59 protein-coding genes, 1 pseudogene and 1 riboswitch (1 of these 61 running past the window's edge) are annotated in these 56831 nt (G+C 36.5%); of the genes and pseudogenes, 39 read left to right on the top strand and 21 right to left on the bottom strand.

Translation table 11 applies throughout. The features are described 5' to 3' along the window. The 4 genes from AC0L0O_RS27415 to AC0L0O_RS27400 form a co-directional block, all read left to right on the top strand. On the top strand, nt 1-340 hold the 3' end of the coding sequence (locus AC0L0O_RS27415; protein ID WP_428889713.1) for a LytR/AlgR family response regulator transcription factor. It extends 377 nt beyond the left edge of the window; only the last 340 of its 717 coding nucleotides appear in the window; its start codon lies off the left edge, out of view; its stop codon occupies nt 338-340. 121 nt (nt 341-461) lie between these two features. Then, nucleotides 462-2537, top strand: a complete 2076-nt coding sequence (gene cstA, locus AC0L0O_RS27410) for a carbon starvation protein CstA (RefSeq protein ID WP_001259565.1) — start codon at nt 462-464, stop codon at nt 2535-2537. Continuing rightward, nucleotides 2530-2733 (top strand): YbdD/YjiX family protein, encoded by a 204-nt coding sequence (locus tag AC0L0O_RS27405; RefSeq protein ID WP_000919824.1) that lies wholly within the window; start codon nt 2530-2532, stop codon nt 2731-2733. Before cstA ends, AC0L0O_RS27405 begins: the two co-directional genes overlap by 8 nt. A 146-nt stretch (nt 2734-2879) precedes the next feature. Continuing rightward, nucleotides 2880-3935, top strand: coding sequence for a GGDEF domain-containing protein (locus AC0L0O_RS27400; RefSeq protein ID WP_000942892.1), 1056 nt, complete (start codon nt 2880-2882; stop codon nt 3933-3935). 78 nt (nt 3936-4013) lie between these two features. Here the strand turns inward: AC0L0O_RS27400 and pdxK are convergent, their stop codons facing one another. After that, the gene (gene pdxK, locus AC0L0O_RS27395; RefSeq protein WP_000174258.1) at nt 4014-4838 is read right to left on the bottom strand and encodes a pyridoxine/pyridoxal/pyridoxamine kinase; all 825 of its coding nucleotides are present in this window, start codon (nt 4836-4838) and stop codon (nt 4014-4016) included. A 134-nt stretch (nt 4839-4972) separates the two neighbouring features. On the opposite strand from pdxK, the pseudogene AC0L0O_RS27390 reads away from it, so the two are divergent. From AC0L0O_RS27390 to AC0L0O_RS27380, 3 genes and pseudogenes are all read left to right on the top strand, one after another. Beyond that, a pseudogene (locus AC0L0O_RS27390) lies at nt 4973-6543 on the top strand (GAF domain-containing sensor histidine kinase). Nucleotides 6544-6563: 20 nt separating this feature from the next. Next, entirely contained in the window at nt 6564-7211 is a 648-nt protein-coding gene (locus tag AC0L0O_RS27385) for a response regulator (protein ID WP_000695789.1), read from the top strand. 191 nt (nt 7212-7402) lie between these two features. Then, a complete protein-coding gene (locus AC0L0O_RS27380) occupies nt 7403-8029 on the top strand; it encodes an FMN-dependent NADH-azoreductase (RefSeq protein WP_000170049.1) in 627 nt (208 codons plus the stop codon). A 59-nt stretch (nt 8030-8088) separates the two neighbouring features. Here the strand turns inward: AC0L0O_RS27380 and AC0L0O_RS27375 are convergent, their stop codons facing one another. Then, nucleotides 8089-8760 (bottom strand): transcriptional regulator YeiL, encoded by a 672-nt coding sequence (locus AC0L0O_RS27375; RefSeq protein WP_281103656.1) that lies wholly within the window; start codon nt 8758-8760, stop codon nt 8089-8091. Between the two features lie 106 nt (nt 8761-8866). Here AC0L0O_RS27375 and AC0L0O_RS27370 point away from each other — a divergent pair, with 106 nt between their 5' ends. After that, nucleotides 8867-9562, top strand: coding sequence for a YjjG family noncanonical pyrimidine nucleotidase (locus AC0L0O_RS27370; protein WP_428889710.1), 696 nt, complete (start codon nt 8867-8869; stop codon nt 9560-9562). A gap of 41 nt (nt 9563-9603) precedes the next feature. Here the strand turns inward: AC0L0O_RS27370 and AC0L0O_RS27365 are convergent, their stop codons facing one another. After that, nucleotides 9604-10836, bottom strand: a complete 1233-nt coding sequence (locus AC0L0O_RS27365; protein ID WP_147791139.1) for a chloride channel protein — start codon at nt 10834-10836, stop codon at nt 9604-9606. A gap of 319 nt (nt 10837-11155) precedes the next feature. After that, nucleotides 11156-11261, top strand: a riboswitch (SAM riboswitch). A gap of 92 nt (nt 11262-11353) precedes the next feature. On the opposite strand from AC0L0O_RS27365, the gene AC0L0O_RS27360 reads away from it, so the two are divergent. The 3 genes from AC0L0O_RS27360 (at nt 11354) to AC0L0O_RS27350 (ending at nt 14978) form a co-directional block, all read left to right on the top strand. Next, nucleotides 11354-12652: a bifunctional O-acetylhomoserine aminocarboxypropyltransferase/cysteine synthase gene (locus tag AC0L0O_RS27360; RefSeq protein ID WP_000504765.1), complete on the top strand. Its 1299-nt coding sequence runs from the start codon at nt 11354-11356 to the stop codon at nt 12650-12652. Next, nucleotides 12636-13541, top strand: coding sequence for a homoserine O-acetyltransferase MetA (metA, locus tag AC0L0O_RS27355; protein WP_001121524.1), 906 nt, complete (start codon nt 12636-12638; stop codon nt 13539-13541). The genes AC0L0O_RS27360 and metA overlap by 17 nt, the downstream gene beginning before the upstream one ends. Before the next feature lie 141 nt (nt 13542-13682). Then, nucleotides 13683-14978, top strand: a complete 1296-nt coding sequence (locus tag AC0L0O_RS27350) for a homoserine dehydrogenase (RefSeq protein ID WP_000659098.1) — start codon at nt 13683-13685, stop codon at nt 14976-14978. 23 nt (nt 14979-15001) lie between these two features. Here the strand turns inward: AC0L0O_RS27350 and AC0L0O_RS27345 are convergent, their stop codons facing one another. Further along, the gene (locus AC0L0O_RS27345) at nt 15002-15628 is read right to left on the bottom strand and encodes a YczE/YyaS/YitT family protein (protein ID WP_000488228.1); all 627 of its coding nucleotides are present in this window, start codon (nt 15626-15628) and stop codon (nt 15002-15004) included. Between the two features lie 98 nt (nt 15629-15726). Here AC0L0O_RS27345 and AC0L0O_RS27340 point away from each other — a divergent pair, with 98 nt between their 5' ends. Genes AC0L0O_RS27340 through AC0L0O_RS27320 form a run of 5 tightly spaced genes read left to right on the top strand, consistent with a single transcriptional unit; the run spans nt 15727 to nt 20192 of the window. Further along, nucleotides 15727-16707 (top strand): LacI family DNA-binding transcriptional regulator, encoded by a 981-nt coding sequence (locus tag AC0L0O_RS27340; protein WP_255181910.1) that lies wholly within the window; start codon nt 15727-15729, stop codon nt 16705-16707. Nucleotides 16708-16714: 7 nt separating this feature from the next. After that, nucleotides 16715-17596, top strand: a complete 882-nt coding sequence (locus AC0L0O_RS27335; RefSeq protein WP_011733543.1) for an SGNH/GDSL hydrolase family protein — start codon at nt 16715-16717, stop codon at nt 17594-17596. Continuing rightward, the gene (locus AC0L0O_RS27330; protein ID WP_000207739.1) at nt 17593-18510 is read left to right on the top strand and encodes an ABC transporter ATP-binding protein; all 918 of its coding nucleotides are present in this window, start codon (nt 17593-17595) and stop codon (nt 18508-18510) included. Before AC0L0O_RS27335 ends, AC0L0O_RS27330 begins: the two co-directional genes overlap by 4 nt. Then, a complete protein-coding gene (locus AC0L0O_RS27325) occupies nt 18503-19495 on the top strand; it encodes an ABC transporter permease subunit (RefSeq protein WP_001206490.1) in 993 nt (330 codons plus the stop codon). Before AC0L0O_RS27330 ends, AC0L0O_RS27325 begins: the two co-directional genes overlap by 8 nt. Nucleotides 19496-19514: 19 nt before the next feature. Beyond that, a complete protein-coding gene (locus AC0L0O_RS27320; protein WP_000683466.1) occupies nt 19515-20192 on the top strand; it encodes a uracil-DNA glycosylase in 678 nt (225 codons plus the stop codon). Nucleotides 20193-20230: 38 nt separating this feature from the next. Here AC0L0O_RS27320 and AC0L0O_RS27315 read toward each other — a convergent pair whose 3' ends face one another. The 3 genes from AC0L0O_RS27315 to AC0L0O_RS27305 all read right to left on the bottom strand — a co-directional run bounded on the left by AC0L0O_RS27315 (nt 20231) and on the right by AC0L0O_RS27305 (nt 23011). Beyond that, nucleotides 20231-20524, bottom strand: a complete 294-nt coding sequence (locus AC0L0O_RS27315) for a DUF3817 domain-containing protein (RefSeq protein WP_000953389.1) — start codon at nt 20522-20524, stop codon at nt 20231-20233. Between the two features lie 209 nt (nt 20525-20733). Continuing rightward, on the bottom strand, nt 20734-21555 hold the full coding sequence (locus tag AC0L0O_RS27310; protein WP_000221392.1) for a Cof-type HAD-IIB family hydrolase: 822 nt from the start codon (nt 21553-21555) through the stop codon (nt 20734-20736). Nucleotides 21556-21727: 172 nt separating this feature from the next. Then, nucleotides 21728-23011: a purine/pyrimidine permease gene (locus tag AC0L0O_RS27305; protein ID WP_000847027.1), complete on the bottom strand. Its 1284-nt coding sequence runs from the start codon at nt 23009-23011 to the stop codon at nt 21728-21730. Between the two features lie 95 nt (nt 23012-23106). On the opposite strand from AC0L0O_RS27305, the gene AC0L0O_RS27300 reads away from it, so the two are divergent. The 3 genes from AC0L0O_RS27300 to AC0L0O_RS27290 all read left to right on the top strand — a co-directional run bounded on the left by AC0L0O_RS27300 (nt 23107) and on the right by AC0L0O_RS27290 (nt 24823). Next, a complete protein-coding gene (locus AC0L0O_RS27300; protein WP_000993995.1) occupies nt 23107-24099 on the top strand; it encodes a potassium channel family protein in 993 nt (330 codons plus the stop codon). A gap of 6 nt (nt 24100-24105) precedes the next feature. Next, nucleotides 24106-24390 carry a YwdI family protein gene (locus AC0L0O_RS27295; RefSeq protein WP_001167345.1) on the top strand — a complete coding sequence of 95 codons (285 nt, stop codon included), beginning with the start codon at nt 24106-24108 and terminating at the stop codon, nt 24388-24390. 64 nt (nt 24391-24454) lie between these two features. Continuing rightward, a complete protein-coding gene (locus tag AC0L0O_RS27290) occupies nt 24455-24823 on the top strand; it encodes a DUF423 domain-containing protein (RefSeq protein ID WP_000688311.1) in 369 nt (122 codons plus the stop codon). A gap of 30 nt (nt 24824-24853) precedes the next feature. On the opposite strand, the gene gerQ is transcribed toward AC0L0O_RS27290, so the two are convergent. The 4 genes from gerQ to hemQ form a co-directional block, all read right to left on the bottom strand. Next, complete coding sequence (gerQ, locus tag AC0L0O_RS27285; protein ID WP_000068638.1) at nt 24854-25291, bottom strand: spore coat protein GerQ; 438 nt, start codon at nt 25289-25291, stop codon at nt 24854-24856. 27 nt (nt 25292-25318) lie between these two features. Continuing rightward, on the bottom strand, nt 25319-25741 hold the full coding sequence (gene cwlJ / locus AC0L0O_RS27280) for a cell wall hydrolase CwlJ (protein ID WP_000538153.1): 423 nt from the start codon (nt 25739-25741) through the stop codon (nt 25319-25321). A gap of 173 nt (nt 25742-25914) precedes the next feature. Further along, nucleotides 25915-27186 carry a serine hydrolase gene (locus AC0L0O_RS27275; RefSeq protein ID WP_072179974.1) on the bottom strand — a complete coding sequence of 424 codons (1272 nt, stop codon included), beginning with the start codon at nt 27184-27186 and terminating at the stop codon, nt 25915-25917. Nucleotides 27187-27387: 201 nt separating this feature from the next. Continuing rightward, nucleotides 27388-28131 carry a hydrogen peroxide-dependent heme synthase gene (gene hemQ, locus AC0L0O_RS27270; RefSeq protein WP_001287585.1) on the bottom strand — a complete coding sequence of 248 codons (744 nt, stop codon included), beginning with the start codon at nt 28129-28131 and terminating at the stop codon, nt 27388-27390. Nucleotides 28132-28411: 280 nt separating this feature from the next. Here hemQ and pta point away from each other — a divergent pair, with 280 nt between their 5' ends. After that, on the top strand, nt 28412-29383 hold the full coding sequence (gene pta, locus AC0L0O_RS27265) for a phosphate acetyltransferase (RefSeq protein WP_000067215.1): 972 nt from the start codon (nt 28412-28414) through the stop codon (nt 29381-29383). A gap of 48 nt (nt 29384-29431) precedes the next feature. On the opposite strand, the gene lipL is transcribed toward pta, so the two are convergent. Then, on the bottom strand, nt 29432-30277 hold the full coding sequence (gene lipL, locus AC0L0O_RS27260) for an octanoyl-[GcvH]:protein N-octanoyltransferase (protein ID WP_000071929.1): 846 nt from the start codon (nt 30275-30277) through the stop codon (nt 29432-29434). 176 nt (nt 30278-30453) lie between these two features. Here lipL and AC0L0O_RS27255 point away from each other — a divergent pair, with 176 nt between their 5' ends. Further along, a complete protein-coding gene (locus tag AC0L0O_RS27255; RefSeq protein ID WP_000756203.1) occupies nt 30454-31044 on the top strand; it encodes a lipoprotein BA_5634 family protein in 591 nt (196 codons plus the stop codon). A 28-nt stretch (nt 31045-31072) separates the two neighbouring features. Here the strand turns inward: AC0L0O_RS27255 and AC0L0O_RS27250 are convergent, their stop codons facing one another. Then, nucleotides 31073-31765 (bottom strand): RsfA family transcriptional regulator, encoded by a 693-nt coding sequence (locus AC0L0O_RS27250; protein WP_000868349.1) that lies wholly within the window; start codon nt 31763-31765, stop codon nt 31073-31075. 284 nt (nt 31766-32049) lie between these two features. On the opposite strand from AC0L0O_RS27250, the gene AC0L0O_RS27245 reads away from it, so the two are divergent. From AC0L0O_RS27245 to AC0L0O_RS27220, 6 genes are all read left to right on the top strand, one after another. Further along, nucleotides 32050-32274 (top strand): YuzB family protein, encoded by a 225-nt coding sequence (locus AC0L0O_RS27245; protein WP_000526077.1) that lies wholly within the window; start codon nt 32050-32052, stop codon nt 32272-32274. Nucleotides 32275-32585: 311 nt separating this feature from the next. Then, nucleotides 32586-33641, top strand: a complete 1056-nt coding sequence (locus AC0L0O_RS27240; protein ID WP_000388272.1) for a FecCD family ABC transporter permease — start codon at nt 32586-32588, stop codon at nt 33639-33641. Next, a complete protein-coding gene (locus AC0L0O_RS27235; protein WP_001260776.1) occupies nt 33638-34654 on the top strand; it encodes a FecCD family ABC transporter permease in 1017 nt (338 codons plus the stop codon). Before AC0L0O_RS27240 ends, AC0L0O_RS27235 begins: the two co-directional genes overlap by 4 nt. A 15-nt stretch (nt 34655-34669) precedes the next feature. Next, nucleotides 34670-35482 (top strand): ABC transporter ATP-binding protein, encoded by an 813-nt coding sequence (locus AC0L0O_RS27230; RefSeq protein ID WP_000212060.1) that lies wholly within the window; start codon nt 34670-34672, stop codon nt 35480-35482. Between the two features lie 191 nt (nt 35483-35673). Continuing rightward, nucleotides 35674-36618: an ABC transporter substrate-binding protein gene (locus AC0L0O_RS27225; protein ID WP_000787743.1), complete on the top strand. Its 945-nt coding sequence runs from the start codon at nt 35674-35676 to the stop codon at nt 36616-36618. Between the two features lie 146 nt (nt 36619-36764). Beyond that, nucleotides 36765-38069, top strand: a complete 1305-nt coding sequence (locus AC0L0O_RS27220) for an HD domain-containing protein (RefSeq protein WP_000262734.1) — start codon at nt 36765-36767, stop codon at nt 38067-38069. 39 nt (nt 38070-38108) lie between these two features. Here AC0L0O_RS27220 and AC0L0O_RS27215 read toward each other — a convergent pair whose 3' ends face one another. Further along, nucleotides 38109-38294, bottom strand: a complete 186-nt coding sequence (locus AC0L0O_RS27215) for a 2-hydroxymuconate tautomerase (RefSeq protein ID WP_001147171.1) — start codon at nt 38292-38294, stop codon at nt 38109-38111. Between the two features lie 112 nt (nt 38295-38406). On the opposite strand from AC0L0O_RS27215, the gene AC0L0O_RS27210 reads away from it, so the two are divergent. Next, entirely contained in the window at nt 38407-39081 is a 675-nt protein-coding gene (locus AC0L0O_RS27210) for a site-2 protease family protein (RefSeq protein WP_000372461.1), read from the top strand. Between the two features lie 25 nt (nt 39082-39106). Beyond that, nucleotides 39107-39616 (top strand): YwhD family protein, encoded by a 510-nt coding sequence (locus AC0L0O_RS27205; RefSeq protein WP_000136678.1) that lies wholly within the window; start codon nt 39107-39109, stop codon nt 39614-39616. A gap of 222 nt (nt 39617-39838) precedes the next feature. Here the strand turns inward: AC0L0O_RS27205 and AC0L0O_RS27200 are convergent, their stop codons facing one another. Together AC0L0O_RS27200 and AC0L0O_RS27195 are read right to left on the bottom strand one after the other, a co-directional pair. Then, complete coding sequence (locus AC0L0O_RS27200) at nt 39839-41890, bottom strand: transglycosylase domain-containing protein (protein ID WP_070172566.1); 2052 nt, start codon at nt 41888-41890, stop codon at nt 39839-39841. A gap of 99 nt (nt 41891-41989) precedes the next feature. Then, a complete protein-coding gene (locus AC0L0O_RS27195) occupies nt 41990-42715 on the bottom strand; it encodes a glycerophosphodiester phosphodiesterase (protein WP_000042769.1) in 726 nt (241 codons plus the stop codon). A 151-nt stretch (nt 42716-42866) separates the two neighbouring features. Between AC0L0O_RS27195 and AC0L0O_RS27190 the strand changes: the two genes are divergently transcribed. From AC0L0O_RS27190 to speB, 4 genes are all read left to right on the top strand, one after another. Next, nucleotides 42867-43274: a MerR family transcriptional regulator gene (locus AC0L0O_RS27190; RefSeq protein ID WP_000276566.1), complete on the top strand. Its 408-nt coding sequence runs from the start codon at nt 42867-42869 to the stop codon at nt 43272-43274. Between the two features lie 5 nt (nt 43275-43279). After that, complete coding sequence (locus AC0L0O_RS27185) at nt 43280-44443, top strand: MFS transporter (protein ID WP_000444216.1); 1164 nt, start codon at nt 43280-43282, stop codon at nt 44441-44443. Between the two features lie 186 nt (nt 44444-44629). Next, nucleotides 44630-45457: a polyamine aminopropyltransferase gene (gene speE / locus AC0L0O_RS27180; protein WP_000424696.1), complete on the top strand. Its 828-nt coding sequence runs from the start codon at nt 44630-44632 to the stop codon at nt 45455-45457. A gap of 217 nt (nt 45458-45674) precedes the next feature. Beyond that, nucleotides 45675-46547, top strand: coding sequence for an agmatinase (gene speB, locus AC0L0O_RS27175; protein ID WP_001209825.1), 873 nt, complete (start codon nt 45675-45677; stop codon nt 46545-46547). Between the two features lie 347 nt (nt 46548-46894). On the opposite strand, the gene AC0L0O_RS27170 is transcribed toward speB, so the two are convergent. Beyond that, nucleotides 46895-47932, bottom strand: a complete 1038-nt coding sequence (locus tag AC0L0O_RS27170) for a PTS sugar transporter subunit IIC (RefSeq protein ID WP_000996339.1) — start codon at nt 47930-47932, stop codon at nt 46895-46897. Between the two features lie 234 nt (nt 47933-48166). Between AC0L0O_RS27170 and AC0L0O_RS27165 the strand changes: the two genes are divergently transcribed. Beyond that, the gene (locus tag AC0L0O_RS27165) at nt 48167-48529 is read left to right on the top strand and encodes a YxeA family protein (protein ID WP_000779939.1); all 363 of its coding nucleotides are present in this window, start codon (nt 48167-48169) and stop codon (nt 48527-48529) included. Nucleotides 48530-48554: 25 nt separating this feature from the next. Here the strand turns inward: AC0L0O_RS27165 and AC0L0O_RS27160 are convergent, their stop codons facing one another. Further along, nucleotides 48555-49541: a S66 family peptidase gene (locus AC0L0O_RS27160; protein ID WP_134188592.1), complete on the bottom strand. Its 987-nt coding sequence runs from the start codon at nt 49539-49541 to the stop codon at nt 48555-48557. A 202-nt stretch (nt 49542-49743) separates the two neighbouring features. Between AC0L0O_RS27160 and AC0L0O_RS27155 the strand changes: the two genes are divergently transcribed. The 5 genes from AC0L0O_RS27155 to AC0L0O_RS27135 all read left to right on the top strand — a co-directional run bounded on the left by AC0L0O_RS27155 (nt 49744) and on the right by AC0L0O_RS27135 (nt 53608). Continuing rightward, the gene (locus tag AC0L0O_RS27155; RefSeq protein ID WP_000414867.1) at nt 49744-50181 is read left to right on the top strand and encodes a YwiB family protein; all 438 of its coding nucleotides are present in this window, start codon (nt 49744-49746) and stop codon (nt 50179-50181) included. Next, nucleotides 50181-51851 carry an arginine--tRNA ligase gene (gene argS, locus AC0L0O_RS27150; protein ID WP_001086456.1) on the top strand — a complete coding sequence of 557 codons (1671 nt, stop codon included), beginning with the start codon at nt 50181-50183 and terminating at the stop codon, nt 51849-51851. Before AC0L0O_RS27155 ends, argS begins: the two co-directional genes overlap by 1 nt. 273 nt (nt 51852-52124) lie before the next feature. Continuing rightward, entirely contained in the window at nt 52125-52652 is a 528-nt protein-coding gene (locus tag AC0L0O_RS27145) for an RNA polymerase sigma factor (RefSeq protein WP_000391656.1), read from the top strand. Further along, nucleotides 52639-52953 (top strand): anti-sigma factor, encoded by a 315-nt coding sequence (locus AC0L0O_RS27140; RefSeq protein WP_473786208.1) that lies wholly within the window; start codon nt 52639-52641, stop codon nt 52951-52953. Before AC0L0O_RS27145 ends, AC0L0O_RS27140 begins: the two co-directional genes overlap by 14 nt. Further along, a complete protein-coding gene (locus AC0L0O_RS27135) occupies nt 52937-53608 on the top strand; it encodes an anti-sigma factor (protein WP_473786207.1) in 672 nt (223 codons plus the stop codon). The genes AC0L0O_RS27140 and AC0L0O_RS27135 overlap by 17 nt, the downstream gene beginning before the upstream one ends. Before the next feature lie 25 nt (nt 53609-53633). Here AC0L0O_RS27135 and AC0L0O_RS27130 read toward each other — a convergent pair whose 3' ends face one another. From AC0L0O_RS27130 to AC0L0O_RS27120, 3 genes are all read right to left on the bottom strand, one after another. After that, complete coding sequence (locus AC0L0O_RS27130) at nt 53634-54008, bottom strand: hypothetical protein (RefSeq protein ID WP_000738228.1); 375 nt, start codon at nt 54006-54008, stop codon at nt 53634-53636. Between the two features lie 148 nt (nt 54009-54156). Continuing rightward, nucleotides 54157-55557: a M28 family metallopeptidase gene (locus tag AC0L0O_RS27125; protein ID WP_473786206.1), complete on the bottom strand. Its 1401-nt coding sequence runs from the start codon at nt 55555-55557 to the stop codon at nt 54157-54159. Between the two features lie 486 nt (nt 55558-56043). Next, nucleotides 56044-56831 (bottom strand): MSCRAMM family protein (locus AC0L0O_RS27120; RefSeq protein WP_473786205.1); only part of this gene is annotated, 788 nt, incomplete at its 5' end.

Raw genomic sequence — 56831 nt, 5'->3', positions numbered from 1 at the left:
TTTGCGAAAACTACCGATAGAAGGTCAAGAAGGAATTCGTTATATTTTTCCGGAAGATATTGTATATGTAAGCAAAAATAAGGAAAACAAAACAGTTTCAATTTATACAACAAATAATCAGTATATTTCAACATATACACTTCAGGAGCTAGAAAATAAGCTAAATGCATATGATTTTTTACGTGTGCATAAAAGTTATTTAATTAATATGTCATATGTACAAGAGTTAAAGCCTTACTATAATGGCACATATAATCTATATTTAGATAAATATGATGAGCAACCGATTCCAGTTAGTCGTAATTATGTGAAACGACTTCGAAATAAAATTGAATTGTAGCAGATAATGCAATTTTTTTAACATGATAAACTAAAAATCCTTCATGATAGGGAGGATTCAAGTTAAATATTCAGAAAATTTAGTACAATCCCACTAAGAAATAGTATTGGGGGGATTGTATGTGAGAACATTGAAGTCGATTTTACTTTGGGGAGTTATTGCAGCAGTAGGAGCAGGTGCTTTCGGTGTAATAGCTTTATCACAAGGTGAAACTATTAATGCCGTATGGCTCTTAGTAGCTGCGGTATGCGTGTATGCAGTTGCTTATCGCTTTTATAGTAGATTTATAGCGAGAAAGGTATTCGGTTTAGATAATAATCGGCAAACGCCAGCCCATACATTAAATGATGGGAAAGATTATGTTCCAACAAATAAATGGGTATTATTTGGGCATCATTTTGCAGCAATTGCTGGAGCTGGACCTTTAGTAGGACCGATTTTGGCGGCACAAATGGGATATTTACCAGGGACAATATGGATTATTGTTGGGGTTGTTGTCGCTGGAGCTGTGCAAGATTTTATCATTTTATTTGCTTCGATGAGACGTAATGGTAAATCTCTCGGTGAAATGATTAAAGATGAGATTGGTCCTGTTACAGGACTTATTGCCATGATCGGTATTTTAGGCATAATGATTATTTTATTAGCGGTATTAGCATTAGTAGTAGTAAAGGCGCTTGTCGGAAGTCCTTGGGGAATGTTTACGATAGCAGCAACGATTCCTATCGCTATTTTAATGGGAGTGTATATGCGCTATATTAGGCCTGGTCGTGTTGGAGAAGGTTCAGTAATTGGTATTATCCTACTTATTTTATCTCTTATTGGAGGACAATATGTAGCGGAGAATCCGGCGCTTGCAAGCATGTTCACGTTTAGCGGAGAAACAATTGCTATTATGCTTATTGTATACGGGTTTATCGCATCGGCATTACCAGTGTGGATGCTTTTAGCACCACGTGATTATTTAAGTACATTTTTAAAAGTCGGAACAATTGTAGGATTAGCAATCGGTATTTTAATTGTAGCACCAGATTTACAAATGCCAGCAGTTTCAAAATTTATTGATGGAACTGGCCCTGTGTTCTCCGGAAACTTATTCCCATTTTTATTTATTACTATTGCTTGTGGTGCAGTGTCTGGATTCCATGCTCTCGTTTCATCAGGCACGACGCCGAAGATGATTGAGCAAGAGGGACACGCACAGCCAATCGGCTATGGAGCAATGTTAATGGAATCGTTTGTAGCGGCGATGGCAATGATTGCAGCTTGTGTATTAACACCGGGAACGTATTTTGCAATTAATAGTCCCGCAGCACTTATCGGTACAGATGTCTCGCAAGCAGCTCAAGTTATTTCCTCATGGGGATTTGCTATTACACCAAATGAACTAAAAGATCTCGCTGTAAACGTTGGAGAGCAAACGATTTTATCACGTACAGGTGGTGCGCCAACGTTAGCGATAGGTATGGCATATATTTTCTCACAAGTAATAGGTGGAACAGCCATGATGGCATTTTGGTATCATTTTGCGATTCTCTTTGAAGCTCTATTCATTTTAACAACGATTGATGCTGGAACGCGTGTCGGCCGATTTATGATTCAAGATATTTTAGGGCATGTATATAAGCCGTTTGGGAAAACGGATTCCACATTAGCGAATGTAATAGCTACAACGTTATGTGTATTAGGATGGGGCTATTTCTTATATCAAGGAGTAGTGGATCCACTTGGTGGAATTAATACATTATGGCCACTTTTCGGTATTGCAAACCAAATGTTAGCAGGTATTGCATTATTACTTGGAACGACAATTTTGTTTAAAATGGGAAAAAAGGCATATGTTTGGGTGACGCTTATTCCAACTGTCGGATTGCTTATTGTAACGATGACGGCGGGTTATCAAAAGCTATTTCATGAAAACCCTAAAATAGGATTTCTATCTCACGCAAAGGTGTTTCAAGGAGCGTTAGATGAGGGGAAAGTGTTAGCACCAGCTAAAAATGTTGCTCAAATGAAGCAAATTATTTTCAATGATTATATTGACGCAGCACTGTGTGGGATTTTTATGATAGTTGTAATTGCAGTATTAATTTCTGCGCTTCGAATTTGGATTCAAGTATTAAGAAACAAGCCAATGCCGTTAAAAGAGGCACCATATATTCCTAGAGATGAAAGTGAGTCGAGGAACTATGCTTAAAAGACTACGGCAAGTATGGGGACAAAGGAAACACTTTATTAGTTTACTTGTTGGGGTACCAAGCTATGAAACATATGTAGAGCATATGAAAAAGCATCACCCAGAAGAAGAAGTTGTATGTCAAAAACAATTTTTTGCAGAAGCGCAAGAAGCTAGATTTAATGCAAAGGGTGGAAAAATATCACGCTGTTGTTAATGAGGAGGACGAATTTTCGTCCTTTTTATTTTTTTGCTGTTTCACGTGGAACAGCAAAAAATATATAAAAAGCTTTGGGAATTATAGGAATTTCGTATACAATAAAATAAGGAAAGGGATAGATAGAAAAGTAGGGAGATTATTTTATGTTAAGGGACTTATTTGTAAATACAACAATTATTCTTTCCTTTATTTTTATTGGAGGTCAGCTTTTAAGAGATAAACCGTTAAAAGAAGAGTTCTCCTTTTGGCAGAAATGTGTAGTTGGTATTCTTACTGGAATATTAAGTGTACTGTTGATGTATTTTGGTGTACATATTGAAAATATTATGTTGGATCTACGTTATTTAGCGGTTATTTTGGCAATTATAATCGGAGGTCCGATAGCTAGTAGTATAACAGTTACGATCATTTTAATTACCCGATTATTTTTAACCGAGTACTCTTTAGCCTCTGAATTGGCTTGTTATACTATTGTATTGATAGGTATTGGGGTTACTTTCATTTGGCGGATGAAAGTTTCTATGTTTACAAGGTGGATCTGGTTTAATGTATATAGTTTATTTATTTTAGCGGTGCCACTTTCTATGCTGTTTAAGGATATGTCTATAGTAGCATTATATTTAGTTTGTAGTAGTGTTGCAGCATATATCACATTTATAAGCGCGAATTATGTATTGCAATCCAATGAGTTATTTCAAAAGATGAAGCAATATGCAACGATAGATGCATTGACAGGTTTAGGAAACGTAAGGCAGTTTGATTTAGAGATGAATCATCATATTGGTAATAAGCGCATGAAAAATAATTCACTTTGTTTACTACTTATAGATATTGATCATTTTAAGTCTGTAAACGATACGTACGGGCATCCTGCAGGAGATGAAGTATTAAAACAAATAGGGCGTATTTTACGAGAAGTTTCAACGTTTCCAGATTTGGCTTTTCGAAAGGGTGGAGAGGAGTTCGCGCTTCTTATACCGCAGAAGGGATTAGCTTACGGAATGCGTATGGGGGAACAAGTTCGCGCAGCTGTTGAAAAACATTCATTCCAATTGTTAGATGGAACAAAAATAAAAATTACAGTTTCAGTAGGAATTTCAGTATATGAACAATCACCAGAGCAATTTATTCAAGCTGCTGATGATGCATTATATTACTCCAAAAGAAATGGTAGAAATCAGGTTAGTTCTGCATCTTAAAGATACGATGACCAGAAGAGTTTATAAAAAACACCCACAGAGAGGAAATATATGAACCCTGTGGGTGTTTTCGTTTAGTTAGACAAGTTCTTTTGATACGACGAATTTACGATATGCACCGTGATGTGTTGGGCCTACGTATTCGTTAATCTTGAACGAATAACGAATAGCAGCTGTGATAAACTCTTTAGCAGTTTTTACTGCTTCTTTTACAGATTTTCCTTTTGCAAGTTCTGCTGTAATTGCAGCAGAATATGTGCAACCTGCGCCGTGTGTATTTGTCGTATCAATTTTTTCTGATTCTAGAAGGTCGAATGTCTCTCCATCATATAGGACGTCGATTGCAGTTTCCGTACCAAGCTTGCTACCGCCTTTAATTAGGACGTATTTCGCACCTAAAGCGTGGATCTTTTTTGCTGCTTCTTTCATGTCCTCAAGAGAATTAATCTTTACGCCACTTAATTGGTAAGCTTCAAATAAGTTTGGTGTTACAACTAATGCCTTTGGAACAAGAACGTCACGTAAGCAATCATTCGTTTCAGGATGTAATGCTTCATCAGCACCTTTACATACCATAACAGGGTCAACTACTACATTTTTGAAATTATGTTTTTCGATTGTTTCTGCAACCATTTCAATAATTTCTACCGATCCAAGCATACCCGTTTTTAAAGCATCTACGCCAACGCCCTCAATTGTCGTTTCTAATTGTGGTTTTAATGTAGAAGCTGGGATTGGGAATACGTTATGTGCCCAACCGTTATGTGGATCCATCGTTACGATTGTCGTAAGTGATGTCATTCCGTATACACCAAGTTCTTGGAATGTTTTTAAATCTGCTTGTATACCAGCACCGCCACTTGTGTCAGAACCAGCGATAGTAAGTGCTTTATTTAATGTCATTATGAAAGCCCCCTCAGGTGATATAATGAAAACTATGTTTTCACCATTATATCAATGTTATGAATAAGTACAAAGTGAAAAGTAGATGATTTATGTTAGGAACTATGTAAAATCTTGTATGTAGGAGACGAATTATGTTTCAAGAGAATCGTACAAATGAATTAGTTATATTAAAAGAAATTGCAGAAACGCTAAATACATCAAATGATACATACCATGTATTGCAAGCAGTGCTAGAAAAATTACTTAGTGTAACAGGTTTAACGACAGGATGGATATTTCTTGCGGATGAAAATGGTAGATATACAAAATTAATTGATTATCAATTACCAGAGGCACTTACATATGAAAATAAACGCCCGATGTGTGAAGGGGAATGTTGGTGTTTACGTGGCTTTGTGGATGGAAAGTTAGAGAGAGCTGTTAATATTATTGAATGTAAAAGAATTAATAATGCAATTGAATATAATTGGGGAGATACAGAAGGGATTCTTCATCATGCTACGGTTCCTTTAAAGGCTGGAGGAGAAAAATTTGGTTTGTTAAATGTGGCAAGCCCAGGTAAAACACATTTTTCAGAAGAAGAATTAGTATTGCTTCAATCAGTTGCTTTCCAAATTGGAACGGCTTTAAAACGAGCAAAGTTATATGAAAATGAAAAGCGAAGAGCGCATTATTATGTGAAATTAGAACGTTTCATTCAAGTTTTAAGAACGATTCATCAATTTAATATATTGCCTGAAAAAGTTGTAAATCAATTAGGTGAAGTGTTTCAGTGGAATCAAGTGGCGTTTTTTATTAGGGAAGAGAAAGAATTATCTTTGCGGGCATCTTATTGCCAGGAAGAATTGCACGAGGATATAAAAGAAGCAGCGAAAGAAGCATTAGAAAAAGGTGAACTTATTTTATTAAGCGATCAAATCAGTCATAAGGTAGCCTCTAATAGAACGGTTATTGCCACACCAATACAGATTCAAACTCACATATTTGGTGTTTTATGTGTTAGTTCAAATCATGGTGAATTTGATGTGAATACGATAGATGTACTTCAAGCAATAACAAATCATATTTCCTTCGTGATAGAAAATTTAAGGTTAAATGAGCAACGACGCGAACTTGTACGAATGGAAGAAAGAAATCGGTTAGCAAGGGACTTACATGATTCCGTCTCACAAAAGCTATTTTCGTTAACCTTTATGACAAAGGGCGCTGAGGCAGTCTTAAAAGGTCAAAATGAAAAGGTGGACCGATCTTTGCATGAGATGCGTGAACTAGCGCAAGGAGCTTTAAAAGAAATGAGGACGTTGATTTGGCAACTACGTCCAGCAGGTTTAGAGAAAGGATTATTACCAGCTTTAAAGCAATATGGTGAAGGTTTGGGGTTGAAAATTCGGGAACAAGTTACAGGTGTCCGAGATTTACCGCGCGTAGTAGAGGAAGCGTTATGGAGAATTGGACAAGAAGCTTTAAATAACGTAAGTAAGCATGCGAATGTTAGAGAAGCGACGATTTATTTCAAAGTGACCGAGAAGAATGTATCATTAGAAATAGTCGATCAAGGAAACGGCTTTGTAGAAAAGAATATAAAAGAGAAGAAATCACTTGGCATGACTACGATGCGCGAAAGAGTAGAATTAGTCGGTGGAACAATTAAAATTGTAAGTGATAAAAAAGAACAAGTGTAAAAGTAAACGTACCATTATGATGTGAAAATGAGGGAAGTTTGTGAAAATAAAAGTATTATTAGTTGATGATCATACAGTCGTTTTAAAAGGATTAGCATTTTTCTTAAGTACACAGGAAGATATAGAGTTAGTGGGAGAAGCAAGTAATGGGAAAGAGGCACTAGTGAAAGTAGGAGAGACAAATCCTGATGTTGTACTAATGGATTTATATATGCCCGAAATGGATGGTGTTGAAGCGACAGCGTGTATTAAAAAAGAATATCCGGATGTGAAAGTAATTGTATTGACTAGCTTTTCTGATCAAGCGCATGTGTTACCAGCATTAAGGGCTGGAGCAAGCGGGTATATTTTAAAAGATGTAGAACCGGATCAGCTTGTTGAAGCTATTCGAAGCGCATATAAAGGTAATATTCAATTACATCCAGATATAGCAAATGCTCTTCTCTCCCAAACGTTACCTGTGGAAGAAAAGGAAGAAGAGCCTTCTATTCAAGTAGATGTGCTAACAGCGAGAGAAAATGAAGTATTGCAGCTATTAGCGAAAGGGATGAGTAATAAAGAAATCGCTTCTGTTTTAGTTATTACAGAAAAAACAGTAAAAGCTCATGTAAGTAGTATTTTGAGTAAGTTGCATTTATCTGATCGCACGCAAGCGGCATTATATGCAGTGAAAAACGGAATTGTATAAGACAAAAGTCGTAAGACCTAGTTCGCCTTTAGAAGGTGGACTTTTTTTATGGAAAAATACGTCTATGTGAGGACGAAATTGTCTCGATATGAAGATAAAATATGTTTTGTAAGCAACAAACAACAATTACAAGGGATACCTTTTTTGAAAGCATATAACAACAGAAGAGCTAGTACTAGGAGGAAAAGATAATGACAAAAGTTTTATTCGTAAAAGCAAACAACCGTCCAGCGGAACAAGCAGTTAGTGTGAAATTATATGAAGCGTTTTTAGCAAGTTACAAAGAAGCGCATCCAAATGATACAGTAGTAGAACTTGATTTATATAAAGAAGAATTACCATACGTAGGCGTAGACATGATTAATGGTACATTCAAAGCAGGTAAAGGATTTGATTTAACAGAAGAAGAAGCAAAAGCAGTAGCAGTTGCTGATAAGTATTTAAATCAATTTTTAGAAGCTGATAAAGTTGTTTTCGGTTTCCCATTATGGAACTTAACGATTCCAGCAGTGTTACACACATATATTGATTATTTAAACCGTGCTGGTAAAACGTTTAAATATACGCCAGAAGGCCCAGTTGGTCTAATTGGAGATAAGAAGATTGCATTATTAAACGCGCGTGGCGGTGTATACTCTGAAGGTCCAGCAGCAGAAGTAGAAATGGCTGTTAAATATGTAGCAAGCATGATGGGCTTCTTCGGCGCAACAAACATGGAAACAGTAGTTATTGAAGGACATAACCAATTCCCAGATAAAGCGGAAGAAATCATTACGGCTGGTCTTGAAGAAGCAGCTAAAGTAGCAAATAAATTCTAATTGAAATTATAATCGTCACTCAAAGAAACAGCATTAACGTTTATGTTAATGCTGTTTCTTTATATTTTTAACTCATCAGCAAGTTTTTCTAGTTGATTGCGATCTTGTATGTAATAGGTTCTTCCATCTTTCTTTAAATAATTTTGTTGGCAAAATTGATTTAATACATATAAAAGGTGACGGTAGCTAACATTTAAATATTCCGAAGCCTCGGTATGTTTTTCTGTATAACTGTTATTTTGTTCTGTTAATAGAATAAACGCTGCTAATCGATTTTCGAACGGATAACTATTATTTTTGGCATAACTTTCTGTTCGGGTAATTGTTTTTTCACCGATAAATTTGCATAGTTTCTGTAGAAAAATAGCATCTTGTAATAAAATATGCTGACAATCTTTAAGAGGAAGCGCTAAGCATATACAATCTTCCATTACTTCCACCGTTTTCGTGACGGATTCTACGTCAATTAATCCTAATTCCCCAATGAACGAAGGTGCTTGAATAAAGTTAATTAAGGAGACCTTTCCGTTTTTGTGACTCATATATATTTTTGCTTTCCCAGAAATTAAGTAATAAAGATAAGGAACATCAACCCCTTCATTACATATTTTTTCTCTCTTCTGAAAGGAATGTAGTTCAGCATACGGTAAAATGTCAAAAGAAAAAAGAGTATGGAAGTTGTAAGTTTGTATGTAATGAGAGATTTCTTCACTATTTTTACTGACTTTCATGTTTTCACCTCATATTTAGTATGAGATATCTCCTATTATTTTTACAAGAAAGAATGCTACGATTTACGTAAATTTGTTTTTGTAGAAAAGAGAGTGTGAGGGGCTTATGAAAAAATATAAAACACTGTTATTTGATGTAGATGATACATTGTTAGATTTTCAAAAGGCTGAGAGGATAGCGTTACGTATGCTTTTTGAGGAGAAAGGAATTCCTCTAACTAGTGAGGTTGAAGCGCAGTATAAAAAAGTTAATAAAGGTCTTTGGGATGATTTTGAAGAAGGTAAAATAAATCGTGATGAAGTAGTAAATACAAGATTTTCAGTTTTATTTAAAGAATATGGACAAGAAGTGGATGGGATATTATTTGAAAATAATTATCGCAACTACTTAGAAGAAGGGAATCAACTCATACAAGGTGCATTTGAATTTATAAATCAAATTGAAAGTGAGTATGATTTATATATAGTGACAAACGGTGTTTCGAAGACGCAATATAAACGTTTACGTAATGCAGGGTTACATTCAATGTTTAAAGATATTTTCGTTTCTGAAGATACAGGTTATCAAAAGCCAATGAAAGAGTATTTTGATTATGTTTTTGAAAGAATTCCTAATTTTGCTCCAGAAGAAGGGCTCATTATTGGGGATTCGTTAAGCGCTGATATGAGAGGTGGATATGTAGCGGGAATTGATACTTGTTGGTTTAATCCAGAAAAGAAATTAAATGATAGCAAGATTGTGCCGACATATGAAGTGCAAAATTTTGAAGAGTTAGACGCGTTATTGAAGCAACGTGTGTAATAAAAAATAGGCAGTGGAACTTTAGTCCCTACTGCCCATTTTTATTCGTTTGTAGCTTCGTTGTTTTTAGGAAGTGGAAATGCATTACCAATTGCTGCCGCTCCAAGCATCGGTAATAGTAAATTGAGCGGGAAAAACATGAGTAGTAGTAATGTTATAGCAATTGGTTTTCTTAATGCATAGCTTGAAATTGCTGTCGTGACGACGGCTACCGAAGCGATTGGATCTATCGGGATAATGGAAGCTATAGCATATCCGATACTAGATCCAGCAAATATGATTGGGAAAATATGTCCGCCGCGCCAACCTGTATTTAAACAAACGGCAGTAATACATAATTTTAAAACCCCTGAAAAAAGTAGTACCCAGAAGGATAACTGGCTCCATTCCACCACTAATTCTTTTAATTGATGTTCTCCTGAGAATAGCGTGTACGGTAGAAAAGTTCCTACAATCCCTAATAAAATACCACCGATAATTCCAAGGGTAAGTTTATATTCTTTAAAGGGATGAATGAATTTATCTAATATGAATTCTAATTTAAAATAAAGGAATCCAAATATAGCACCAATACTAGCAAGTGGCAGAAAGGCAATCCATTCATTAAGAGAAAGAGAACCTTTTCCGAAATCAACGATAAAGGATCCGCGATTATCGAATTTACTAAGTAATAAATAAACGGAAAAACCAGCGAAAGTAGTAGCTAAGTATACAATTGCTTTTTTTCCTTTAGAAAATTCGTTAATTTGCTCACCCTCATTTTCATTTGGAGCTAAATAACCGAATAATGGCGCGTTAAAAATTACACTTAAAGTAGCGCCAATTCCAACCTCTGTTAGTTCGTTCATTCCTTTTAAGGCGAATGTAAAGCGATCCCCTACCCATGTACAAAGTCCACCGATAATACCAACAAGTGCTGCCTCGGGACCTAAACTAGCTCCAAAGATTAAAACGATAATCGCAGTTAAAGTAGCTTTATGTACAAAGCGGTATTCAATTCTACCTGTTTTTTTATATTCACCCATCACTTCTGGCATAAGACGTGGATATGTGCCGAAATACTTTTGAGTTAAACCAACGAGAATACCACCGATAGTTGTTACGCAAATAGTGTAATAAGGGGGAGAAGCGAAAATAGTAGGTAAGTACTCCCAAATAAAGTGAATGCCGATATTTATTGTAACTAAAAATAGCCAAACTGTTGCTCCTACTATAGAGCCTAAAAGAATGCCGTATAGGACGAGCATATAGTGCATGTCCTTTGTGTTTGTCATGTTATACCTCCGTTATGTAAGTTCTAATGTCGAAAGGATTCAATATGCTACTGTGAAATGAAATGAATATGTATAGTATCTTTTTGAGAGGTCGGCTTATTCAATCTATTGAGGTCTCGTGAGAATTTGAAATGTATACAGTTAAACTACTTACTTAATTCTATATAGTAATCGTAGGTTTTAAAAGGTCTTTTTCAAATGGATATAGAATATATTTCTTTTGTTATGTACATCAAATTCTTTGTAGTTAATTTAGAACATTCAGAAAAACTAATTGACATTAGGAAATTATTGCTATAAAATCAACGGTAATTGCATAGTCTTATCAAGAAAAGGTGGAGGGACAGGCCCGATGAAACCTTGGCAACAGCCGTATAACGGAATTGTGCCAAATCCTGCAGGTAATAAATCCTGAGAGATAAGAAAGAGCCTTTAGAGCGTGTTTTCAAACTGCTCCTTTCTTGTTTTCAGGAAAGGGGCAGTTTTTTATTTTGTATAAAAGAAAGGAGAATGAGAAATGGGAGAATCATGGGGGAAAGGAACGATTTGTGTGCAAGGTGGCTATACGCCAAAGAATGGAGAACCGCGTGTTTTACCGCTTTATCAAAGCACGACGTATAAATATGATACTTCGGATGATTTAGCAGCGTTATTTAATTTAGAGGCAGAAGGATATATTTATACGCGTATTGGTAATCCTACTTTAGCTGCATTTGAGCAAAAGCTGGCGGAATTAGAGGGCGGTGTAGGGGCTGTTGCAACGGCTTCTGGGCAGGCTGCTATTATGCTCGCCGTTTTAAATATTTGTAGTAGCGGAGACCACTTGCTTTGTTCTTCCACAGTTTATGGCGGGACGTTTAATTTATTTGGGGTGAGTTTGCGTAAGCTTGGTATTGATGTTACGTTCTTTAATCCAAATTTAACAGCTGATGAAATTGTGGCCCTTGCTAATGATAAAACGAAACTCGTTTATGCAGAATCGCTAGGAAACCCAGCGATGAACGTTTTAAATTTCAAAGAATTTTCAGATGCAGCGAAAGAGCTAGAAGTACCTTTTATCGTAGATAATACATTAGCAACTCCTTATTTATGCCAAGCATTTGAACACGGAGCAAATATTATCGTTCATTCTACGACGAAATATATTGATGGTCATGCAAGTTCTTTGGGCGGCATTGTCATTGATGGAGGAAACTTCGATTGGACAAATGGAAAATATCCTGAACTTGTTGAACCGGATCCAAGTTATCATGGCGTAAGTTACGTTCAAAATTTTGGAGCGGCAGCTTATATTGTGAAGGCACGTGTTCAATTATTAAGAGACTATGGAAACTGTATGAGCCCATTTAATGCGTATATTAGCAATATTGGCTTAGAAACATTGCATTTACGAATGGAGCGTCATAGTGAAAATGCTCTCGCAGTTGCTAAATGGCTTGCTGATCATGAACGTATTGAATGGGTGAATTATCCGGGATTAGATAGTAATGAAAATTATTCGTTAGCACAAAAGTATTTGAAAAAAGGTGCGAGTGGTGTTTTAACATTCGGCATTAAGGGAGGATTAGAAGCAGCAAAAGAATTTATCGCAAATGTAAAACTAGCAACTCTTGTAACGCATGTAGCTGATGCACGAACTTGCGTTATACATCCTGCTAGTACAACGCATAGACAATTAAGTGCTGAAGATCAACGTTTAGCTGGCGTCACATCAGATTTAATTCGTTTATCAGTTGGCATAGAAGATGTTTCTGATATTATTGCAGATTTAGAAGCAGCGCTAGTCGGAGGCAAACAACATGCCGATCATAATTGATAAAGATTTACCAGCTCGCAAAGTATTGCAGGAGGAAAATATTTTTGTAATGACAAAAGAGCGAGCAGAAACACAAGATATCCGGGCATTGAAAATTGCTATATTAAATTTAATGCCTACGAAGCAAGAAACAGAAGCGCAATTACTTCGTTTAATTGGAAATACACCCTTGCAATTAGATGTTCATTTACTTCATATGGAATCACATTTGTCCCGTAATGTAGCACAGGAACATTTAACAAGTTTTTATAAAACATTCCGTGATATTGAGAATGAGAAATTTGATGGACTCATTATTACAGGAGCACCAGTTGAAACCCTTTCTTTTGAAGAGGTAGATTATTGGGAAGAACTTAAACGTATTATGGAGTATTCAAAAACGAATGTAACATCTACGCTTCATATTTGCTGGGGAGCACAGGCTGGTTTGTATTATCATTATGGCGTTCCAAAGTATCCTCTTAAGGAAAAAATGTTTGGTGTATTTGAACATGAAGTCCGTGAGCAACATGTGAAATTGTTACAAGGGTTTGATGAATTGTTTTTCGCCCCGCATTCTCGTCATACAGAAGTACGAGAGAATGATATTAGAGGAGTGAAAGAATTAACATTGTTAGCAAACTCTGAAGAGGCAGGTGTTCACCTTGTTATTGGACCGGAAGGAAGGCAAGTGTTTGCGCTTGGGCATAGTGAATATAGTTGTGATACGTTAAAGCAAGAATACGAACGGGACCGCCAAAAAGGGTTAAATATTGATGTGCCGAAAAACTATTTTAAACATAATAATCCAAATGAGAAGCCACTTGTACGGTGGAGGAGCCATGGGAATCTATTATTCTCTAATTGGCTGAATTATTACGTGTATCAAGAAACCCCTTATGTATTATAAAAAAAGATTGTGTCACACGTGGCAACGTTTTCTTTGTAAAGGTTAATCTATATTATTCCGAATGTTCTAAAAACATTGTTTTTCAGATTTTTTACTCATATAATTTCATCTAAACACAATTTTTGAGGGGTGGACAGTATTATGAAAGAAATTCAAGTTGGTTTATTAGGTCTTGGGACGGTTGGTAGCGGTGTAGTTCGTATCATTACAGATCATCAAGAGCGACTTATACACCAAGTAGGTTGTCCTGTGAAAGTAACGAAAGTACTAGTGCAAAATATTGAAAAAGAGAGAGAAGTAGAGGTACCCTCTACTCTATTAACACAAGATGCACATGAAATTTTAGATAATCCAAATATTGACGTTGTCATCGAAGTAATGGGTGGCATTGATGATGCAAAAGCATATATTCTGCAAGCTTTACAAAGTGGGAAGCACGTTGTGACTGCGAATAAAGATTTAATGGCGTTGCACGGGGCGGAACTACTAGCGGTAGCAAAAGATAATAAAGCAGATTTATTTTACGAAGCAAGTGTAGCCGGAGGGATTCCAATTTTACGAAGTATCGTAGAAGGGCTTTCTTCAGATCTTATTACGAAAGTAATGGGAATTGTAAATGGAACGACTAATTTTATTTTGACGAAAATGTCAGATGAAGGGAGAGCATATAACGACGTGTTAAAAGAAGCCCAGCAACTTGGATTTGCAGAAGCGGATCCAACATCAGATGTAGAAGGTTTAGATGCAGCAAGAAAAATGACAATATTGGCTACCCTTGGTTTCTCTACAAATGTAGAGCTTGGAGATGTCAAGGTAAAAGGGATTACTTCTATTACAGAGGAAGATATCGAATACAGTAAGAGTTTAGGGTACACGATTAAACTAATCGGTCTTGCGAAGCGAGATGGTGAAAAATTAGAGGTTACAGTTGAACCGACTTTACTTCCAAATACACATCCTCTTGCGGCCGTGCAAAACGAATATAACGCTGTATATGTGTATGGTGAAGCAGTTGGAGAAACGATGTTTTATGGACCAGGTGCAGGAAGCTTACCGACAGCAACCGCTGTTGTTTCTGATTTAGTAGCTGTAATGCAAAACATTAGATTAGGAGTAACAGGAAATAGTGCTGTAGTTCCTCAATATCAAAAGGTATTAAAAGAGCCAGATGAAATTGTTGTAAAGAAATTTTTAAGACTTCATGTAAAAGATGAAATTGGTGTATTTGCAAAAATTACTTCCTTATTCTCTGAGCGTGGTGTTAGCTTTGAAAAGATTATTCAAATGCCGCTTGAAGAGAAAGGAAAGGCTGAAATTGTCATTGTAACGCACCGTGCGTCTCTTGCTGATTATGATTATATTCTACATACGTTGCAAGGGTATGAAGAAATAGATTGTTTGAAAGCAAACTATCGAATTGAAGGGGATGCAAAGTAGTATCTCCACTAATAAAGAACCTATTAAGCGGCTTGCTTAATAGGTTCTTTTCTATTTAAACTGTGCGTGCCAACTTGAATAAATGCTTGAATAATCCAGCCAGTTGTAAAGGATAAGATGATTGTACCGAAATAAATGGGCCCGTCTAATAAGAAACTTAACGTTAAAAATAAAAAAGCTAATGAAATCTCTGTTCTTCTAAACGTCCATTTTTTCTTCTCAGCAACCGTTAAAACGAAAGCTTCTTGAGGCGCTGCGCAAAGATTTGTAGAGACGTAAAGACCAATTCCAGCTCCAACGAATAGATTTCCGCAAATAAGTGTTATATATTTTGGAAGAGAGCGGATAGCATCCATAATAGTTGTAGTGGAACCAATCCAATCAACAAAAAGAGAAATAAGAACCATCGTTACGATAGTACCAATTGTTATTTGTTTTTTATTCCAAAAGAGTACGATAAGTGTAAAAGCGAAGTTAATCATGAAAATCCAAAAACCGATACTTATCCCGAAATTTTGATATAGTGCAATAAAGAAGGAATCATAAGGGCTAAGTCCAAAGGAAGTAATGGTCGTCATCATATTAATACCGATGGCGAGAATGAGTAGACCGCCAATGAAAAATATATATTCTAATTTGAATCGAAACATAGTTGTATATCCTTTCAAAATGTATTTGCTAGGAAAGGATATATTGTGGAAAGCTTACCAGGTCAAGGGAGAATTTTTGCAGGGAAGGGGAAAATGAGATGACAAATATAAGAAAGATTGCTGAACTTGCTGGGGTATCTGTTTCAACTGTTTCACGTGTACTAAATAATCATCCTTATGTGAATGAACAGAAACGAAAAGAGATTTTAGCAATTATAGAAGAATTAAATTATACGCAAAATGTGAATGCAATTCATTTAGTGAAAGGAAAAACGAATGTAATTGGCGTTTTATTACCGCACGTAAATGATCAATATTATAGCGCTATTATTGAAGGCATATCGAAGGAAACAGCAAAGAACAGTTATAATATGATGCTTTGTCAGACGAATTATAGTGAGAAAAAAGAATTAGAAATTTTGAATATGTTAAAAATGAAAAAGCTTGATGGGGTTATTATATGTTCCCGGACAAATAGTAAGGAAAAGCTTGAAGAATATACGAAATTTGGTCCAATCGTTATGTGTGAGGAAATAGATTCAAAATACATTTCAAGTGTACATGTTGATTACTATAAAGTGTTTTCACAAGGGATGAAAAACTTAATAGATGCTGGTCATACACGTATTGGGTATTGCATTGGAAGAAGTAATAGCATTAATAGCCAAAGAAGAAAACAAGCATATGAAGATTCACTTCAACAGATTGCTGTAACACCGTTAGAGACCTGGAAGTTTAAAGGCTGTTTTACGGTGGAAGACGGGCGTAATGTAATTAGGGAATGGGCCTGTATGTCAGTAAAGCCAACTGCGTTTCTTGTATCTTGTAACCATATTGCAGCGGGAATGGTAACGGAGGCGAAAAAACAAGGAATTCGTATTCCAGAAGATATTACGATTATCGGTTGTGATGATCAAGATGTAGCAGACATTTTAGGTATTACGACGATTTCATATTCTAGTAAAAATGTTGGCGTGAAGGCATTTGAATTATTATATGAAAAGATTAATGATGAGCAAATAGATGTAAAGCACGTGGAGTTATTGCCAGAATTCGTAAAAAGGGAAACGACATATTAGATAAGGTGTGAAAATCGCTTTTCAAAATTGCGTTTGGTATAATTATGGACAATCTATGAGGGCTAAAAGGGGTTTTGATATGAGATCAAAAGTGGTAAAAGTAATTCTACTCATTACAATTGCATCTTTCTGTTTATTTGCATATGGCTTTGTTTCAGGTGTAAATGATGTATTAAATCCGAGAGCTTCAAATTTAATTAAAAAAACCGATGTAGTAGCAAAAGAGAAAAAGAAAACAGGAACGTTACAAATCGTTAGTTTAGGTGATTCATTAACACGCGGTGTTGGTGATAAAGAAGGAATTGGCTATATTGGACGAATGAAAGAAGATTTACAAAAAGATTATAAGCAAAAGGTTGCTTTAACGAACTTAGCTGTTAGTGGTGCGAAAATGCCTGACTTATTAAAACAAATTGAGAGTAATGGCGCTCAATATTCAATTAAACAAGCAGATGTAATCGTTTTAACGATTGGAGGAAATGATTTATTTCCGGGCTGGGAATCGCTTGGAAAGATAGATTTAGAAACATATCGTCCGGATACGGAAACATTCCAGAATGAAGCGAAGAAAATTATAGAAGAAATTCGTAAATTAAATACAGATAGCCCTATTTTTTGGCTAGGTTTATATAATCCTTTTGAAGATGTAGAAGATTTAAAGGGGTCTTCAAACATTGTTGTAGACTGGAATGCATCTTTAGAAAAGTTAGCGATAAATAATAAAAATGTGTATATTACACCGACATTTGATTTATTCCAAAATCGTGGGAAAGATTTATTATACTCCGATCATTTCCATCCGAATGAAGTAGGGTATACATATATGGCGGACCGATTAGTTCAAAATGTTGTAAGTAAATTAAAACTAGAACAAGGAGGGGTAAAATGACAACGATACTTTCCGTACGAGACGTGAAGAAGGTAATTGGAAAGAAGACAATTGTAGAGAATATTTCCTTCGATGTAAAACAAGGAGAAGTGTTCGGCTTCCTAGGACCGAATGGCGCCGGAAAAACGACTACCATTCGAATGTTAGTCGGATTGATTAAAGAAACAGAAGGTACGATTTCTATCGGCGGTTATTCTATTAAGGAAAATTTCAGGGAAGCGATGCGTCAAATTGGGAGTATCGTTGAAAACCCAGAACTGTATACATATTTAACAGGATGGGAAAATTTAAAACAATTTGCCCGTATGTTAGGTGGTATATCAGATGAACGTATTATTGAAATTGCTCACATGGTTCATTTGGATGAGAGAATTCATGATAAGGTAAAAACATACTCACTCGGTATGAAACAGCGCCTTGGCATTGCGCAAGCGCTTCTTGGAAATCCGAAACTACTCATATTAGATGAACCAACAAATGGTTTAGACCCAGCTGGAATTAGAGAGCTTAGGGAATTTATACATAAGCTTGTGAAAGAAGAAAATATGAGCGTGTTTATTTCAAGTCATTTGCTAAGCGAAGTACAAATGATATGCGATCGCGTTGCTATTATTCATAAAGGAAAAATGATAACAGTTGCCAAGGTTGAAGAGTTAATTAAAACAGCAAGTGATCGCGTAGAATGGATTGTTACACCAATTTCTAAGGCAAAGGATATGCTAGTAGATGCTGAGGAAGTAAGAGAAGTGAGTATAGAAGGTGATCGATTACTATGCCGGATGCATATTTCATCTATAAGTAATTGGAATAAAACCTTTGTAGAAAACGGGATAGATGTACATAGTGTTAAAGAGCTTGTGTTTACACTAGAAGATTTATTTATTGAACTCACAAGGGGTGAGCAGCATGCGTGAATTTGCGAATCTAGTTTTAAACGAATCGGAGAAAATTTATCGTAAGAAGCGTATTTTTGTTGTTATGCTTATTTTAGCAATATTAATCCCGCTCTTCGTATATGCGCAGTATCGTGAAATAGAAACGACACAAAAAAGGCTAGGTACAACGGATTGGAAGGTTTCGCTGCAGCAACAAATTGTTGATTCTCAAAACCGTTTGAACAACTCTAGATTGCCAGAAGAATGGCGTGATTGGTTAAAGGTAAGAGTAGAGCAGCAACAATATTATTTAGATCATGATATTAATCCAATGGCACCGGGCGCACCAACTTTTGTAAGGGCATTTATTGAGCAAGGAATTACATTATTTATTCCGCTTCTCGTCATGATTGTCGCCATTGATATTGTTTCAGGAGAACGAAGTGATGGAACGATGAAGATGTTACTTACTCGGCCGATTCGGCGCTGGAAAATACTCCTTAGTAAGTACGTGACGATGTTATTCTTCATTTCACTTATACTGCTTCTTGTAGGTGTGTTTGCATACATATTATCAGGGCTTGTATTTGGATACTCGGGATGGAATTTACCTGTTTTAACTGGGTTTATTATTGATAAGGAAACGTTAAATACGAATTTTGTACATCTTATTCCGCAATGGCAATATATCTTGATGGCGTATGGATTAGCTTGGTTTGTTGCTATCGTCGTCGGGACTATATCATTTATGGTTTCGGTTTTAATTCGAAATACACCAGCTGGGATGGGTGTTATGTTAGCAGCATTAATTGCAGGTGGCATTTTAAGCTCATTTGCAACATCTTGGGAAGGTGCGAAATATATTTTTAGTGTGAATTTATCATTAACAGATTATCTATCAGGGAAACTACCTGCATTACAAGGTTTATCGATGGGGTTTTCTTTAATGAATTTAACTGTTTGGGGAATTGTATCTCTTATTATTTCATTTGTAGTATTTACAAAGCAGGATATGGTGAATTAATTAGACGGGAAGTGAAAGTGTGAAACATGTTTTGAAAAATGATTGGGGGCCGTTATTGGCACCAGAATTTGAGAAAGAGTATTATCGCGAGTTGGATGTTTTTTTGAAGGAAGAGTACAGTATACATGTTGTTTATCCAAAGATAGAAGATATCTTTAACGCTCTAGAGTATACAAGTTATGAAAATACAAAGGTCGTTATTTTAGGACAAGACCCATATCATGGTCCGAATCAAGCGCATGGTTTAAGTTTTTCTGTACAACCTGGTGTTAAAACGCCACCGTCATTGTTAAATATGTATAAAGAGCTTCGAGATGAATATGGGTATGACATTCCGAATAACGGTTATTTAGTGAAATGGGCAGAGCAAGGAGTATTACTACTAAATACTGTATTAACAGTTCGACAAGGCGAAGCAAATTCTCATAAGGGAAAAGGATGGGAGCATTTCACTGATCGTGTAATTGAGCTATTGAATGAACGTGAAAAACCAGTTATTTTCATATTGTGGGGACGCCATGCACAGGCGAAGAAGAAGTTAATTACGAATTCAAATCATCATATTATCGAATCTGTACATCCAAGCCCACTATCAGCAAGAAGAGGTTTCTTTGGGAGTAAGCCATACTCTAAAGTAAATACGATTTTAGCTAATATGGGCGAGAGAGAAATTGATTGGGAAATTCCAAATTTATAAATAGAAAAGGTAGTTAACAGTCGTTAACTACCTTTTTATTATTGTTGTTCGTTCTTTAATTTTGCATCTAGTACAAATGTACCAAATGGGATAACTGATGAAACGAATGCCCCAAGTGCCCATGCAATTGATTTACGGTGTACGATTGTTACTTGAATTACTGCGAAGATGAATAGAATAAATAGAACGCCGTGAGCCATGCCTGTAATTTTAACAGCTGTTGCAAATCCTGCGAAATATTTTAATGGCATTGCTACAAATAATAGTAATAGGAAAGAAATCCCCTCAATTAAGCCGATTGCTCTTAATCGTCCGATTGGTGTAGATAACATGAAGTAGCCTCCTTTAATGTATGCTTGTTTATAGTAAATTTGTATTCTTTTTCAAAATAAAATAGTCTATTTTGTTTCATTATATACAAAAAGAAAGTTTACACTACGAGAATAGTGCAAAGTTCAAAATATAGTCACAAAAGCATGGTGATTTAAATAAAAACCTATTTGAAGTATTTGACTTCAAATAGGTTTTATGGGTGGAAATATTAAACAAGCGCTTCTCTTTTTAGTACGAACTTCTCTACAACTTTTGCAACGCCATCGTTCATATTTGTATCTGTTACATAGTTTGCAATTTCCTTAATATCATCAGGTGCATTGCCCATTGCAACACCAAGACCAGCAAATTCAATCATCGCCTGATCGTTATAGCTATCGCCCATTGCGATAACTTCTTCACGCTTAATGCCAAGCTTTTGGATTAATTGGTTTAAGCTCGTTCCTTTTGTAACACCAGCTTCAGTAAATTCTAAGAAGAATGGTTTAGAACGCATAACGCTTAATTGTCCTTCTAGTTGTTTTTGTAGTTTCTTTTCTACTTCAACAAGGCGTTCAGCTTCTTTATTCATTAATACTTTTACTACAGGCTCTTTAACAGCAGCTTTAAAGTCATCTACTACAACAATTGGCATACCAGTAATATCGCCCTCAATTTCAGTATAAGGATTATTTTCTTCTGTTACGATATCATCGCCAATATAAGTGTGAATCCATACACCTTCAGTTTTACTAATTTCAAATAGATTGTGAACGATTTCAGGAGAAAGCGTACTACTAAAGATTTCTTCATTTGTTTTACAGTTAATAATTTTTGCGCCATTAAAAGATAGAATGAAACTACCGTATTCTTCTAAACGAAGTTCTTTCGCTACATTGCGCATACCGAATGTTGGACGTCCGGAAGCAAGTACCACTTTTACTCCTTGCTCTTGCGCAGTCATTAGAGCTTCTTTCGTACGAGGTGAAATAGTATGGTCATCACGTAATAACGTATCATCTAAATCTAAAACAATCATTTTATAAGTCATATTGAAAGTTCCCTTCTTTATTTAAATTACATGTTAATGAAGATGTTAAGGAATAATAGTAAGACATCGAACTTCTTAGGAAAGAAGTAGATAAATTATCATAGGCGTATTGCCCATGATAATTTATCGTAACAACTCTACAGGTAGAGTGCAATAATGGAAGTTTTCCAATTTACGATAGTTGTTTCTCTGTAGAACGAGAAAATAGTATTTCGAGCAGAATTGCCATTACAGATCCAAGAACGAGGCCGTTACTTAAAAATGATGCTAGAAATGGTGGGAGCGTAGAAAATGCTCCTGCTGGGACGAACATAACCCCGACTCCTGTAAAGATGGAAAGACCCGCTACTTTAAATAATCGTTCTTTATTTTGTACTGTGTCGTATTCACGGAAAGCTAGACCAATCATACTTGCAAATACAGGATAGATAGCAGCATAACCAACTGCAACTGGGATTGCTGCAAAGAATGAAGTGATCTTTGGGAATATACTAACGACAATAATAAAGCTTGATCCCAACATAAATGGGAGTCGCTTATAAATATTAGTCGTTGCAATAAAACCTGCTGATCCAGAAATGGCGACAGGCCCAATAGCTGAGAATAGACCGCCTAGTAATTGATTGATCCCTGTTATGATGCCGGCTTGTTTGAAACGATCTGGCGTTGCATTTTCTTCATATTTAGAGACAACCTTTTGCACAACACGAATACTTGCTAACATATTTGTTAGAAGTAATAATGTAACGAAAACGACCGTAATGGCCATGTTCCATTCAATGCGAGGCATGCCGAAAACAAATAGAGATGGCAGACGGATTATATCTGTCACAGGTGTTATTGGATTGGATAATCCGAAGCATGCAAATAAAATCCAGCCGCAGACGATACTGAAAAGAACAGAATATTGTCCGATAATAGGTAGCTTCATAATGAAAAAGGATAGTAAAATAACAATGAGTGAAAGAATAAATACGTCAGCTTGTACTTCTGTATGTTGTCCGTCAAGACCAAACATTCCTTTTAAGAAGGCCCCGCTAAGTTGCGCGACAAGAAGAAATAAATACGTTCCAATGACTGTCGGTGTAAAATAGCGAACTAGTTTATCGATGAGTCCAAAAACGCTAAGAATAATACAAATGATACCACTTAATAGGAAAGCGTACTGAAGGACTTTAAGCGTTTCATTGCTGGATCCAAATAATACGACACCTAAACTTGCATAAAGGGAGAAAATTCCCCACCAAAGGCCTGCAGGACCTTCTTGAATAGGAAGTTTATGTCCAAATATAGCTTGCAATAAGCCAGCAAAGCCAAGAACAAATAATGTTCTCTGTACGAATGCAATAGCTTCAGCGCCATCTAGGCCATAACTAGTTGCGACACTAATTGGTACAATAAGGCTTCCAGCTAAAATAAATAGTGCCCATTGTAAGGCGGAAAGAAATGTCTTCATTATATCAACCTCTTTCATAGATTCCGTATCTAGTATATACGTATTTCATTTCCACTGGCAAAGATTGTAGGTAGAGAAAAGAGTTGAAACACGATATGAATGCACGTAAACAATTATGGATAGCAGTTATATGTATGACTTTTGTTGTAATTCTAGGAACATTAGGATTTATGACAATTGAAGAGATTAGTTTATTTCAAGCATTTTGGATGACGATGATTACCGTATTAACGGTTGGATACGGAGATGCCATTCCTGTAACACATGCAGGAAAAGTATTTGCGCTTCTTATCATACCGGTTGGAGTTGGTATTGTTACGTATGCAATTGGTGTAGTGGCAGCTATGATTATTGAAGGGAATTTATTTCATGCAGTACGGAGGAAGAAGATGGATAAACAAATAGCACAGTTACAAAATCATATTATCGTATGTGGTTGCGGTAGAGTAGGGCTTCAAGTTGTACATGAATTGCAAGAAAAGAAAATACCATTTGTTGTCGTGGATAAAGATGAAAGCATATTAGAGAAGGAAAAACTTTTGTATGTACATGGAGATGCAACGGAAGACAAAGTGTTACATCATGCTGGAATTTCAAAGGCAGCTGGTTTAGTTGCCATCGTAGCAAACGATGCTGAAAATGTATTTATTACATTAACGGCAAGAGGATTAAACGATGCAATTAAAATTGTGGCAAGAGCAGAAAAACCAGAAACCGAAGACAAGTTAAAGAGGGCTGGGGCAAATAAGGTGATTAATCCATCTAGTATGGCCGGCATTCATATTGCAAAAGGCATTGCGAATCCGCTAACGGTTCATTATATTGATACAGTACTGTATGGGGTGGAACAGTCATTTGTAATTGAAGAAATTGCAGTAGGCAAGGGCTCTATTTTAACTAATAAATCGTTATTAGAGAGTGATGTTAGAAATCAATTTGATGTAACAATTTTAGCGATTTTGAGAAATGGGAATGTTATACATAATCCAACGGGGCAGGAAAAGTTGCAAGAACATGATATGATAATAGTATTTGGTTCAGTAGAGAAGCTGGGACAATTTGAGAAAGAACTACAAAGTACGAGGTGATAAGGGATGCAAATATCAAGCGATAAGATTTTAAATAAAATGGCGAATGAAATTGCAAAGGCAAAAAGTAGTGAAGGACAAAAATCAAAAGAGCATTTATTAGTTGTACGTGCTTTATGCGATTTATTATTAGATGAGCAAGTTGAATCTTCTACGTATAGAGAGCCGCAAATTCAATCACAAATAATTGGATCACAGCCAGTAACGATGCAACCAATTGCACCGGTTTCTGGAGAACCAGTTTATATAAAAGAAAGTGATGCAAACGGTAATTCTTTATTTGATTTTTAGGAGATAAATCGTTTGGCTTATATGTAAAAATTGCTTATGATAAAGGTAAAAAAGGGGAATTAAGATGAAAATTTTCTTTTTACTAGGTTGTATTGCAGCGGGGCTATCTGTTGCGTTAGGAGCATTTGGAGCACACGGTTTAGAAAATAAAATTTCTGCAAAAATGTTAGAAGTTTGGAAAACAGGTGTTACATATCAAATGTTCCATGCAGGTGGGCTATTCGTAGTTGCATTATTGATGGATAAGATACAATCATCACTTTTAACTACTGCTGGTTGGCTTATGGTAGCTGGGATTATTATGTTCTCAGGTAGTCTGTATGCGCTAAGCACAACAGGGATTAAGTTTTTTGGTCCAATTACACCTCTTGGTGGTGTAGCGTTTATCGTGGCATGGATCTTAGTTGGAACTGCAGTTGTAAAAGGGCTATAAAGAACAAAAGCTGGCATATGCCAGCTTTTTTTATGGTCTTGGAGCATAAGTTGCTTGTTGACTCGGTAAATACGTAATTTCTTCTGGGAATTCTACATAATCTAAGTAAATCATTAATAGTAAATAACGTTTACCTGATTGTGGTTCACTAATTACAATATGATCACGACCAGCAGCTTCGATAATACCTGTATACGATTGTGTACCGAGTGAGCTACCGCGCTCATAAGTCATTACAACTGTAGCTTGCTTGCCCTTGTTTAAGCGAAGGATGTTTTCAATATAGGATTGTTCTAGAGGTAACATGCCTTGAGAAATTGCATATTGGGCTTGCGCAGCTTGAGCTGCTTGTTGTTGCATCGCTTGCTGTTGTTGTTGCTGTCCAGCAGTCATTTGTTGCGGTTGTACATAAGTTCCAGATGGTTGATAAAATCCTGTTCCATAATACGGGTTTTGTTGCTGTGCCATTCAAAAATCCCTCCTCATTATCAATCCTTAATATACGCTAGGACAATCCTCGCCAGATGGCTGGAAGAAGCAGTGCTTTTTGAAGCGACCAGAGTTTTGTTGATTATACCAAGTTGGTGGACAGGGGCCTTCAGGTCTAAAAAACCATAAGGCAAAATTTGCAGGCCAAAAACGTTGTCCTTGAATCGTTCGCCTTGCTAAAGCGATATCCTGTTCTCTTGCACGTTGATAAAAATATCCTTTTTGCGTTGCCTCAAAACCACCAGGATTTTGATACACCATTTGACGTAAATTACGTATTTTTTTAAAATCTAAACAATTTCCCCGGACACGATTTACTCCAACATTTCCGACCATTAACATGCCTTGTTGCCCTTCTCCTTCGGCTTCAGCACGCATCAGTCTAGCTAATAGCTTTACATCTGCTTCGTTATACGCGATAACGCCCATTATGTGTCACCTCTCTTTTTGGAATACCTTGTGGAAAGAGGTTTATCTCTAGATGAAGTGTGTAACAATTACTAGTTCATACGTATGAGAAAAAGGACTCAGATATGACAACCAAACGAAGTTTTACAATGAGAGTGGAAAATAAAAAAAGCTAGCGTGAGCCAGCTTTTTTATTAAAAAACTTTAGACCATAAGTTTGAGAAGAAATCTCCAATAGAGCGCATTGTTAAAACAAACCAATTTGCTTTTTCAACTTCTTCTGTCGTTTTTGCAGTAACTTTCATACTTTTACTACCGTCTAAGAAACCATATTTATCAGTTGATTCTAAAGTAATTGAGCCTACTTTGGCATCCTTCTTAATAGGAGCAACTAAATGCCCATCTTCAGCAAGAGATTTATCTACTTCAGTTCCAATTTTATAAGGATTTTTGCTACCTTTCTTCGCAATTACGGTTATTTCTTTTTCCGGTGCAACAGTTACTTGATCCTCTTTCCCTTGTGCGACAGAGAGTGTATTGTTTTTATCAACCTTTAGCTTTTGTTTTTCAAAGTTATTAAACCCGTATTCGATTAATTCACGAGATTCTGTGAAGCGCTCGTCCATTGATTTTGTTTTAATAATAACCGAAATAAGACGTACATCACCACGTTTAGCAGTAATGGTAAATCCGTATCCAGCTGTATCAGAACTTCCGGTTTTTAAACCATCAGTACCTTCATAAGCGAAAGCAGCCCCTGGTAACATCCAGTTCCAGTTTTCCATACGAATTGGTTTCGGATGATTATCTGGGAAGTTTCTAAATCTTTGTTTTGTATCCTCTAGCATTTCCGGATACTTTGTAATCATTGCTTTTGAAAGTATACCCATATCGCGAGCTGACATAGAGTTTTCTGCATTTGGATCAGTACCCTCAGGATGTTTTCCTTTTAAGTCAGTGTTATTTAAACCAGTAGCGTTTACAAATTTATATTTCTTTAACCCTAGTTTTTTTGCATGTTCATTTGCAAGGTTTAAGAAGTTTTTCTCACTTCCTGCAAGAAGCTCTGCTAAGGCAATACTAGATCCGTTTGCAGAGAAGATAACGATAGAATGATATAGTTCTCTTACAGTATATTGACGTCCTTTTTCGAACGGTACGTTAGAGAATTCGTTATTACGTGAAACTTCATAAGCATAATCAGAAATGTTTACCTTTGTATCCCATGTGATTTTTCCTTCTTTAATTGCTTCTAATACAGCATAAACAACAATTAACTTTGACATACTAGCGATAGCTAGTAATTCATCAGGATTTTGTTCATGCAGTATTTTTCCTGTATCTGCATCAAATAGAAGTGCAGCCGCCGCCTCAATGTGTATTTTCTCTTCTGCATGGGATGTTGTTACTCCTAAGGAAGAAATTGACAATAAAAGCGCTAGTAAAATAGACAAGATTTTCTTCATATAAATTATCACCTTCGCATCGTTATTAGCATGTAGCTCGTACCATTTTAGCATAAATTTGGATATGAAAAGGTTACAATTTTACAAGAAATTTGAAAAGGATTTGTCGATTTTTGTTCAAATTCGCGGAGAAAAGAAGTTTTTTGTGGAGAAATATAGAGGATAATAAAAAAGGAACGAATTTCGTTCCTTTTTCACGATTTATATGTGTAAAAATTTCTCTACCTTTTCGTCTGGTAAAATGTTGCCGACGAAAAATGTTCCAAATTCACCATAACGAGCACTTACTTCATCGAAGCGCATTTCATATATAAGCTTTTTAAATTGAAGAACATCGTCAGCAAATAATGTTACACCCCACTCGAAATCGTCGAATCCGACTGATCCTGAAATGACTTGGCGTACTTTCCCTGCGTACTGGCGGCCGATTTTACTATGACTGTACATCATTTTCTTACGTTCTTCCATAGGAAGCATGTACCAGTTGTCATCACCTTGGCGACGCTTGTCCATTGGGTAGAAGCAAATGTGATTTGCTTTCGGTAACTCTGGATATAAGCGAGCTAAGATTTGTGGATTTTGGTATGGATCTTCATCAGCTGGAAGGTAGTTGCTTAGTTCAACAACAGATACGTAAGAGTATGCAGGAACCATATATTCAGCTAATGTTGTTTTATTCAATTCTGTCTCAATTTCGTTTAACTCTTCCATTGTTGGACGTAAAATCATAAGCATAATATCAGCTTTTTGGCCAACAACTGTATACATTGCATGACTGCCTTTTTTTGCAGCAGCTACGTCGTTCCATTTTTCAACGACATTTAAAAATTCAGACACAGCTTGTCCGCGTTCGTCGCTAGATAATGTTTTCCATGCAGCCCAATCAATAGAACGTAAATCATGTAAACAATACCAGCCATCTAACGTTGTTGTTGCTTCACTCATTCTATTCACCTCAGTTAATGATAGTTTTACACGTTAACTATAGCATATATAGTTTTAAAATCATCTATATAAAACCTTGTCGCATAAAATTGTCACATTTATATTTATTTGAAAATAGGAAGAGACAAGGCTTAAAGGGGCTTTATTTCTGTGCTGAATTTTATGAAAATATAATCATTTTTATTTTATCTATTTTTTGGGAGCTATAAGTTTAAAATAGAGAAGAAAAGCAGTATTCTTAAAGATAGAGTTTTTTTAACATATGTAGGAGGGTTTATTCGTGAGCAACTTATTTACAACAGTAAAAGAAAAAGTTCAAGGAAAAGGCATTTCTATCGTACTTCCTGAAGGAACTGATGAAAGAATTTTAGGCGCTGCAGAGCGTTTAGCAAAAGAAGAGCTAGTAAAACCAATCTTAGTTGGTAATAAAGAAGAAATTAGCGCAAAAGCTGCTAGCATGAATTTAACATTAGCAGGCGTTGATATTTACGATCCAGCTACATACGAAGAAATGGATGCAATGGTAGCATCTTTCGTTGAACGCCGTAAAGGTAAAGCAACAGAAGAAGACGCTCGCAAAATCCTTAAAGACGAAAATTACTTCGGTACAATGCTTGTATACATGGGCAAAGCACACGGTTTAGTAAGTGGTGCAGCTCACTCTACAGCTGATACAGTTCGTCCAGCACTTCAAATTATTAAAACAAAACCAGGCGTTACAAAAACTTCTGGCGTATTCATCATGGTACGTGAAGAAGAGAAATATGTATTTGCTGATTGCGCAATTAACATTGCACCAAATAGCCAAGATTTAGCTGAAATTGGTATCGAGAGTGCGAAAACTGCTGAACTATTCGGTATTGACCCACGCGTTGCTATGTTAAGCTTCTCTACAAAAGGTTCTGCGAAATCTCCAGAAACAGAAAAAGTTGTAGAAGCAACTCGCATTGCAAAAGAAATGGCTCCAGAATTAACTTTAGATGGAGAATTCCAATTCGATGCAGCATTCGTACCATCTGTAGCTGAGAAAAAAGCTCCAGGTTCTACAATTAAAGGTGATGCTAACGTATTCGTATTCCCAAGCCTAGAAGCTGGTAATATTGGCTACAAAATCGCTCAACGTTTAGGTAACTTCGAAGCAGTAGGACCGATCTTACAAGGTTTAAACATGCCTGTAAACGACCTATCTCGTGGATGTAACGAAGAAGAAGTGTACAAGTTAGCTTTAATTACAGCAGCTCAAGCACTTTAATTTTATAATGAATTGAAATAAAGACCGTCGCTATTATAGCGACGGTCTTTATTTTTCTAAGCCAAGTGCTTTATTATTACGATCAATAATACGCTGTAAATTCGTCTCATATAAAGGTATTTCATCTATTGTTAATTGAGATGGTGTTAACTTTGGAGCGAATTGTTGCAATGTTTTTAAAAGGCGCATCATTAAGTCTTGTACTGTAATGGTTTCATCAAGTAATTCTGAAAGTGAAGCCATCGTACTCGGCACAATTTCAGGATACGTAAAGCGTGTTTCTTCTCCTTGGATTGCTAGATTATAAAAATCACGAACGAGTGCGGCACGCTCAGAACCACTTCCTGTAGCGCAAAGGTAAATTTGAACTGCGACACCACCGCGAATACGTCGCTGTGAAATGCCAGCAAATTTTTGATCGCGAATACTTAAATCGTAGCTGCCAGGGCAGTAAGAACCAACAATTTCCTTTGCCTCAATCGTAACGTCATAATCTTTTAGCATCTCCTGAATTAAATGCCACATTGTATCGTATCCAAGATCAATATCAATACCTTTTTCTGTTTCTTGGAATAAAAGTGATACATTTAACACACCTTCATCAAGTACGACTGCAAGCCCGCCAGAATTACGAACGATAACATTGAAGTTGTTTTCTTTTAAAAAGGAAATACCTTCTTCTAAGTGTGGTAGGCGTGAATCTTGAATGCCAAGAACAATTGTATTGTGATGAACCCAAGAGCGCATTGTTGCAGCTGATTCGCCCTTTCCAATGCTTGTGCATAATGTATCATCCATTGCGAATGATTGAAGTGCATGGAATGTTGGTCCTAAACTAGACTGATCTACAATACGCCACTCTGGCTGAGATAAAATGGAACGGGAATTGCTCATATAACTAACCCCTTATCTTTAAAATGACAACCTCTATTATAGCAAAAAATAATGAAAGTAGTTTTTAAGAGGGAACCTTACTGAATTGTAAGGTTGTTGTAAGGAAAGTGAATTGGTTAAACGATCTATGATGGCTAAACTAAGAGATGTAATTATTGATTTTAGGAGGCATACAAATGAAAAAAGTTAAATTAGGACTCGTAGCGATTATGTCAGCTGCTGTATTTAGTGGTTGTTCTATTATGGATATGGTTGCACCGCAAGCAACAGGTATTGTTATGTACGGAGATGAAACAGGCGTTCAACAAACAATGGATCAATATAAAGATAAAATTGAATCTCAAAATAAATTTGAAGCCAAACTAGGTACTGTTAATGAGAAAAAGGTTTTAATCATGAATAAAACAACGGCTGAGAAGATGGTAAAGGAAAACATGCTGAAAAAAGTAGTAAAAGAAGATGTAGAACCTATTAAAGCATTGCCGGCTATTTCTGATGAAGCTGGAATTGTATTTGCTAAAGAGGAACAAAAAGATGTGGTAATCGATGGAAAGAAAATGAAGTACGAAGGTAATGTAGTAATTGGTGATGCGCGTAAATATACAGATATGTATGCAGTTGTTAGTGATGCAGAATATGCAAAAATAAGTGAACCGGTAAAAACAATTGGTTTAGCATCTTTTAAAGAGAATCCAAAGGAAAAGATTTTCCCAGATATAAAGAGGGGTTCTAAAGTAGAAGAAGCACATATGGTTGAAGTGAAATAACAAAAAGGATGCATGTAATGCATCCTTTTTACTCTGCAATTTTTTCTAAATTACCGTTTCGATCCATTCGGAAAGATGTTTGAGAACGCTCTTCGTCATCCATGACTGCTAACTTACGAGCTCGGTTCATAATGTTCATAAGTGTTTCGTAATCTTCTTGTACAGTATGAGATTGCTTTTCTAACTTTTCTAGTTTCTTTTCTAATTCTTCATTTCGAAGGATTTGTGCTTTCATTTCTTGTTTCAATCTCGTATTCTCGTTTTCAAGAGCTGTCACTTTTATATTTGAAGATCCGACTGTTTGTAAGAAATAAATAACATCTTGCATTGTCATAGAGCCTTTTGCAGCAGGTACGGTAGATTCTTGATATGGAATAGCTTCTTTATATTGTACAGTTGTTTCTTCTTGAACTAATTCATCATAATCCGTTATTGCTCCAGAAGCTGGTGGTGTATAAAGTAAACGTTTTTTCGCTTGTTCACCACTTGCAGCACGCATTTTATCTTTACGATGTTTTTTTGCTAGTTGAAGAGCTTGTTCATAGCTATAGCGAACAACAGCATTCCAACGGAAACCACAGGCAGCCGATGTACGATTTAACTTGTCTCCTACTTCTTCAAATGCATTTAATTGAGTACTTCCTTCTCGAACGTGACGAAGTACAGTTTCAGCGAGTAATAAATCATCCTCATCCGTCCAAGCATCTTGTCTTACTTTCATAGATTCAACTCCCTTTCTTTTTATGAACTTCCTATTTTTATAATGGGCAAAAAAATGAGCTTTTATACAAAGCTTTTAAAAATATGGTAGATTTCGATGAAAGGTATAAATTTTGCCAAGAATGACGGAAGCTTCTGTAGGAGAACATATAAATATGTAACATTATATGAAGAAAGAGCGTCGCAAGGAAACTTGCAACGAGCTTCAAAGAGCGGTAAAATACCATTTAGTGTTTATTTTTAAATGTACTTGAGAAAAGTTTAAAATAGAGGAAGTGTTATATGATGGGAAACGAATTTCGTGTGTGCGATGATTGCCAGGCAACGAATGTTAAAACGTTGATTCCAAAGTTAAAAAAAGTAGATTCATGTGCAACGATTGAAGTTGGATGTCAGTCTTACTGTGGTCCTGGCCGTAAAAAATCATTCGCATTTGTAAATAATCGTCCAGTTGCGGCGCCAACAGAAGACGAATTAATTGTAAAAATTGAAGCAAAGTTAAATAAGTAAGGAAAAGAAGAGTGAACAGATTACTCTTCTTTTTTTATGCCCATAAGAGGAAGGATTTATTCTGAGAAAGCTTAGCTGGTGATGATAATAGTTACTGACAGAGGAATGGTATCTATTCATTAACGTCTCGACCTATATGAATTTGTATTTCAAAATAATAGTTGACAGTCTTTGGAAGCGATAGGTAGAATAGAAGGTGTCTGATTCTGAGAATCATTATCAGAGAAAATAATTCATCTAATTTTTTTATTGCTATTTGAGAATAAATTTCATTTCATTAAATATATGTTGTTGGTTAGGATGGTTGAGGGATGGAAGCGAGCGCAAAGAGTATAGAACAGCAAGATGTGAATGTTAAAGAGATTAAGAGCAGGCCGCTCATTGCTTCTATTATTTTAGTAGCCGGTACAATTTTGTTAGCTTTAAGCATGGCATTGTCTATTTCGTTTGGTGCTGCAGATATTAGTTTAAAGACGGTATGGCAAGCTGTATTTCAGTTTGATGGGTCGTTGACGCATCATAACGTAATTCAAGAACTTCGCATGCCTAGAGCAATAGGGGGCGTAGTTGCAGGTGCCTTTTTAGCGGTATCAGGGGCAATTATGCAAGGGATGACGCGAAATCCACTTGCTTCTCCATCATTAATGGGTATTACAGATGGGGCTGTATTTGGAATTGCAATTATGTATGCATTCTTCCCTAATTCACCTTATTTAATGTTCGTTATCGCATCTTTTATTGGTGCTGCGTTTGGAGCGAGCATTGTATATGGAATTGGGTCTTCTTCACCAGGTGGATTAACGCCTGTGAAATTAGCTTTAGCAGGAGCAGCAATTAGTGCTTTATTAGGGGCCATTTCATCTGGAATTGCACTGTATTTCAATCTTGCCCAAGAGGTGAGTATGTGGAATGCGGGCGGAGTTGCTGGAGTGAAATGGGAAAGCATCAATATGCTAGTGCCAATCGGTCTAGTTTGTCTCTTTATCGCGATTATGATGTCGAGGTATATTACAATTTTGAGCTTCGGTGAAGAGATTGCAATTGGACTTGGTCAAAATACGACATTAATTAAATTTATCGGAACAGTACTTGTTCTTGTGTTAACTGGTTCTGCAGTTTCTATGGCAGGGTCGGTTGGATTTGTTGGTCTTGTAATCCCGCATATGACTCGTTTCCTTGTAGGCTCAGACTATAGATGGGTTATCCCATGTTCTGCAGTTTTAGGTGGGCTGTTAATTGAATGTGCAGATATGTTATCTCGCGTTATTAATCCGCCGTTTGAAACGCCAATTGGAGCAATTACAGCGCTAATTGGAGTTCCATTCTTCCTCTACTTAGCACGTAACGAAGGGAGAGGGAAAATGTGAGGACAAGTGTCTTAACAAAAAAGAACGTTTCTGTTTTAACAATTTTAGTAGGATTAATCGTTACTGTATTTTTAGTGAGTTTAAATACAGGGACATTTAAAATACCGCCAATGGACGTATTAAAGTCATTGGTTGGACTTGGGGCTGAAGATCAGTCTGTTATTTTATTTGAATTTCGTATGCCACGTATGGTTATCGCTATATTAGTTGGATCTGCTTTAGCTATGTCAGGTGCGATTTTGCAAGGTTTATCACGAAATCCACTTGCTGATCCGGGTATTATCGGTATTAACGCTGGAGCAGGATTAACAGTTGTTATATTCGTCTACTTTTTCTTCGGGAAAGTTGGGACTGGTACATTTTTATCTGTATTTATCCTTCCATTCTTCGCGTTAGTTGGAGCGATATTAGCAGCGGTTATTATTTATTTACTAGCATGGAAAGACGGCGTTTCATCTACTCGATTGATACTTGTTGGTATCGCCGTTGCAGCAGGATTTGGTGCTGTTAGTTTAATTTTTTCTATGAAGATGACATCTAACGATTTCCGCTTTGCTACGATTTGGTTAGCAGGAAGTCTTTGGGGCACAGATTGGAAGTTCGTGCTAAGTGTCCTTCCATGGATGGTTATTTTCTTACCACTAGCTATTAGTAAAGCACACATACTAAATGTAATGAACCTAGGCGACTCTACAGCAGTTGGTCTTGGTGTAAACGTAGAAAAGGAAAGACGTAAATTATTATTTATTGCAGTTTGTTTAGCTGGTGCATCTGTCGCTGTTGCCGGAGGAATTGGTTTTATCGGTTTAATGGCTCCACATTTAGCGAGGCGCCTTGTTGGTGGGAAACATCAAATTATGCTACCTACAGCTGCACTAATAGGAACGTTTTTACTTTTATTCGCAGACGTAATTTCAAGAAGTGTGTTACCAACTTCAGAAATACCGGTCGGTCTTGTTATTTCTGTAATTGGTGCACCGTATTTTATATACTTACTTATGAGGACAAAGTAAAGGGAGGCTTTTTGTATGGCAACTTTAGCAGTTGATGCGGTATCTGTTGGCTATAATGAAGGGTTAATTATTGATGGATTAACAGTTGAAATTCCGGAAGGGAAAATTACAACAATTATTGGACCAAATGGTTGTGGAAAGTCCACATTATTAAAAACGGCTTCTCGTATTTTGAAAGCAAAAAAAGGTACTGTTTATCTTGACGGAAAAGCAATTGAGAAACAGCCAACGAAAGAAATCGCAAAGAAAATGGCGATTTTACCACAGACTGCAGAAGTGCCAACTGGCCTTACTGTGTTTGAACTCGTTTCATATGGACGCTTTCCTCATCAAAAAGGATTTGGAACGTTGAAGGAAGAGGATTATCGCTACATTCATTGGGCACTTGAAGTGACAGGAATGACAGAATTCGCAAATCGTCCAGCAGAGGCATTATCAGGTGGGCAACGTCAACGCGTATGGATTGCGATGGCTCTTGCACAAGGGACAGAATTACTCGTATTAGATGAACCGACAACGTACTTAGATATGGCTCATCAATTGGAAGTATTAAACTTATTGAAAAAGTTAAATGAAGAAGAAGGTAGAACGATTGTTATGGTTATCCATGACTTAAACCATGCTTCTCGTTTCTCAGATCATATGATTGCATTAAAAGCTGGTAAGTTAATGAAACAAGGAACGCCAGATGAAGTGATGACGAGTGAAACACTTCGTAATGTATTTGAGATTGAGGCTCAAATCGTTCCGTGTCCAGTAAACTGTAAGCCAATTTGTTTAACATATGATTTAGCAATGATTAGTAATCAATTGCGTAAAAAAGCATAAGTAGAATTCCCCTCTTAAAGAGGGGGGACTTCTAATGGATGTTGAGCTTCTTATTACTAAATAGGAAGTTGAACACCCGTTAGAACGGGACATAAATAACAATTAATAAATATATATTGATTAATTGTTAATCTTGTTTCTTATAGTTCACCGTAACTTATAAGAGAAATACAGCTAGAAGGAGTGGGAACATGAAGAATTTTAAAATGGCGTTATTAGCAATGGTACTAGTCGTTACTTCTGTACTATTTGCAGCTTGTTCTAACAAAGAAGAAAAGAAAGCAGATGCGAAGGATGCGAAGACTGAAGAGCGCACTGTACAACATGCAAAAGGGGAAATTAAAATCCCTGCAAATCCAAAGAAAATTGCTGACCTTAGTGGTTCAACAGAAGAATTATTAATCTTTGGTATGAAACCAATTATTACTGCTAATACATCTCAAGAAAAAATTGATGCACATATTGAAAAGAAATTAAAAGACGTAAAACCAGTTGGTTCTGCTTGGGGCGATAAAATTAACATCGAAGCAGTAGCTGCTGCAAAACCAGACTTAATTCTTGTAAACAATCGTCAAGAAAAGATTTATGATCAATTATCTAAAATTGCACCAACAGTTATGTTAAAAACTCCATTAGACCAATGGCGTCCAAAATTCGAAGAAGTAGGTCAAATCTTCGGTAAAGAGAAAGAAACAAAAGAATGGTTCAAACAGTATGATGAAAAAGCAAGCAAATTACATGACAAAATCGTTGCGAAAACTGGCGATGCTAAATTCATGAAAATGGCTGCATATCCAAATGCTTTCCGTGTATACGGTGACTACGGTTACGGTAGCGTAATCTTTAATGATTTAAAATTACCAGCAGTTAAAGGTACACCAACTGATAAACCGTTAGTACAAGTGCAAAAAGAAGCTTTAATTGATTACAACCCAGATTACTTATTCGTATTTACGACTGGTGACGGTTCTCAGCGCCTAAAAGAATTCCAAGAAGAATCAATTTGGAAAAATATGAACGCTGTTAAAAACAACCACGTATTTACAATTAAAAACGAAGAATTAAACAAAGGTTACTTCCCACTAGGTAAAGAAATGATCTTAGATGAAGTTGCTGAGTTCGTTTTAGGGAAATAATGTATAAAAAGAGATCACTTTTACTCCGGTAAAGGTGATTTTTTCTTTTTATAAAGGCAATTCATATAGTCTTTCATTTCTTTCTGTTTCCTATTTCGTTTATAATATATAGTAAGAATGCAGTAAAGAAAGGGGGATGTCGGAAAGTGGTATATTTAAACGACAAACTCAGCGAAACAAAAGTGTTTAAAGACCCGGTACATAAATATGTGCACGTGCGCGATCGTGTTATTTGGGATTTAATCGGAACGAAAGAATTTCAACGCTTGCGCCGTATTAAGCAGCTTGGAACGACATTTTTTACATTTCACGGTGCAGAGCATAGTCGCTTTACTCATTCGTTAGGTGTATATGAAATTATTCGTCGTATGATTGATGATGTGTTTGATGGCAGACCGAACTGGAATGCTGAAGATAGATTGTTATGCTTATGTGCGGCATTACTTCATGATGTCGGTCACGGCCCATTTTCTCATTCGTTTGAGAAAGTATTTTCATTAGATCATGAGAAATTTACGCAAAAGATTATCGTTGGAGATACAGAAATTAATCGCGTATTAAGTCGTGTGGATAAAGACTTTCCGCAAAAGGTAGCGGATGTAATCGCAAAAACATCTAATAATAAATTAGCGATTAGCATGATTTCCAGTCAAATTGATGCAGATCGCATGGACTATTTATTAAGAGATGCGTATTTCACTGGCGTAAAGTATGGAAACTTTGATATGGAGCGTATACTACGCGTTATGCGTCCGTACGGAAATCAAGTAGTTATTAAAAATAGTGGTATGCATGCTGTTGAACATTATATTATGAGTCGTTATCAAATGTACTGGCAAGTATATTTCCATCCAGTAACACGCAGTGCTGAAGTTATTTTAACGAAGATTTTACACCGTGCAAAATCATTGCACGAGAAGTACTATACATTTAAAAATCATCCGGTTCATTTCTATTCTTTATTTGAAGAAGAAGTAACAGTAGAGGATTATTTAAAGTTAGACGAGAACGTTATGTATTATTACTTCCAAGTATGGCAAGACGAAGAGGATCCAATTTTAAGTGATTTATGTCGCCGTTTTATGAATCGAAACCTATTTAAATATGTAGAGTTTACAGATAAGCACGGTTTAGATAATTGGATGGAATTAAGTAGCTTATTCAAAAAGATTGGACTTGATCCAGAATACTATTTAGTAGTTGATTCAACATCAGACTTACCGTACGACTTTTACCGTGCTGGTGAAGAAGAAGAACGTCTGCCAATCTTACTTCTTATGCCAAATGGAGAGCTTAGAGAGCTTTCACGTGAATCGGATATTGTTGAGGCGATTACTGGTAAGAAGAGAAGGGATCAAAAATTATTCTATCCGCATGATTTAATCTATGAAGATGGAAGAAAAGGAAAATATAAAGAGAGAATCATCGAGTTACTTGAAGGAAAAAAATAAGAAGCAGCTAAGAGCTGCTTCTTATGAAAGAACTTGAAATTATTTGTCGCTTAAGCGTTTTCCGCCAACTGCATAATGGTTTTTAGACATTTCTTCGATGAAAACAACGATGTTTTCTTCAGGAGCACCAGTTGTTTCGCTTACTGCTGCTGTTACTTTCTCAGCAAGAGCTTTCTTTTGTTCCTCTGTGCGTCCTTCTAGCATTTTCACTGTTACGTATGGCATATATAATCGCTCCTTTTATGTAAGTTACACTCTTATTATAGCGGATTATGGGGAAGAACAATCGAAAAAACAAATAATTTCTTTTTTTGACATATTGAAGAGGAGTTGGAGTATGGATCAGTTATTTAGATACCCGTTGCACCAAATACCTTTGGTAGCAATGGCCATTATTATTGCGTTATCTGTGCATGAATTTGCGCATGCATATGTTGCATATAAATTTGGAGACGATACTGCAAAGCGGCAAGGTCGCTTAACTTTATCACCGATGGCTCACTTAGACCCTATCGGGATGATTGCTGTATTAATTCTTGGTTTCGGTTGGGCAAGACCAGTTCCTGTTAACCCGTACAATTTTAAAAGACCACGTCTTGCTGGCATATTAGTTTCAATTGCAGGACCAATTAGTAACTTGATTTTAAGTGCAATTGGTTTAATTATTTGGTATAGCTTATTAACATTTGGTGTATTAGACTCAATTCCATTTGCAGTAGCAGATACGTTAGCTCAATTTTTCCAGATTTTTATTATGTTGAATATCGTTTTACTGGTCTTTAACTTATTACCAATCCCGCCACTTGATGGATATCGTGTAGTGGAGGATTTAGCACCAACAAATATTCGTGCGAAAATGACACAGTATGAAAAATACGGGGCGATTGCGTTATTAATTCTTGTTATTACACCGCTTAGCAATTACACAATCCAACCTATTTTTAATGTTGTCATTCCATATGTATTTGCATTTTTAAATAGTATCATTGCGCCTATTTTTGGCCTTTTATAATCATTAAGTGAGGAGGAATTTACATATGACAGAGAAAAAGAAAAAAATCGGTTTTAATATCGTGAAAAATGATTCAACGGATGGACATGGTGGATTTGGTGTTGGGGCATTAAGTCTAGAAAACATTTCACCTGTATTCGTCGATGTACTAGAGAAGACAGCATTCGTTGATATCGGTGCGATGCATGCACGTAGTACAGTGGAAAAAGGTATTAAGTTTTTAACAAATAAAGATGAAGTTCCAAACGGAAAACCATTTTGGCTTGTGTGGGTAACGATTGAAAGAACGGCGACAGGTGCTTATTATGCAGGTGTAACAGCTTGTGAAATGACAGTTGACCGTGAAATTCGTCGCGGATATAAGTCACTTCCAGAGCACGTAAACAAAATGGATAAATCATTGAAGCGTCACATTATGGTTGACCATATGGATGAATCATCTAAAAAAGTACTTGGTACATTCTTGAAAGAACATAATGAAGCGATTTGGAACGAGTCTAGTGAAGAATTGCGCCGTGCATTATTAAGTGAATAAAAGAAAAGGATGTCTCGCTAGTCGATTGTTGACTAGGTGACATCCTTTTTATTTTGGCTTGTTGTATGAAAATATATCGACGATTTTTCGAATATATCTATCATAACTTAAAATATATCAACGATTTTTTTAATATATCGACGATTCGACAAGGAATATCGATTTACCGACAAAGAATGACAATAAAGGCTATTCCACATTTTATTGGAATAGCCTCGTGTTTCACCAAGGAAGATATTTTTTCCACCAACTTGTTTTTTTCTTTTCTTCACTTGTCTTTTCAAATTCTTCTTTATCATCGACATGATCCATACAATATTCTGTAGGCTCGGTACCTTTAGCAAAATACATTTTCACTGAAATTGGACAATTTTTTGTAGCGATTTTCCCGTTTTCAGGGTTAATATCGACTGCAACGACGTCACTTGGCCGTTTAAATTCTTTTTTAGGTTGTCCATCTAAGCCTTTCTCCATCGTATCGGTCCATATTCTTTTCGCATATCCTTGTTCTGCTACGTTTGAAATTGATTTTGGTTGATCATATCCAACCCATACACCCGTTACGATTTGCGGGGTAAACCCAATCATCCAACTATCTGTTTCAGTAGAACCAGATTTTCCGGCATAGGTTCTGGATAGTTTAGATAACATCGATTGACCAGTTACAGCGGCATAACTACTTAGTTTTTTATTAAACATGCCTGTCATCATTTCTTCCATTACAAACGCTTTGTTCTTATCAAGAACTTGTTTACTCTCTAAATGAGCATCGTATAATATATTGCCTTCATGATCCATAATGCGGCGAATGAAAGTAGGTTTTACTTCTTTTCCACCGTTTGCGAACATGCTATAAGCGTTAACCATTTCAATTGGTTTTACAGGAGATGTGCCGAGAGCAAGAGACGGTACATCTTTTAATGCACTCTTAATTCCGAATTGCTTCGCTGTTTTTGTAAGAATGTCTTCGCCTAAAAATAAATTGGTCTTCACGGCGTATACGTTATCAGAGACTGCAAGAGCTTGCGCCATTGTTACAAAATCGTCTGCATAATAGTCCTTATAGTTTTTCGGTTTATACTTTGAAACACCATCACCTAAAGTGAAAACAGTGTATTCGCTTTTTAAGCGCGTAGCAGGGGTGAATCCTCGTTCTAATGCCGCGTAATATAGGAATGGCTTAAACGTAGAACCAGGCTGGCGAGCGGCCTGTGTAGCCCTGTTAAATTGACTCGTATTATAATCAGTTCCACCAACAAGGGCAGCTACTTCACCTGTTTTTGGATTCATAGAGACAAGAGCAGTTTGTATGTTTGTTGTGTCAGGTATGTGGTCTTTTACAGCTTGCTCTGCAACCGATTGTAATTTCGGGTCTAGTGTTGTATAAATACGCAAGCCACCTTTTTGTAACGCTTGCTCATCTAATCCGACATCACGAAGAAGAGAAGCTTGTACAGCATCTTGGAAATAAGGTGCAACCTCTGCCACCTTTTTCGTATCTAATGAGGCGAAAGTTAGTGGCTCCTTCTTCGCTGAAGCTGCTTGTTTCTTCGTAATATAACCTTGTTCTACCATTTCATCTAATATGAGAGATTGTCGTCCTTTCGCACGATCTTCTTTTAAAAAGGGAGAATAGACACTAGGTCCTTTCGGGATACCTGCGAGCATACTAGCCTCCGCTAATGTTAATTCTTTTGCTGTTTTATCGAAATATAGACGAGACGCAGCTTCGATTCCGTAAGCACCATGCCCGTAATAAATTGTATTTAAATATCCTTCTAAAATATGATTTTTATTATAGTTTACTTCAAGGCGGATTGTGTACATTGCTTCTAATAGTTTACGTTTCCACGTTTTATCATGATCTAAATACAGATTACGTGCGTATTGTTGTGTAATCGTACTAGCACCTTGGACTTTTGCCATCGCTTTTAAATCGGCAACAATGGCACCAGCAATACGCTTCATATCAAAGCCATGATGTTTGTAGAATCGTTGATCTTCGATAGATAGTGTTGCCTCTTTTACATAAGGAGAAATTTCATTGAGAGATACATTGTAGCGTTTTTGTACCTGATTACTTTGTCCTATAACAGTGTCATCATTAGCGTAAAAGACACTTGTTTGCGGGACAGCAACAGGAGGAGGTCCCATAATTTTTGCAACTATAATAATAACAAAAAAGGAGAAAACGAAAAAAAGAACAGAAGAAAACATTACGGTGAAGAAAAGACGTTTATATTTTTTAAGTTTCGGATTCATAGTTTGATCCATCTTTTTCAGCCCCTCATTCATACAAACATTATTGTATTAGTATTGAGGGTTTTCGGTTATTTTAAACAATGAAATTTTGAAAACAAAAAGCTCCTTCAATTAAGAAAGGAGCTCAAAGGCACGTGCTGGCCAATCGGTAATAATGACATCTACGCCATAATCCAACATAGTTTGTAAATCTTTGTATTCGTTAATGGTATAAGGGCGGAAAACGTACCCTTGTTTTTGCGCGAGTTGAACAAATTCCTTTGTTAGTAGTTGAAAGTTTGGATGTAAACCAGTTGCTTCTCTAGTTTTTGCTTCAGCGATAGGATCAGCAAGAGGTGTGTCATATAAAATAGCTCTTGGGATTTCAGGAGCTATTTCTGCTAATAATGAAACAGATTCATGGTTAAATGAGGAGAATACAATTTGATTCGACAGATGGTATTCTCGAACGAGAGCAACAGCTTTTTCTTCAATATTTGGATAGTGAATCACGTCGGTTTTTAATTCAATATTGAGTTGTAAGTTTGTTGTAGATAGCCAAATAAATACTTCTCGTAACGTCGGAATTTTTGCTTCATGGAAAGAAGCGTCTTTATGACTACCAGCATCTAAAGCTTGTAACTCCTCTACTGTTTTTTCAGAAACAAGTCCTATGCCATTTGTTGTACGATCGACTGTTTCATCGTGAATTACGACAAGTTCACCATCTTTTGATAGGTGGACATCAAGCTCAATTCCATGGGCACCAATGCGTTCAGCTTCTTGGAAGGCGATCATCGTATTTTCGGGATGTGTTCCTTTTACGCCGCGGTGAGCGAAAATAAGTGGTTTACTCATGTGAAATTCTCCTTATCATTTCTTTTCTTTCATTATGAAACTGCTTTTGAAAAAATACAATTTAATATGACAAACATTTACAAAAGTCTAACAGTTGCACAAAAGTTAACGTTAACGTAAAATGTAATAATTGAAGAAGGGAGGAATAAACATGTATAAGATTGATGAAGTTACAAAGCAAGTTGGTTTAACAAAACGTACACTTCGTTATTATGAGGAAATTGGTTTAATTCATCCCCCAGAACGTAGTGAGGGGAACATTCGCCTATATACAGATGAAGATATCGCAAGAATTAAAAGGATTGTAGAAGCGAAAGAAGTACTAGGAATTACGCTACAAGAAATGCAGCATTTCTTATCGTTAAAAGAAAGAATGGAACAGAGAAGAAATAGCGAGAATCCTCGTGATCGTGAAGTGATTCAAGAAATTAAAGAGATGCTTGAAAAACAAGTGCAAACGCTAGACGAGAAAATGGAGCAAATGCAGCGTGTGAAGGCCGAACTTGAGGATAGCTTACATCGTGCAGTGACATTTTTAGAGAATACAAAAGGAGAGTAATCAAAATGGAGAGCAAACAAAAACTAGGGAGATTGATTACAGTGTTGGCTACTTTCCTTGCCTTTTCAGGTATAGGAGTAGTCGACCCAATTTTGCCGATTATTGCTGAAAAGATTGGTGCATCGCATTGGCAAGTAGAGATGTTATTTACAGCATATATTTTAACGATGGCAATTATGATGTTACCAGCCGGTATATTTGCATCAAGATTTGGTGATAAACGAATGATGACAATCGGTCTTGCAATCGTAACTATATTTGCGTTTATATGCGGTATATCGCAAACGATTGCTCAATTATCTCTTTTCCGTGCTGGATGGGGATTAGGAAATGCGATGTTCTTCGCAACGGCGATGACTTTATTGATTGCATTAAGTAAGGAAGTTCATGAAGCAGTAGGATTATATGAAGCAGCTATCGGCTTAGGTATGGCGGGCGGACCGTTATTAGGCGGGATATTAGGTGGACATTCTTGGCGGTATCCATTTTTCGCAACGAGTATTTTAATTTTCTTAGCATTTATTTTAGTTTTCTTTTTTGTGAAAGAACCAGAGCGAAAAGTGAAGCGTAAAGCGGCAGGCGTAGGAGAATTACTTAACCTGGTGAAATATAAACCGTTTATGCAAGGTGCGATTTCAGGAATGTTATACTACTACGGATTTTTCGTTGTGTTAGCATACTCACCACTTATTATGCATTTATCTGCTATTCAATTAGGATTTGTATTTTGTGGGTGGGGACTTGCGTTAGCTTACGGTTCTGCAATTTTAGCACATAAGCTAGAAGGGAAATATGAGCCGAAAGCATTATTGAAAGCCAGTTTACTCGTATTTGCGATTTTCTTAATTGCATTATTCTTTGTGAAAGTTATGTGGTTACAAATTGTATTAATTGTTCTATCAGGATTAGCATCTGGATTAAATAATGCATTATTTACAAGTTATGTAATGGATATTTCACCTTATGAAAGATCTGTTACGTCAGGTGTTTATAACTTCGTTCGTTGGTTAGGGGGCGCAATTGCTCCGATTTTATCAGGAATTATCGGTCATACTGTTTCACCACAAAGTCCGTTTTTAGTAGGCGGAATTGTGGTGTTAGTTGGTTGTATTATGATCCTAATTCCAATTCGTAAACCAGTAGAAATAGAGACAAAAGCCCTTTCTTAAGAAAGGGTTTTCTTTCCTTTTACGGTGCAAATCCTTTCTGCACATATGTTAGAACGCTCTGACTAAAATATATTTTCGGTATTTTTGTACTTTTAACTATACATTTTGTATGTTTTGTTTTATTTTTGTTAGGGGACATTAATGATGTCCCTATTATAAATTTGCATTGAAAGGCGTGATTGTACGATGGAACTATGGTTCACTGAAAAACAAACAAAACATTTTGGGATTACGGCGCGTATTAACCGCACATTACATACGGAGCAAACAGAATTCCAAAAACTTGATATGGTTGAAACGGAAGAGTTCGGAAACATGCTTATTTTAGATGGCATGGTTATGACGACAGAAAAAGATGAGTTCGTGTACCATGAAATGGTAGCGCACGTACCTTTATTTACACATCCAAACCCTGAAAACGTATTAGTTGTTGGTGGCGGTGATGGCGGTGTTATTCGTGAAGTGTTAAAACACCCAAGCGTAAAGAAAGCAACTCTTGTTGAAATCGATGGAAAAGTAATTGAGTACTCTAAACAATACTTACCATCAATTGCAGGTGCATTAGATAATGAGCGTGTAGAAGTGAAAGTAGGAGACGGTTTCCTACATATCGCAGAAAGCGAAAATGAATATGACGTAATTATGGTAGATTCTACTGAGCCAGTAGGACCAGCAGTAAACCTATTTACAAAAGGCTTCTACGCTGGAATTTCAAAGGCGTTAAAAGAAGATGGTATTTTCGTTGCACAAACGGACAACCCTTGGTTTACACCAGAATTAATTACAACTGTGTTTAAAGACGTAAAAGAGATCTTCCCAATTACTCGTTTATACACAGCGAACATTCCAACTTACCCAAGTGGTCTTTGGACGTTCACAATTGGATCTAAAAAACATGATCCATTAGAAGTAAGTGAAGAGCGTTTCCACGAAATCGAAACGAAATACTACACAAAAGAATTACACAATGCAGCATTCGCATTACCGAAATTTGTTGGCGATCTAATTAAGTAAGAGAATCGCACGGAACAAATAAAGTGTAAGTAGCTCATTTAAGGTGTTTGTCCAGAAGACTTGAACATGCTAGCTATTTACACTTCTGTAAAGAAAATTGTCTTCTTTTTATGAAACAGAAGACCTGGTAAATCGAGAAAGAGGAGCAACTCGCTCCAAATTTGAGAAATAATGAAAGGTTGGGATACCTTAAGTTCCACATAAGGAGGAAAAGAATATGCGTTTTGATGAAGCTTATTCAGGTAAAGTATTTATTAAAAGTCATCCAAGTTTTGAAGAGTCAGAGGTAGTTATTTACGGGATGCCTATGGATTGGACAGTAAGTTACCGTCCAGGATCTCGCTTTGGCCCTGCACGTATTCGTGAAGTATCAATTGGTCTTGAAGAATATAGTCCGTATTTAGATCGTGAACTAGAAGAGGTAAAATATTTTGATGCGGGTGATATCCCATTACCATTCGGAAATGCACAACGCAGCTTAGACATGATTGAAGAATATGTATCAAAACTTTTAGATGCCGGTAAGTTTCCACTAGGTCTCGGCGGTGAGCACCTAGTGTCTTGGCCAATTTTTAAGGCAATGGCAAAAAAATATCCGGATTTAGCAATCATCCATATGGATGCTCATACTGATTTACGTGAATCGTATGAAGGGGAGCCTTTATCCCACTCTACACCTATTCGTAAAGTGTGTGATTTAATTGGTCCGGAAAACGTATATTCTTTCGGAATTCGTTCTGGAATGAAGGAAGAATTTGAATGGGCGAAAGAAGTAGGTATGAACTTATACAAATTTGACGTATTAGAACCGTTAAAAGAAGTATTGCCGAAACTTGCAGGACGCCCAGTCTATGTCACAATCGACATTGATGTATTAGACCCAGCTCACGCTCCAGGAACAGGAACGTTAGAAGCTGGCGGTATCACATCTAAAGAATTATTAGATTCCATCGTAGCAATTGCAAATTCAAATATAAATGTAGTTGGAGCAGACTTAGTAGAGGTAGCTCCTGTCTACGACCATAGTGATCAAACACCAGTCGCAGCAAGCAAATTCGTGCGGGAAATGCTGCTCGGTTGGGTAAAGTAAAAGCGGAATCGGCTCGCCCAGAATGTGAGGGGGATGGAGCTTCAGACATAGAGGCGTTTTTTGCCTCGAAGGAAGAAGCGAAGCCACCGATCATTCTAGCCGCTGTAGCTAGATAAAATAAGAGCCCCTATATGATTAGGGGGCTCTTATTTTGTCGTTATGTGTCGGTAAGTCGATATATTAAAAAAATCGCCGATATAATTCGAGTTACGCTGATATATTAAAAAAATCGCTCATATAATTCGAGTTGCGCCGATATAATTGAAAAACCGCTGATATAATTTTATTGACTGTCACGTAACACACAAAAAAGAGCTATTCTCAAACGATGAGAATAGCTCTTTTTCTTATGCAACCTTCTCTTCCGAAGAAATGCCGCGAATTTCATCAGCAGAACGAATTGGGTATTTACGGAACAAGATTGATCCGATGTACCCAACAATCGTGGTAACGATTCCACATAATACAGCGGCAATCGTTACTTTTACAACGTCATTAAATCCGAATAAGACAAGAAGTCCTGGGATTGGTGATGCTGTTCCTGGTGCATTATTAACGAGCTGGAACAGAGATGTAATAATACCAGCAAGTGCACCGCCAACGAAGTTTGTTGCATAAATTGGAATTGGATTTGCTGAAACAACATCGGCTTGTGTTAAAGGCTCGATTGCTACAGCGATTGTGTCTTTCTTTGAGCAAATTTTTAGTCGCTTAAAGAAAATAAAGTTCATTGGAGCTGAGGCTGCTACGGCAAGACTACCAATTGCCATTGGTAAACCTGTTAATCCGAGCATTGCAGTTAGTGCCATAGAACTCAGTGGAGAGGTAGAAATAACTGTGATTAATCCCCCGAGCATAATGCCCATAATGATAGGACTTTCTGTAGTTGCAACTGAAATCATAGAACCGATTTTACCGAGCGTTGCGTTTACGAGCGGATCCATAAGCATTGCCATTCCGCGTGAGATTGGTGCAGCAATAAATAAAATTGCTAAAAACTCTACACCAGCTGGTAATTTCTTTTCAAGAAATTTCACGACGAAAGCGCAAACGTATCCAGCGAAAAATCCTGGTAAAATACCGAATCCACTAGTAGCGATACCAATTAAAACAGCATATACGGGTGAAACACCGATTGCTAGTGCGACTAAAATTGCCGCTGCCACACCGCTCATACTACCAGAAGCTTCTCCTACTGATTGTAAAAATTTATTATGAAACATTTCTCCACCGATATAACGGTGAAATGCTTCAATAAGAAAACTTGCGATTGCTGCATTAGCTAAAGCACCCATTGCTTTCATGCCGTAAGGAGCACGGTAACTAAAAAGTGTAAATAGACAAAGTACAACAAGTAATAGTGCTAAACCTTGCAAGATAGCCATTTGAAAACTGTCTCCTTTGATTTTTGTAATAAAAATTTGTATCATTCAATAATAATATAAAAGTTCATGAAACGGAAAAATTTTTTATTGGGAAATTGCCATAAGGTGAAGATGCCTTACAATAATGTAAGGAAAGTGTAAGGTGTTTAGATAGAGTATAGTATGTCATTTTTCGTATAATACAAGTACAGATATATGACTAGGGAAAAAGAAGTGCAAACAGGAGGCTCATATATGAAATTGGTAATTAAAGTTTTAGTTGTATTCGCCATTATTCTAGGTGGAACAGCGTATTATTTGAACACAAAAACAGAAGGTGTACATGCTTTTGTAGACAACTTCTTTTCAAATAAAGAAATACAAGATTATTATGCGGTTATAGATAAAGGTGAGAAAAAAGACGGAGAGTATTTGTATACATTTAAAGGATATACAGAAGACGGAAAGTTACAAGTTGTGAAAAGAATGATGAACCGTGAATTGCATACGGGTGCTTTTATAAAAATTTATGCAAAAGGTATGCAAGGAAAAGGATGGGCTGAAATCCCGAAAGAATCAATTCCGCAAAAAGCGTTGGAAAAAATAGAAAAGCGATAAAAGGAGCGACTCATTCGCTCCTTTTTTAGTGCGTTAAAATAGTGATAGATGTCTTTTCTTTACTAGAAATGATTGTTGCACGTCCGCCAATTGGGAAAGTGAAAATCGGTGTTGTATGCCCAAAACTTGCGTTTGCAATGATAGGGATATGTGCCAGTTCAGGCTTTGAAGCAATCATTTCTTGAATGTCTTCTATCGTACATTCTGCGCCTTTTTGCATCTTTCCTATAACGATGCCTTTTACATGTTTAAAATCTGGTTGCTGCATAAGAGAGTGTAAATAGCGATCAAAAGTTTTAAGAGTAGATGTTCCAGTTAAACTATCTTCTTCAAGAAATAAAATTTTATCCTTTAAGTTTGGCATATATGATGTACCTTGCAGTAAGTTCAATGTGCTCATATTACCACCGATAATATCTCCCGTAGCTTCTCCTTCATGAATCGAAACGTATCCTTCATTTTTAATAAATTTTCGATTTTCTTGATCTATATACCAAGAATCATCGCTCCATGTTTCAGATGGCAGGACTTCAATAGGCTTATTAGAAGTTAAGCATTGTAAAAAGTAATCGGTTGTATACTCGAGCCCTTTCTCCATTCCAAATGAAGAGAAATGGGGGCCTGAATATGTAACAAGTCCTGTTTTAGTGTAAATTGCATTATTTAAAGCAGTAATATCTGAATAACCACAGAAAAATTTCGGATTTTCACGAATTAAATCGTAATCGAGATATTTTAATAAACCATTAGAATTGTATCCGCCAAGTGTCGTCAAAATGGCTTTTACATTTGGATCTCTAAATGCTTCGTGGAGGTCTTGAACGCGTGAAGAAATAGAAGAGGAAGCGAATCTATCTATTTCTTCAGCATGTGTTGAGAATGTAACGTGAAAGCCGAGTTCAGTTAATCTTTTTACAGCAAGCCTCCTGTTTTCAGTTGAGACAATACTTAAACTACAGGATGGTGAAATAACTCTAATTTCATCACCCTTTTTTAATTTTGTTGGTAGCATCTATTTCACCTCTTTAAATGAAAGAATATTTAGACTTAAAAAATATTTTATCATATGAAATAAAGTGAAAGTGAATTATTTTTTGAAATGGAGTTTTCCTGATTTTTCAGCAGACAGACAGCGTCTTTTTTTGATATGATAGGAAAAGTGATTTATTATAAGTAGTATTTAATATCTATAACATTTGAAAGGTGTGCAAGACGTGGAGAAACAACTTGCAGGCTTGCCAGTACACGTTCATTTCGTAACAGAAATCCGTGAAGGGGCGAGGAAGGAAACCGTTGCTTTTGAAGCAAATGGTCAATACTATGTAAAAGGTCAAGGTACATATGTAACATTCCAAGAGCCGAACGAACAAGGCGAAGTGAAAACAATTATTAAAATTCAAGATGAACAAGTTCTCATTATGCGTTCAGGTGCTGTTTCAATGCGTCAGACGCATGTGAAAGGTGAATGGACAACTGGTACGTATACGAGTGAACTTGGTACGTTTGCATTGCAAACGAAAACTGATAACGTTCTTTTTAAATGGTCGGATGAAAAGAAAAAAGGACAACTCTTCTTAACGTACGCGTTGCTTCTAAGTGAACAAGAAGCTGGCAGATATACAATTACAATTAATTTGAAGGAGGCAAAATAATGAATTCTTTAGAACAAGTAAAAGGATTAATTAAAGAAGAAATTCAAGCTGCTGTACTAAAGGCAGAATTAGCGACAGAAGAACAGATTCCAAACGTAGTATTAGAATCTCCAAAAGATAAAACAAATGGTGACTTCTCTACAAATATGGCAATGCAACTTGCACGCGTTGCGAAAAAAGCACCTCGTATGATTGCAGAAGAATTAGTTGCAAACTTCGATAAAGCAAAAGCTTCTATTGAAAAGATTGAAATCGCAGGTCCTGGTTTCATTAACTTCTACATGGATAATAGCTACTTAACAGACTTAATCCCAACAATCGTTAATGCTGGTGAAGCTTATGGTGAAACGAATACTGGTAAAGGTGAAAAAGTACAAGTTGAGTTCGTATCTGCGAATCCAACAGGTGACCTTCACTTAGGACATGCACGTGGTGCTGCAGTAGGTGACACTTTATGTAATCTATTAGCAAAAGCAGGATACGATGTATCTCGTGAGTACTACATTAATGACGCTGGTAACCAAATTCATAACTTAGCTCTTTCTGTTGAAGCTCGTTACATGCAAGCTTTAGGCTTAGAGAAAGAAATGCCAGAAGACGGATACCATGGTGCGGACATCATTGGAATCGGTAAACGTTTAGCAGAAGAGTTTGGCGATCGTTATGCGAAAGCTGATGAAAAAGAAAGCTATGAATTCTACCGTGAGTACGGTTTAAAATATGAGTTAGCAAAGCTTCAAAAAGACTTAGAAAGCTTCCGTGTTAAATTTGATGTATGGTTCTCAGAAACATCATTATACAAAAACGGAAAAATCGATCAAGCTCTTGCTGTATTAAAAGAGCGCGATGAAATCTTTGAAGAAGACGGTGCAACTTGGTTCCGTTCAATGACTTACGGCGATGACAAAAACCGTGTATTAATTAAAAACGACGGTTCTTACACATACTTAACGCCAGATATCGCATATCACCGTGATAAATTAGAGCGTGGTTTCGATAAGTTAATCAACATTTGGGGTGCTGACCACCACGGTTACATTCCTCGTATGAAAGCTGCTATTCAAGCACTAGGTTACGATAAAGAAACACTTGAAGTAGAAATCATCCAAATGGTACAACTATACCAAAACGGTGAAAAAATGAAGATGAGTAAACGTACAGGTAAAGCAGTTACACTTCGTGAGCTTATGGAAGAAGTAGGCGTGGACGCAATGCGTTACTTCTTCGCAATGCGTAGTGGCGATTCTCATTTAGATTTCGATATGGACTTAGCTGTATCAAAATCTAATGAAAACCCAGTATACTATGCACAATACGCTCACGCTCGCGTATGCAGTATCCTTCGTCAAGGTGAAGAATTAGGATTAGCTACAGGCGGAGACGTGAACTACAAACTTGTTACTTCTGAGAAAGAAGTAGAATTACTGAAAAAACTTGGTGAATTCCCAGCAGTAGTTGCGGATGCAGCACAAAAACGTCTGCCACACCGCATTACAAATTATGCATTTGAATTAGCTGCAACATTACACAGCTTCTACAATGCAGAAAAAGTATTAAACCAAGATAACTTAGAATTAAGTAAAGCTCGCTACGAGTTAATGAAAGCAGTACGCACTACGCTTCAAAACGCATTAGCAATCGTAGGAGTATCTGCACCAGAAAAAATGTAATTAAGAAAAGCGGAGCCGACTGTTTAGTCCCGAAGGCTAAGGTTCTTTCCCACAGAAGATGTATTTTATCTTCTCGTGGGGAAGGTTCTTAGACAGGAGGGGCTAGGAGGCAGAGCTGGACATAAAGAAAAGCGGAAGCGGCTTTTCGCTTTCAGTAAAAGGCAATCACACGATGTTGTGATTGCCTTTTTGTATGGAAATAATAAAAAAATAAAATTTTATCAAACAAAAGGAGAATTTGCGTCGTCTTATATAAATGACAGGAGGTTTCAGATGGAAGAAAAGGTAGAAGAATTAATTGATATATATAAGCAGCAAATATATTCCTTATGCTATAAGTTAGCGAAGACGAAAGAAGACGCGGAAGATATTTTTCAAGAGACGTGGATAAAAGTTTTTTCATCGCGGCACCAACTTTCTTACGTGGAGAATTATAAAAAGTGGATTACTACGATTTGTGTTCGTACATTTTATGATTTTTATCGCAAAAAGAAAAGGTGGAAAGATCGTGTATTGGATTTATTTCATAAAGAAGATGGTGGAGAAATAGAGCTTGCAGATGATGTGAATATATCAGAAGAATTCATTCAAAAAGTCGAAGCAGAAATGATACGAGAAGTTATACAGTTATTAAACGAAAAATATAAAACAGTGCTCGTACTCTACTATTATGAACAATATTCTTACAAAGAAATGAGTGAAATATTAAATATACCAATTGGTACGGTGAAATACCGTCTTAATTATGCCAAGAAGCAAATGCGAGAACATTTGGAGGGGTTCGTTCATGAAGGAAGATAAATTTGAACAGAAGATAAAGAGTAGCTTAGCAGAAGAGATAATTCCAAGCGAAGAGCTAATAAATAATACGAAGCAGGGCATGCGAAATGCTTGGAAATTAGAGAAGAGATGGGTTGTTTTCATTCATGCTATTTGGATGATTGTATTAACAGTCACCCTAGAGCAGTTTGTTAGTCATTTGGAGCATAAAATATCTGTCATTATAACGATAGTTATTATGATGCACCTATACATTCCTATATATGTTGTCATACAGTCGTTTTTAAAGAAGGAGTATAAATTACATGATAGAGTTCGCTAATCCATTTGTAGTATTTGAGATAGCTGGGATTACAATGTTTTTAGCTTTTATAGCACTTTTAGTATGTGTAGCATCATGGGTATATACAGATGCTAAAGCACATCAAATGAGTAAAGGATGGAGTGTTTTAGCGGTTATATTGCCATTCTTTATCGGGTTTTTATTATATATGGTAAGAAGAAGTAAAAAGAAAGTTGAAGGAGAATATAAGATGAATTTTGTTAAAAAACAGAAAGTAACATTAGTTGCGATATTGGCAAGTACAATGTTTGTATTACTTAGTGGTTTTACTTTTGCACAAACGTTAGATGATGCGTGGAGAGCAGGAGATATATATTTAGAAAATGAGAAGCAAGGGGAGACAGGTTACGAGGCGAAATTCTCATCATGGGATATTGCCGGTAAAGATATTGAACTTCAGTATGATAAGGATACAGAATTGACATTTTCTTATGAGACAGATGCAAAAAGAGGGAACTTATGCTTTAGCTTGTATGAAAGACAAGGAGAAGGTATAAGTGAATTAAAGGAAATCTGTGAATCGAAAAAAGGTACTTTTACAGTTACGTTGAAAGCAAATGAAGAATATGTATTGAATATAAGTGGATTAAAAGTAAAAGATGGATTTGTAAAAGTGAATTGGCAAGAGAAATAAAAGAGGCCCTGTAAAGGGCCTTTTTCTATTGAATAGTATAAGTAACAGAAAAGCTCACAGGACTATAGTAAACGTAAGGTGCATGAAATTGAACGTACATATTTCCATCTGTTTTTGCAGTGAAAATTCGGCCGTAACCATCAGAATAACGTCCAATAAGATTATGATTTGAGTCATAAACACTGTAACTAGGAGTTTTGCTGTTAGGTTGAATTGTTAACTCTTGTCCCTTTTGAAGGAAAATAGGTTCTTGCTCAGAACTACCCCCAGTTTGCAAAGAATAAAATTTTGTAAACTTTTGTTCTTGAGTAGCGGCAGCAACCTTTGTTTCAGTAATAAACGCGGTAGCACCAGTAATTCCTGCTAAAGTTAACGCACCAGCTAAAATCATTTTTTTCATAGTAGAAAATCCTCCTTATTAGTTGTAATCATTGTCGTTACAGTTAATATTGTATACGATAATGAGGAGGAGAAAATATGCTTTTATGCATATATATTTTTTCTCAATAAAAGACCACTGATCTTTATCAGTGGTCTTTCAAAAATGATTAAGCAGCTTTCTGTTCTGTTTGCGTAACAGATTGTTGAAGAGTGTTATAAACACCAGTTCCGATTACTTCTATTGCCATTTTCATACGTTCAGGTGAAATATTCTCAAATACGTTATCTTGAGGTGTGTGATATACCTTTTCGATATGGTAGATTAATGGATTCCAACTATCGACACCCATCCAAATAAATAGAGCCGCAGGAATACCAACTTCAGCAAACGGTACGTGATCACTAGAGCCAAATTTCCCTTGTAGAACGAGGTCATTATTTAATTGTTTACCTGCTTGTAAGGCTGCGTCTGTTACAAGGTTTGGAGAACCGTTAGGCGTCATAGCATATAAATTCTTTGCTTTATCGTAATTTGTTGCGACCATGTCTGCGTTAAAGACACCTAAAATTCGATCGCGTTCTTTTTGGGATAAGCTATTAACGTAATAATCGGAGCCAAGTAAGCCAGTCTCTTCAGAACCAAAAGCAATAAAACGAATTTCTTTATCAGTTTCTACATTTTGAAAAGCGCGAGCTAACTCTAATACTAATCCTGTACCAGAAGCATTATCATTTGCTCCGGGTGCTCCAACGACACTATCGTAGTGTGAACTTACAACGACAGCTTTTTCATTACCTGTACTGTTTTTTGGTTTCTTTTTAGCGATGACGTTTAATGATGTTAAATTAGATTCATGTCTCGCTTTTAGGGAAAGAATTGTTGTTCCTTTTTTAGCGATTTCTTCTTTAAATGCATTTCCTTGCGCATAAGCAAGACCAAAGACAGGGATAGATTGCTTTTTCGTTAGGCGGGGATTGAAAGTTTGCCCGTAGTTTCCACGTCCACCAATTAAACTGTATAAAAGAACACCTTTTGCTCCTTTGTTAACAGCATTTTCAACTTGTTTATTATAGTCAGCTACTGTTGTTCCTCTTTCGAATAGAACAATTTTTCCACTTACTTCATTTGGGATATCCTCTAATTTTGTCCCACCTTGAACAAAGATAAGAGGAGCTGTAACAGATTCTGTAGAAATTAGTGCGTTAGGGGCAGCACCAGCTTGCCAATTACGCTTTGTGGATAATGGTGATTCAATAAATCCAACGTATTGATCCGGCACTTGGAATGGTTGATATTCTACTTCGTAGCCCATTGATTTAAGCTGCATACCAACGTAGCGGGAAGCCCATTCTTCTGATTTTGTCCCGCCAGGTCGAGGACCAATTGTTTCGGATAAGAAACGGATGTGTTCGATAGCGCGGCTTGCATCAACTTGTTTTGTGATAGATGAAGTCTGCTTGATTTCTGACGTAGAATCAGCTTTAGCTTGTCCAATCGGAGCTAAGCTAACAGCGAGTGATACAGCAAGCAAGGAGCTTACTATTTTTTGTTTCAAAGATTTTTTCATTTTTTCCTCTCCTATTCTTCTATTCTCTCTGACTGACAAAAGAAGACGGATAACGACTTCATTTTACCTTTATATTTTTAATTTTTCAATATTCTGACATTGAGAAATAAAAAACATATGCATATTTGCATATGTTTGGTGGAGATATGTATGCTATCATCTTAAATGAAGGTTCGCTTTCTACTTGGAAAGCTCCTACATTGCATGAATCTAGTGTACCCAAACTTTAGATTATGTAGAGAAAAGAATCCACTGTAGGGTTTCTTTTCTCATGTTTGAATCATGTGATGATAAATATGTTTCCGCATTTCATAATTATCATCAGTGATATATGTAAGGCATCCATATGAAAATACGAGGCTGTTCAAAGGTTTTCCGTACTTTTGGACAGCCTCACCCCGTTAAAAGAACGATACGCTATATATCGTTCTTTTTTGTATAAAAAAACACCCAATCAAATGTTCACTTGATTGGGTATAAAAAATATTAATAATATTTTTTTCGTTTTGTAGCTAAAACACTTAACAATCCAGCTAATAGAAGAATGATACCGACTGTTTGGGTAGAATCATTTTTGTGACCTGTATTTGGAAGTTCTTTACCTGTATTTCGGTCATCTTGCTGTTTGTTTGTCTGTGTCTTAGGATTTCCGTTTTCTAGTTCTTCGGAAGTTTCCTTACCTGGTTTTTCTTCTTTATTCGGAGGAGTAATTGGTTTATTATCCCCGCCTGATGAAGACTCAACCTTTTTATTTGAAACTGTAATTTGTAGTGGTGAAGCTTGGGCTTTTTCAATAGTAAAGCTTATTGGTGATGCATCTAATTGATAGCCTTCAGGAGCTTTCGTTTCCACTAGTTGATAATTACCAGGTTTCAAATCATTTACGATTAATTTACCATGCCCATCTGTTTTTAAACCTTCTCGTACTACTTTTCCATCTTGATCTAAAATATTGAAAATGGCACCTTCAAGTGTTCCGTTATGATCAATATCAACTTTAGTTAACTCCATTGAACCTGTTGTTAAACTATTTAAAGCAGTCACAGAAGTAACTTGAGATTGTCCTTTCGGAATAGTGAAAGGAATTGGCTTAGCGTTTAAATCGTATCCAGTAGGAGCTTTCGTTTCGATAAACTGATAGTCACCTGGACGTAAATCAGAAACAGAAATTTTGCCATCTTTATCAGTAGTTAAATCAGTGCGAACATCATGTCCGTTAGAATCAACAATTTTAAAGATAGCTCCTTCAAGAGTAGTCCCGTCAATATCATCGA

It is taken from the genome of Bacillus sp. GS3m_15504 (assembly GCF_055825275.1).
This window is presented reverse-complemented; position numbering and strand designations above follow the sequence as displayed.

What these genes read in the sequence shown, in the direction of transcription:
- AC0L0O_RS27230 (WP_000212060.1), top strand. Translation starts at nt 34,670, where the DNA reads ATGGCAACTTTAGCAGTTGATGCGGTATCTGTTGGCTATAATGAAGGG.
- AC0L0O_RS27165 (WP_000779939.1), top strand. Translation starts at nt 48,167, where the DNA reads ATGAAATTGGTAATTAAAGTTTTAGTTGTATTCGCCATTATTCTAGGT.
- AC0L0O_RS27340 (WP_255181910.1), top strand. Translation starts at nt 15,727, where the DNA reads ATGACAAATATAAGAAAGATTGCTGAACTTGCTGGGGTATCTGTTTCA.
- AC0L0O_RS27185 (WP_000444216.1), top strand. Translation starts at nt 43,280, where the DNA reads ATGGAGAGCAAACAAAAACTAGGGAGATTGATTACAGTGTTGGCTACT.
- AC0L0O_RS27310 (WP_000221392.1), bottom strand. Translation starts at nt 21,555, where the DNA reads ATGACTTATAAAATGATTGTTTTAGATTTAGATGATACGTTATTACGT.
- cwlJ (WP_000538153.1), bottom strand. Translation starts at nt 25,741, where the DNA reads ATGGGCGTTATCGCGTATAACGAAGCAGATGTAAAGCTATTAGCTAGA.
- AC0L0O_RS27240 (WP_000388272.1), top strand. Translation starts at nt 32,586, where the DNA reads ATGGAAGCGAGCGCAAAGAGTATAGAACAGCAAGATGTGAATGTTAAA.
- AC0L0O_RS27255 (WP_000756203.1), top strand. Translation starts at nt 30,454, where the DNA reads ATGAAAAAAGTTAAATTAGGACTCGTAGCGATTATGTCAGCTGCTGTA.
- speB (WP_001209825.1), top strand. Translation starts at nt 45,675, where the DNA reads ATGCGTTTTGATGAAGCTTATTCAGGTAAAGTATTTATTAAAAGTCAT.
- AC0L0O_RS27170 (WP_000996339.1), bottom strand. Translation starts at nt 47,932, where the DNA reads ATGGCTATCTTGCAAGGTTTAGCACTATTACTTGTTGTACTTTGTCTA.
- gerQ (WP_000068638.1), bottom strand. Translation starts at nt 25,291, where the DNA reads ATGGCACAGCAACAAAACCCGTATTATGGAACAGGATTTTATCAACCA.
- AC0L0O_RS27130 (WP_000738228.1), bottom strand. Translation starts at nt 54,008, where the DNA reads ATGAAAAAAATGATTTTAGCTGGTGCGTTAACTTTAGCAGGAATTACT.
- metA (WP_001121524.1), top strand. Translation starts at nt 12,636, where the DNA reads ATGCCGATCATAATTGATAAAGATTTACCAGCTCGCAAAGTATTGCAG.
- AC0L0O_RS27295 (WP_001167345.1), top strand. Translation starts at nt 24,106, where the DNA reads ATGCAAATATCAAGCGATAAGATTTTAAATAAAATGGCGAATGAAATT.
- AC0L0O_RS27350 (WP_000659098.1), top strand. Translation starts at nt 13,683, where the DNA reads ATGAAAGAAATTCAAGTTGGTTTATTAGGTCTTGGGACGGTTGGTAGC.
- AC0L0O_RS27290 (WP_000688311.1), top strand. Translation starts at nt 24,455, where the DNA reads ATGAAAATTTTCTTTTTACTAGGTTGTATTGCAGCGGGGCTATCTGTT.
- AC0L0O_RS27330 (WP_000207739.1), top strand. Translation starts at nt 17,593, where the DNA reads ATGACAACGATACTTTCCGTACGAGACGTGAAGAAGGTAATTGGAAAG.
- speE (WP_000424696.1), top strand. Translation starts at nt 44,630, where the DNA reads ATGGAACTATGGTTCACTGAAAAACAAACAAAACATTTTGGGATTACG.
- AC0L0O_RS27365 (WP_147791139.1), bottom strand. Translation starts at nt 10,836, where the DNA reads ATGACAAACACAAAGGACATGCACTATATGCTCGTCCTATACGGCATT.
- pdxK (WP_000174258.1), bottom strand. Translation starts at nt 4,838, where the DNA reads ATGACATTAAATAAAGCACTTACTATCGCTGGTTCTGACACAAGTGGC.
- AC0L0O_RS27215 (WP_001147171.1), bottom strand. Translation starts at nt 38,294, where the DNA reads ATGCCATACGTAACAGTGAAAATGCTAGAAGGACGCACAGAGGAACAA.
- AC0L0O_RS27315 (WP_000953389.1), bottom strand. Translation starts at nt 20,524, where the DNA reads ATGTTATCTACACCAATCGGACGATTAAGAGCAATCGGCTTAATTGAG.
- AC0L0O_RS27190 (WP_000276566.1), top strand. Translation starts at nt 42,867, where the DNA reads ATGTATAAGATTGATGAAGTTACAAAGCAAGTTGGTTTAACAAAACGT.
- AC0L0O_RS27400 (WP_000942892.1), top strand. Translation starts at nt 2,880, where the DNA reads ATGTTAAGGGACTTATTTGTAAATACAACAATTATTCTTTCCTTTATT.
- AC0L0O_RS27275 (WP_072179974.1), bottom strand. Translation starts at nt 27,186, where the DNA reads ATGAAGAAAATCTTGTCTATTTTACTAGCGCTTTTATTGTCAATTTCT.
- AC0L0O_RS27360 (WP_000504765.1), top strand. Translation starts at nt 11,354, where the DNA reads ATGGGAGAATCATGGGGGAAAGGAACGATTTGTGTGCAAGGTGGCTAT.
- hemQ (WP_001287585.1), bottom strand. Translation starts at nt 28,131, where the DNA reads ATGAGTGAAGCAACAACAACGTTAGATGGCTGGTATTGTTTACATGAT.
- AC0L0O_RS27380 (WP_000170049.1), top strand. Translation starts at nt 7,403, where the DNA reads ATGACAAAAGTTTTATTCGTAAAAGCAAACAACCGTCCAGCGGAACAA.
- AC0L0O_RS27370 (WP_428889710.1), top strand. Translation starts at nt 8,867, where the DNA reads ATGAAAAAATATAAAACACTGTTATTTGATGTAGATGATACATTGTTA.
- AC0L0O_RS27140 (WP_473786208.1), top strand. Translation starts at nt 52,639, where the DNA reads ATGAAGGAAGATAAATTTGAACAGAAGATAAAGAGTAGCTTAGCAGAA.
- AC0L0O_RS27200 (WP_070172566.1), bottom strand. Translation starts at nt 41,890, where the DNA reads ATGGATCAAACTATGAATCCGAAACTTAAAAAATATAAACGTCTTTTC.
- AC0L0O_RS27305 (WP_000847027.1), bottom strand. Translation starts at nt 23,011, where the DNA reads ATGAAGACATTTCTTTCCGCCTTACAATGGGCACTATTTATTTTAGCT.
- AC0L0O_RS27210 (WP_000372461.1), top strand. Translation starts at nt 38,407, where the DNA reads ATGGATCAGTTATTTAGATACCCGTTGCACCAAATACCTTTGGTAGCA.
- AC0L0O_RS27375 (WP_281103656.1), bottom strand. Translation starts at nt 8,760, where the DNA reads ATGAAAGTCAGTAAAAATAGTGAAGAAATCTCTCATTACATACAAACT.
- AC0L0O_RS27345 (WP_000488228.1), bottom strand. Translation starts at nt 15,628, where the DNA reads ATGTTTCGATTCAAATTAGAATATATATTTTTCATTGGCGGTCTACTC.
- AC0L0O_RS27245 (WP_000526077.1), top strand. Translation starts at nt 32,050, where the DNA reads ATGGGAAACGAATTTCGTGTGTGCGATGATTGCCAGGCAACGAATGTT.
- AC0L0O_RS27225 (WP_000787743.1), top strand. Translation starts at nt 35,674, where the DNA reads ATGAAGAATTTTAAAATGGCGTTATTAGCAATGGTACTAGTCGTTACT.
- AC0L0O_RS27250 (WP_000868349.1), bottom strand. Translation starts at nt 31,765, where the DNA reads ATGAAAGTAAGACAAGATGCTTGGACGGATGAGGATGATTTATTACTC.
- argS (WP_001086456.1), top strand. Translation starts at nt 50,181, where the DNA reads ATGAATTCTTTAGAACAAGTAAAAGGATTAATTAAAGAAGAAATTCAA.
- AC0L0O_RS27205 (WP_000136678.1), top strand. Translation starts at nt 39,107, where the DNA reads ATGACAGAGAAAAAGAAAAAAATCGGTTTTAATATCGTGAAAAATGAT.
- AC0L0O_RS27405 (WP_000919824.1), top strand. Translation starts at nt 2,530, where the DNA reads ATGCTTAAAAGACTACGGCAAGTATGGGGACAAAGGAAACACTTTATT.
- AC0L0O_RS27125 (WP_473786206.1), bottom strand. Translation starts at nt 55,557, where the DNA reads ATGAAAAAATCTTTGAAACAAAAAATAGTAAGCTCCTTGCTTGCTGTA.
- AC0L0O_RS27325 (WP_001206490.1), top strand. Translation starts at nt 18,503, where the DNA reads ATGCGTGAATTTGCGAATCTAGTTTTAAACGAATCGGAGAAAATTTAT.
- AC0L0O_RS27145 (WP_000391656.1), top strand. Translation starts at nt 52,125, where the DNA reads ATGGAAGAAAAGGTAGAAGAATTAATTGATATATATAAGCAGCAAATA.
- AC0L0O_RS27135 (WP_473786207.1), top strand. Translation starts at nt 52,937, where the DNA reads ATGATAGAGTTCGCTAATCCATTTGTAGTATTTGAGATAGCTGGGATT.
- AC0L0O_RS27300 (WP_000993995.1), top strand. Translation starts at nt 23,107, where the DNA reads ATGAATGCACGTAAACAATTATGGATAGCAGTTATATGTATGACTTTT.
- AC0L0O_RS27160 (WP_134188592.1), bottom strand. Translation starts at nt 49,541, where the DNA reads ATGCTACCAACAAAATTAAAAAAGGGTGATGAAATTAGAGTTATTTCA.
- AC0L0O_RS27195 (WP_000042769.1), bottom strand. Translation starts at nt 42,715, where the DNA reads ATGAGTAAACCACTTATTTTCGCTCACCGCGGCGTAAAAGGAACACAT.
- lipL (WP_000071929.1), bottom strand. Translation starts at nt 30,277, where the DNA reads ATGAGCAATTCCCGTTCCATTTTATCTCAGCCAGAGTGGCGTATTGTA.